A 55,782-nucleotide genomic window follows, 5' to 3' on the forward strand; every position below is an offset into this window, starting at 1 on the left:
CGCGGGCCATCCCGGAAAATGGCCCCAGCTCGGGCGCCAGCATGATCAGGCTGTCCGCCTGCTGTTCGCCAGGGTAACGGGTCAGGTAGTTGAGCAACATGCCGGCGCCGCTCGAATGGCCCAGCAGGTGCCTGCGCGCCAACGGAAACCGGCGGCGCATTTCCGCCAGGATGACATCGACATCGCGCCAAATACGCTCAGGCCGCTCAACCGTCCCCCGCTCTCCCGTGGAATCGCCATGTCCGCGGATATCCACCAGACACACCGCGAGCGTCGGCTCGGCGGCCAGCTGGCGCGCAAGAACGTCATACCCGGCGGCGCTGTTCACCCCGCCGCCGTGATAAATCACGATCGCGTCTTCACTCTCGGCAGTGTGCCGATACAGGCGATAGCTCAACCCCTCGACGCAACCGGACGACATGTCCACATGCCCGCCCGGCCACTCGCCGTAAGACTTCGCTTGCTCAACATAGCGGTCAAAATCAATCAAAGCGCACCTTTCCATGATGTTATCGGTATTGCCCACGGCAGAGAGCCCTGCCGCCATGCCGATAAGCATATGAAACAACAGTAGGCGCTACCATCCCTTTTGCACGCCGCGCGCTGAGCTCAGGGCAGATCGCCCGCCGGCACATTGAGCTGCCAGGAAAGGCCGAAACGATCGTTGAGCCAGCCGAAACGGGCGCTGAAGCCATAGTCATCAAGCGGCATCAGCACCTTGCCGCCCTCCGCCAGCCGGTGGAACGCCCGCTCCAACGCTTCTTCGTTAGGCAGGTTGATGAACAGCGACACCGCCGGGGTAAAGCTGAAGTCATGGCTGATCGGGCTATCGGTAAACACCAGGTTCTGCCGATCAAAATCGATGGACGCATGCTTGATCAACCGCCGGCCGTCCGGCGTCGGATCGTAATGCTGCACCTGCATGAGCCGAAAACGCTCGAACACCTGGCTGTAGAGATCGATCGCCCGCTGCGCCTCTCCCTGGAACATGACAAAGGTCGAAACCTGACTCATAACATCCCCTCCGGCAAACGTTGTGGTATTAATGGAGGATAGCGGATTACCGTTGAAGCGGCGGAAAGGAGCAACCATGAGCATCATTCATCGCCTGGCGCAGCCGGACGATCTCAACGGCCTGTTAGCCTTGTATCGCGAGCTGCGCCCGCAGGACGCGCCGCTGCGCGCCGACGATGCGCGCCGTACCCTGCAACGCCTGTTGGACGATCCGGCGATCCGTCTGGTGGTGGCGGCGAAAGAAGAACACCCGATCGCCACCTGCATGCTGGCGCTGATCCCAGGGCTGGCGCATCAGGCGCAGCCGTTCGGCGTCATCGAACACGTGGTGACGGCGGAGCCCTACCGCGGCCACGGCGTAGCGCTCGCCATGATCGAATACGCGCTGCAGCTGGCCTGGCGCAAAGGCTGTTACAAGGTGATGCTGTTGTCGGGGCAGCAACGCACCGGCGCGCACCAGCTCTACCTGAAAGCGGGCTTCGACGGCGATCGCGAGCGGGGATTTGTCATCAGACGGCCCGAGGGCCGATAGCGGCCCGCCGCAAACGGGCGGACCGCCAGGCGGGTTATTCGCTGTCGTTCTTCGCCAGACGGGCGTCTTTTTGGCGGCGATAGTCACGGGCGGCGGCCGGGATCGGCGTCACCTTGCCGGTTTCAATCCAGCTGCGCAGACGGTTGGCGTCGGCGAAGTGGGTGTATTTGCCGAAGGCGTCCAGCACCACCAGCGACACCGAGCGGTTGCCGATCACGGTACGCATCGCCAGGCAGTGCCCCGCCTGGTTGGTGAAGCCGGTCTTGGTCAGTTGAATGTTCCATTTCGGGTTGTACACCAGGTGGTTGGTGTTGCGGAACGGCAGCGTGTAGTTGGGATCCTTGAAGCTGGCCATGCGTTCGGTGGTGGTGCTGAGCTGGCCGATCAACGGATATTGCTTGGTGGCGATCAGCAGTTTGGTCAAATCGCGCGCCGTCGACACGTTATGAATAGAGAGCCCAGTCGGTTCCACATAATGGGTATTGGTCATGCCGAGCGCCCTGGCCTTGGCGTTCATCGCTTTGATGAAGGCGTTGTAGCCGCCCGGATAGTGGTGCGCCAGGCTGGCGGCCGCGCGGTTTTCCGACGACATCAGCGCCAGCAGCAGCATATCCTTGCGGCTGATTTCGCTGTTCAGCCGCACCCGCGAATACACCCCTTTCATCTCCGGCGTCTGGTGGATGTCCACCGACAGCATCTCGTCGAGCGGCAGGTGCGCGTCCAGCGTGACCATAGCGGTCATCAGCTTGGTGATCGAGGCGATCGGCACCACCTCATCCGGGTTGCGCGCGTACATCACCTTATGGGTTTGCATATCGACGACCATCGCGCTGCCGGAAGCCAGCTCCGGCTGGGTGGCGTGCACGGCGGCGGCGTTGTCGCTGGCCAGCGCGCGCGGCGCAAAGCCTGCGCCCGCCTGCAAAGCGAGCAGAGTCAGAACCAAAACACGTATTTTCACAGGCATTACTCTGAAATGGGGGCTTGAATTCAGCGAATTATATGTGAGGGTTCAGCGCTTGGCACTGGGATTGTATGGCGGATTTGTGACAAATTCTGTCGGCCGAAAATCGGTACAGCCCGCGGGCGCTCTGGGATGAACGCCCGCGGGGAAAAAGTTACAGTGCCGGCTGCCACGCCGACTGCGGCAACAGGTACAGCCCCGGCGTTTGCCGCGCTCCCGCGCCGACGATATGGCCGATGCCGGCCGCCATCACCGCCAGCGTGACGTCGAAAGCGTTAAGGCTGTCGCCATAGCCGGCGGTCAGGTTGAACATCGAGCCATTGGCCAGCAAATAGACCGTCTTTTCATTCAGTTGGTAAGCATTCACATAAGGCATCGGCTCGTGGTGCGGCAGGCTCTTGAGGAAGCCGACATCGATCTCTTCGGCCACGTGGCCGACGTTGAGGATAAATACGCCGTCCTGCGCCTGTTGCAGATGCTGCGCCGAGAGCACGTTTTTCGCGCCGGTCGCGGTGGCGATAACGTCCGCCTGCGCGACCGCGCTCGCCAGATCCACCACCTGCCAGCCGTCATAACGCGCCTGCAGCGCACGCGCCGGATCGATTTCCGCCACCATCACCTGGCCGCCGTAGGCTCTGGCCGCGGCCGCCGTGCCCTGCCCGACCAGGCCGTAACCGATCACCAGCACGCGCTTCTCGTGCAGCGTCAAATGGGTGGTCTGGAAGAAGGTATGCCAGGCGGTCAGCCCAACCATGTGCCGGTTATGCAACCCTTCTTTCACCGGCAGATCGTCCCAATTGAAGATCGGGTAGCGCGGCGCCACGCCGTTCAACCGGCTGATGCCTGAACCGGTGGCCTCCAGCCCGGCGACGATCTGCGGGCCGTTCGGCGACTGGTGCAGACGGGTGGTCAGATCCGCTCCCATTTCGCACAGGTGAGTCGGCCGCCAGGCCAGCGCGCGATCGAAAGATTCCGACCATTCGCCGGCGCTCATATCGCGCCAGGCGTAAGCCTGCGCGCCCCGCCGTTCCAGCCAGGCCACCACGTCGTTCTGTACCGTGGTGGGGTTGCAGGTGGTCAGAAAGATCGCCGCGCCCTTGTCCAGCAGGCCGGCCACCAGCGGCGCCATTTTCAGATCCAGGTGCATATTGCACGCCAACCGCACCCCGTGCAGGTCCGGCAACGCCGCTACCGCCGCCCGGGTGCGCGGCATATGGCGCATCGCCCAGCTCAATTCGCTCTCAAAATCCTGATACATCCGTTGCTCCTCTGATGCGCCCCGCCGCCAGGCGTGGCAAAAAAGTTATCCCGCGCGGCCAAGCCGGCGGATCGCCTGCGGCGACAGGCCAAATACGCGGATAAACGCCCGCCTCATACGCTCCGGATCGCTGAACCCCACCGAGCGGGCGATCGCCTCCAGCGGTTCGGCGCTCTCTTCAATACGCCCTCTGGCCGCCTCTACCCTCAGTTGCTCGATCACCTTGGCCGGCGTCTGCCCGGTTTCGGCGCGGAACAGCCGGCCGAATTGCCGCTCGCTCAGGCAGGCGGCGTCGGCCAGATCCGCCACCGACAGCGGCAGATGCAAATGCTCGCGCGCGTACGACAGCGCGGTGCGCATGCGATCCGACGACGGATTCAGCGCCAGCAGCAGTGAGTACTGCGACTGCCCGCCGGGGCGGCGGTGATAGACCACCAGCTGCCGCGCCACGGCCGCCGCCAGGGTGGCGCCCAGATCGTCTTCGATCAGCGCCAACGCCAGATCGATGCCGGCGCTGATGCCGGCCGAGGTCCAGATATCCCCGTCGCGAATGAAGATACGGTTGCTGTCGACGCGAATGCGCGGGTAGTTCTGCTGCAGCCGCGCCGCGTGATACCAGTGAGTGGTGGCGCGCTTGCCGTCCAGCAGCCCGCAGGCCGCCAGAATAAACGCGCCGGTACATACGCTGGCGATGCGCCGCGCTCGTCGGCTTTGGTTGGCCAGGAACGCCGCCAGCGCCGGTGATTGCGCCGCCATCACGTTGCCGCTGCCGCCGGCCACCACCAACGTATCGAAACGCTCGTCGCCGCACGGCTGCGTGGCGATTTCCACCCCGGCCGAGCTGGCGACCATGCCGCCCTGCGGCGAGATCGCCACACAGCGGTAGGCCGGCGGGTCGGTGAACTGGCTGACGTTATCGAACGCCGCCAGCGGCCCGGCAAAGTCCAGCAGGTTAAAACCGGGAAAAACCACAAAACCGATCGTTTTCATGATGGCGCTTTTTGAGGGTTATCTGTCATATCAGCCAAAAATAGGGCGGCTATTATGACCCAGGTCCAACGATAAAAATGAGGCGAATATCATGTCTGAATCACTCGTGATTGTATTTCCCATCTATCAAGGCGTCACCCAGCTCGACTTCACGGGCCCCTTGCAGTTCCTGCGCCGCATGCCGGGCGCGGAAATCATCGTCGCCTCGGTAGACGGCGCGGATGTCGAGTCGGAAGGCTTGCACTTCACCCAGCTGCGCCCGCTGCCGGAGATCGCGCGCTGCGACGTGCTGTGCGTGCCGGGCGGCAGCGGCTGCACCCAGGCGCTGCAAGATGAGGCCTTCATGCAGCAGATCCGTCGGCTGGGCGCCGATGCCCGCTACCTGACCTCGGTGTGCACCGGTTCGCTGATCCTGGCCGCCGCCGGTCTGCTGCAAGGCAAACGCGCCGCCTGCCACTGGTCGATGCGCGACAGCCTGAAGCTGTTCGGCGCCGTGCCGAGCTCAGCGCGCGTGGAGCGCGACGGCAATGTGATCAGCGGCGGCGGCGTCACCGCCGGCATCGATTTCGCGCTGGCGCTGATCGCCGAACTGCACGGCGAAGAGACCGCCCAAATGATCCAGCTCTATCTGGAATACGCCCCGGCGCCGCCGTTCGAGGGCGGCACGCCGGAACTGGCCCCGCCGCACATTTACGCCAGGGTACAGGCGCAGATGGCGGAGAGCCTTCAGCGGCGCAGAGCGTTGGTGGCCCAGATCGCCCAAGGTTAGCAATCGGGCGTATACTTGCCCTTATGCGTCAGCCACATAAGGAGTAAGGAATGACCGATTTAGCCCACTATATTACGGACTACGGTTACTGGGCGTTGTTTATCGGCTGCCTGGCGGAAGGGGAAACCATCACGCTGCTGGGCGGCATCGCCGCTCATGAAGGGCTGTTGCACTGGCCGTGGGTGATCGCAGTGGTGGCGCTGGGCGGCATGATGGGAGACCAGTTGCTGTACTTCGCCGGCCGCCGGTTTGAAGGCCGCGTCATCTCGCGGCTCAAGGGACAGGAAAAGCGCATCGCGCGCGCCAGAAGGCTGATCGCCCGCCACCCGATGCTGTTCGTTATCGGGGTGCGTTTCATGTACGGTTTCCGCATCATCGGCCCGGTGTTGATCGGCGCCAGCCGTCTGCCGCCGTCGCGCTTCGTGCCGTTGAACATCCTCGGCGCCATTTTATGGGCGACGATCTTCGTCATGCTCGGTTATTTTGGCGGCCAGGCGCTCGAACGCTTCGTTACCGGCTTCGACAAAAAGCTCTCCAGCCTGCTGTTTGTCGCGCTGGCGATCGCCGCCATCCTGCTGGTGCGTTTCTGGTGGCGTAAACGCCACCCGGAGTAAGCAAACACAGCGGGCGTCAGCTTTCCTGCGGCGCCTCGCGCATCAGCGCGACCAGTTCGCGCGCCGCTTTGTCCAACGGACGATTCTTAAGCCAGATCAAATGCATCGGCAAGCGCAGCTCGTTCTTGGTGTTTTTGAACTTCAGCCGCACCAACCGCCCCTGCGCCAGCAGCGGCTCGGCCAACGACAGCGGAAAATTGCCCCACCCCAGACCCGCTTCCACCATGTTCAGCGCCATCGGCAGGCTGTCGGTGCGCCAGTAAGCCTCCGCCACCTGGGGACGCAGATCGCCGATCGGCAGATCGCGACTGGCCACCATGATCTGCCGCACGTTGACCAGATCTTCGAGAAACAGCTCGCCCGCCGCGCCGTCCAGCGCCGGGTGCTGCGGCGACAGCATCGCCACCAGCGATTCCGCGCCCACGAAGTGGAACTGTTCCGCGCTGTTGACGTTCAGCCCGCCGAACGCCAGACAAACGCCGATGCGCCCCTCGTGCAGCATGTGCAACACGTCGTCCTGCGGCGCGCTGAGCACTTCGATGTTCAGCAGCGGATAACGCTGCGACAGCGTTTTCACCGCCGCCAGCAGGCCGGCGCCGTTGATATCCGACGCCACGCCGATCGAAAGCCGGCTCTCCAGCCCCTGGGACAGTTCGATGGCATGCACCTGCAGCTGCTTGAGCTGCCCGGCGATCAGGCGGGCGTGCGGCGCCAGGGCCAACGCCAGCGCGGTCGGCGTCGGTTCACGGTGAGAACGGTCGAACAAGGCGAAACCGAGTTCCGCCTCCATGTTGGCGATGGCCATGCTGACGGCGGAGGGCACGCGCCGCAGCGCGCGGGCGGCGGCGGAAAACGAGCCGCGATCGAGCACCGCCAAAAACAGTTCGATGTTGTCGCTGGAAAAATTCATTGTTCAACCTGTCAGATTAACTGACAACTCCTGACTTTTTCTATCAATGTGATTGACGTTATCTTAGCCGCCGTCGCCACAGAGGCAACTAAAAACAGATCGGGAGAAAACGATGCAAGGCGTCAAACGCAAACTGGTGTATGTCACCGCTTATGAAATCATCGGCATGGCGATCTCAGCGTTGGGGCTGGCGCTGCTGTCGGGCCATGCGCCAAGCAGCACCGGGCCGCTGGCAGTGGTGATCACCACCATCGCGGTAAGCTGGAACTTTATTTACAACTATGTATTCGAGTGGTGGGAAAGCCGCCAGGTGTCGCGCGCCCGCACGCTCAAACGCCGCATTTTGCACGCCGTCGGCTTTCAGTTGACGCTGGTAGTGTATCTGATCCCGCTGATCGCCTGGTGGATGGGCATCACGCTGTGGCAGGCGCTGCTGCTGGATATGGCGTTGATCGTCATCATTCCCTGTTATACCTTCGTGTTCAATTGGGCATTCGACAAGCTGTTCGGCCTGCCCGCATCGGCTCTGCCGGCCAGCGAATCGGCCTAAGACTCGTTACGCGCCCACCGACCCGCTGCTGATGCCATTTTCTGCGCGGGTCGCCATTTCCTTTCCCCTTATTTCTCACCGCGAAATATAAGAACAACACCCTGTAATTTGCACGGTAATTATTATTTTGTGATTTTAATCACTTTTTATTCCTCGATATTTCCGTCTTGATAAAACATCACATCTTTTTGAATAATATATCCTTTTATATTTGGATTAAAAAATAAACACACTTGTTCACGTTTTATGCACAGTATTTTTTGCCACCATTACGGAGAAAAGGTAGCATGCTTCGCCGTTATTTTAATGATGGCTGTATACACAATAAACAGCGGAATGATGCCACGACCTCATTCTCATGACGATTGGTCATAGCAATCGTTTGCTCTCGCTAAGAGCAGGGTTAACATAGACAGGTAAACAGGACGGATAATGCACTCACAAAAACAGTCTGCGGATGAAAAACACGCCGCCAGAAGACGCTGGCTAGACTCTCATGAATCCGGTTATCACAAAAGCATGGGCAACCGGCAAATCCAAATGATCGCCATCGGCGGCTCCATCGGCACCGGCTTGTTCCTCGGTACCGGCGGCCGTCTCGAACTGGCCGGGCCGGCGCTGGCGCTGGTCTATCTGGTGTGCGGGATCTTCTCTTTCTTCATCCTGCGCGCGCTGGGCGAACTGGTGCTGCATCGCCCTTCCAGCGGCAGCTTCGTTTCTTACGCTCGCGAGTTCCTCGGTGAAAAAGCCTCTTACGTTGCCGGTTGGATGTATTTCCTCAACTGGGCGATGACCGGCATCGTCGACATCACCGCCGTGGCGCTGTACATGCACTATTGGGGCACCTTCGCCGACGTGCCGCAGTGGCTGTTCGCCCTCGGCGCGCTCGGCATCGTCGCCACCATGAACATGATCGGCGTGAAGTGGTTCGCCGAGATGGAGTTCTGGTTCGCGCTGATCAAGGTCGCCGCCATCGCGCTGTTCCTGATTGTCGGCGTCGTCTTCCTCGGTACCGGCACGCCGGTGGCCGGCCACACCACCGGCATGCACCTGATCACCGAAAACGGCGGCATGTTCCCGCACGGCCTGCTGCCTGCGCTGGTGTTGGTGCAAGGGGTGATCTTCGCCTTCGCCGGCATCGAGCTTATCGGCACCGCCGCCGGCGAGTGTAAAGATCCGGCCAAAATGATGCCCAAAGCGATCAATAGCGTGATCTGGCGTATCGGTCTGTTCTACGTCGGCTCCGTGGTGCTGCTGGTGCTGCTGCTGCCGTGGAACGCCTATCAGGCCGGCCAAAGCCCGTTCGTCACCTTCTTCAGCAAGCTGGGCGTGCCTTACATCGGCACCATCATGAACATCGTGGTGTTGACCGCCGCGCTGTCCAGCCTCAACTCCGGCCTCTACTCCACCGGCCGCATCCTGCGTTCGCTGGCGATGGGCGGCTCCGCGCCGAAGCTGATGGCCAAAATGAGCAGCCAGCAGGTGCCTTACGCCGGCATCCTGGTCACCTGCGGCATCTACGTGATCGGCGTGGTGCTCAACTACCTGGTGCCGTCGCAGGTGTTCGAGATCGTGCTGAACATCGCCTCGCTGGGCATCATCGCCTCCTGGGCGTTTATCATCGTTTGCCAGATGCGCCTGCGCAAAGCCGTGCGCGAAGGCCGCGCTCAGCCGGTGTCGTTCAGAATGCCGGGCGCGCCGTTCACTTCGTGGCTAACGCTGGCGTTCCTGCTGATCGTGGTGGTAATGATGGCCTTCGACTACCCGAACGGCACCTGGACCATCGCCACCATTCCTGTGTTGGCGGTGCTGCTGACGCTGGGCTGGTTCGGCCTGCGCAAACGCGCGCAGGAAGTGAAGCTGGAACAGCAGGCTCACGAAGAGCAGAACCCGCACTGAATCGACAAACCGCCCTCCGGGGCGGTTTTTTTATCCGCTATAACCGCCCGTAGAACGTCATTCTAGCGCTTTCCGACAGCATCACGTCCGGCTGCGCATTGTAGGCCAGCACCACCAGCATGCGCGTGGTGTCGCCTTCGGTCGGCGTCACCCGGTGCATGGCGTTGCGCCCGCGAAACAGCACCAAATCCCCCTCCTCCATCGCCAGCTGTTTGACCGCCCGCTCGCCGTCCAGCACCTGCGTGACCCCGGCATAGTTCATCTCGCCGCGATCGGCGTCGCGCAGGTTCTCCACGTATTCGAAGCGCCCACCCGCCTGCGGTTTCTGGATCAGGAGCGTGATGGCGAACGAGGAGTTGTCAAAATGCCAGCCAAGCTCCTGGCCGGTGTGGGCGTAATGCAGGTTGATCGACGACAGCCGATCGGCGTAGGGATACAGCTGCGCCTCATCCAGCACCGCGCACAGGAACGCGCGAAACGCCGGAGCGTCGTACAACGCGCGCAGCGGCGACTGCGGCGGAATATCCTCGTCGGTAATACAGCCCTTGGACGACACCACCAGCCGGTTGCGCGCATGGTCGGCCGGCAGCGCGTCGTCCTGTGGCCGTAGATACACGTTGTGTTTGCTGGTGGCGTAAAACGCCGCATGGTGCTGTTCGGCGCCTTCCAGCCGCACCGTCGCCAGCGCGGCTTCGCGCAGAAATCCCGGCAGCACCAGCGCGCCGGCGCGCGCCAGCGTTTGCCGGCAGCGGACGCGGAACGCGGCGTCGTCGATGGGGTGGGCTGACAGATCGATAATATCGGCAAGTTGCGGCATGACGTTCCCCTCGTGTGCGAAAGCCGGATGCCTCCCACTGTAGCGAATGCCGCATTGCCGCCATAACAAAAATACGTTATGGATAAGCTAACGAATTCTTAGCGATAAGCCCTGCTCATGCACTCACCGTCCCGTGCGCGCTTGCCCAAGCTGAGCGCCATTCTGGCGTTCGAAACCGCCGCCCGCACCGGCAGCCTGGCCCGCGCGGCGGATACGCTGGCGCTGACCGCCGCCGCCGTCAGCCAGCAGATCCGCCAGCTGGAGCAACATCTGGGGATCACGCTGTTCATCCGCGCCAAAAGCGGCGTCACGCTGACCGAACAGGGCGCGGACTACCTGGCCTACGTGCAGGAGGCGTTCGAAACGCTGCGCGTGGCGCAGCAGCACGTCGAGCGCCAGCGCGGCAAACAGGCGCTGACGGTATTCGCCCTGCCGGCGTTGGCCTCCAAGTGGCTGAACCCGGCGCTGGGCGACTGGCTGGCGCAGTGCCCCGACGGCGATCTGCGGCTGCACGCGACCCATGCGGCGGTCGATTTCGCCCATTCGGCGGCGGACTTCGCCCTGTGCTTCGGCGATCAGGACTATCCGCTGCTGGAAAAGGTGCGGCTGTTTCAGGATCGGGTGCAGCCGGTGTGCAGCCCGGCGCTGCGCGATCGCGGCGACTGGACGCAGCTACCGCTGATCCACGTCGACTGGGGCAAGGAGAGCCAGTTTCTGCCGGGCTGGCACGAGTGGTTCACCGCCGCCGATCGAATGCCGCCGGCGCGGCGCGGGCTGACCTATAACCTGACTTCGCTGGCTATCGACGCCGCCGTGCAAGGGCGCGGGGTGCTGCTCGGCCAGCGGCGGCTGATCGCCCGTGAACTGGCGGAAGGCCGGCTGGTCACCCTGGCCGAACCGGCGCTGCCGCTCAGCAAACCCTACTACGTGGTTTACCCGCCGCGCACGCTGGAAAAACCCGGCGCCGCAGCGTTTTTGGGCTGGCTGCAAGCACTCGCCCTCGCCGCCAGCACCTAAAATCCGCAACGTGATGTTTGCTGGCGTCAGACACAACCCTGGACGCTTAATGCCCTCGCCTTAGCCTGTTAATTTATTCCTGCCGACCGGGATCATGAACGGGCTCCCTCTTCGGTCACAATGCCACTTACTTAAGCCTCCGCCTCTGCAACTGCCACATATTGCATCGGCCTCTTATCGTACCAAATGAGGGTTATTCCATGATTTCATTAAATGATTATGCCAATCTGCGCAACTATGCCGGCAGCGAAACCGCAGTGATGCTCGAAAACCGCTACCACCATGGCGTATTTACCCGAGACGACGCGGATTCCACCAGTCAGGATAACGGTGTTACCCTGCTCGTCGACGCGCAAAACCGCCGCTGGAAGCGCATCATCAATGACGGCGATTACAGCATCGATTGGTGGCACCTGCCGGGCGATGAGCTGGATTACTCTCTGACCATCACCCGCGCTTGCAACTTCTTGCAGGTCAAAGGCGAAGAGTGGTGGCAACTGCCGATCCCGACGACCCCTGCGGGGATTACTCTGGTCGGCCCCGGCGGCGTACGCCCTTGTAAAACCACCGCCAACCTGAAGCTATGGAAAAACGCCGTCGATTTTAAGGGCACCATTCTTGATTTCAGCAGCGCGGCCAATATCGAGTGCGTACGCGTGCAATACTCTTTGGGTGCGCCGGCGATTTACAACCTGCGCATCGTCGGAGCGCCCGGCGCGGCGGCCAATCTGCGCGGCCTGTGCGTCTACAGCGATGCCTCGAACATGCACGGCCTGCCGGCCTGCCAACTGCTGGTGCAAAACGTCTGGCTGACTAACCTGCACAAGGGCATCGTCTTCGGCAACAACGCCTATATTCAGAGCTGGCACAGCATCATGGTGCGCGGTTGTGTGTGGCCAATTTGGTCGGAAACCACCGCCAACGCCGGCGAAAAAATCGTCTTCTACAAATGCCTGTTCGGCGACAGCCGAAACTACTATCAGGGCGTGCATACTTTGGCCTTCCGAGATTGCTCTTTCGATTACAGCGGCTTTAACAATGAAACCGAACAGTTGGCCAATACCGATTACGGCTTGTTTGATCTCAAAGGCGGCACGCTTGACTTTAAAAACTGCCACTTCGAATGGGGCAACGCCAACTGCCGCAACTATCGACCGGTATTTACCAGCGACAACGGCGGCACGGTAAAAATCAAAGACAGCCAATGGCACAGCGTGATGACTAACAACACCGATACCGGCAGCAAGGTGCCTTATCAATACGTTGAATATTTCTACTTCGATAAATCCAGCGATCTGAGCGGAAAATGTTATATCGATGGGTTCGATCTGGTGAACGCCGACATTAAAAAAGGCTGGTCCAACAACCACATCGAAATGAAAAAGATCGTCGCGCCTGGCTATGTCAACATGTGGCGTCTGCTCTATCTGGGCGATGGCGTCAACCATCTGCCGGAACCCACCTGGAAAGAGAGCAGTGCGCTGGCGCTGAATAATGTCTACGCCTTCGGCGGCGCACGCGTTTCGCAAACGGAAACCGCCGATTTGGCAGTAACGCTGCAAAACGGCGTGCTCACCGCCACCACCAAAACGGCGACAACGGCCGACAAGCGCATCGAGATCTACTTCCCGATCGCGAAAAATGATCTGGTGCTGTGGCGCGCCACGTTGGCAAACCTAAAAGGCCAGAACAGCCTTGATGTCACAATCGGCACCTACCAAGGAAAGTATGTGCTGAACGGCGATGCCGGCGTCACCACCTTGCTGGAAAAAGTCTGTCAGTGGGGCCGCACCGGCACAGTCACCCCGACCACTTCAGCAACGATGACCTCGGATCGCATTACCGCGCTCGACGTTGCCGAGTATTTGCCGCTGCCTGAGGGCTACGTTAATTACGCCCGCATCGCCATCGTGCTGAAAAACTTTGTCGGCAGCGCCGCTCAGCCAACCTCGGTGGACATTACCAAACTGCTGTGTCAAAAGATCGACATCGTCTCCCGCAACCCGCATAAATCCTGGTAACTGCACAGGCCCCATCAGGGGCCTGTTTTTGTTAATGCGTGGAATAACCGCCGTCGATGCAGTAGAACGCGCCGGTGGCTTTCCCGCTATTTCTTTCCTGTCCTGTTTTCAACGCATCCAACTTGGGATGCGCTTCATGACTGAAGATCGCCTGCGCCACGAAACGACACTGCATTCGAAGAGGAACGCCGCGGCGTTTTTGGGCTGGCTGCGGGAACTGGCCCAACGCTCGGCATAGCGTTCAGGTTTTGGCCATCAGCTCGCCCAGCAGCAGGTTCGTGGCGCGCGGTTGGTACACTTCATTGCCTGCACCGGGGGTGAGCGTCAGCTCGCCGATATAGAGCCTGTCTTGCGTCAGGTAGAAATCGACCCGGCAGTAGTCCAGATCGGCGGCAACGGCTTGGGCGACTTCAATCATCTCATCCCAAAAGTCAGGCTTCGCGTGCAACGTGTTGATCTGGGGAATATCTTTCTGGGTAAAAAAGCAGTGATGCGCATGGCGGTCCAAAAACTCCAGCGACGTCGGCTCCGGGCCGCCCCGCAGCAACTCCACGAACAGATAAGGCTGGCTGCCGTTAAAAACATGCACTTTATAGTCGATCAATTCACCGTCGCGTTCGATGTCCAACAGGTTTTCAACCACAATTTGCAGTGGGATCTTCGCATAGTGCTTCTCACGAAAGCGCTTCCAATACGTTATTTTTGACCATTTCTTGAGAGTGCTTGCAATCTCATCATAACTCACTCGCGCTTTATCTCTGACAATCTTAACTTGCTGCGAGGCATTATTTGTTTTGATAACAAAAGATTGAGGCAACGACAAATAGTCTTGCTCAGTGAAGTTCTCCGTTATCATGATGACCGGCGTTAGGTATTTTTCCGAAACGCGACTGGATATATAATCCCTCACCGCCACCTTGTCCGCCAACAGGCTGAACTCTTCGCGCGGGTAGCGCATTCTGTGGTAAATCCTTTCGGAAAAACTTTTAGGATTCAAAAAGTTGACAAAGCTTCCGTGAGCAAAATAATGCGACAGCTGATAATAAATAAAGTCAGGCGAAACCTTATAGAAGTATTTTACGAATTTTCTCATTCCGTTGATTCATCCATTAATCCAACATAACAAAAGACCCAGCTAAAGTTTAAATGCAATTGACTTCAATTGTAAAATATAAAAAAAGCCTTGGTGATTATTAAAGGATAAAAAACGGAATAATCCTATATCATAAGGTATTCAGGGAAGCGTCAGTGAAACTAAAGATCATAGACTTCAGCATAATAAGAAACGCTTCCTGGATGATAGCGGAAAAGACGGTATCAATCCTCGGCGTTATATTCATCACCGCCTACATGGCCAAATATATTGGGCCGGAAAGCTTCGGAAAGATTACCTTTGCCACGGCGATTTTCGCCATTACCCAAACGTTGGCGCTGCTGGGGTCGGACACCATCCTCTTCAAACGCATTAGCCGTAATCCGCGCTCCGGCGCAGCGCTGATGTTCTCCACCAACCGGCTGAGGCAAGCCTGTTTCCTGGCCTTTTCTGCGATCATCTTGCTTTATACCGGGCTGCGGGAAGACTTCACGACCTTTTACTTTTGCGCCGCCACATTCCTGGCCTCGTTTTTTTCACTCAAAGACGTCTTCGCCATTTACCATGACGCCCGGCTGGAATCGCGTTTCAATACCCTGGCCAACGTGGCCGGCTTAGCCAGCGCATTGTTGGCTCGCTGGCTGATCGTGTTTTTTGATCTGCACCTGTACTTTCTGGCCATCCCTATCGTGATGGTGTACCTCATCCCCTATCTGATCCGTCATCACCTTTATCATCGCCGCCATCCGGGCTTTTCGGCCCCCGGCCGTATTCGGCGCAAATATGTGCGCTATCTGCTCGCCAGCGGCCTGCCGTTGGCGGTATCCAATGTTTCCATCGCCATCTATACCCGGCTGGCGCAGCTGTTTTTGATGTGGTTCGTTTCCGCCGCGGTGCTGGGCATTTACTCGGTCGCCATTACCCTGGCGACCGCCTGGATGTTCGTTACCGATGCCGTCATCACCTCGTTCTTCGCGAAAATATTCGCCTATCGGCGCGAAGACGCGATGCGCGCCGCGGCCAAACTGAATGGGTTGGTGCTGGCCATCGCCTTAGCCATCGTCGCCGGGATCGTTTGGCTGGGCAAACCGGTCATCGCACTGTTGTACGGCGAGCAATACCTGGCGGCCTATGCCGCCATGGGGGTGTTGGCCGTCGCCACCCTGCTCTCCGCCCTGGGGACCGTGGCCTATAAATACATCGTGCTGTTTTCCGGTTACGGCTTCCTTTCCCGCAAAATGTTGTTGGTGTTTATCATTAACATTCCTCTGTCATACGGCCTGATTCGGCAATACGGCATGATGGGCGCCGCTTACAGCACCTTGCTGACCGAACTGCTGTCATTGACCGTACTCAACTATCTCTTTCAACGGGGTACCGTACTGAAAATGCATCTGCGCTCACTGAACCCGGCGCTTTACCTAAGACGCCCGTCGGGAAAGTAATCCGGCTGCCGAGGCGCAGCACGTAATGCGCTCACAAACGCCACAAAGCCCGCTATTTTAAGCCTACTTTTTCTCATGCGAGACACCCTGTGGACACCCAACGCTACCTGCAGCATATCGGCTTTACCGGCGTCGCCCGCCCCGATCTCCCCACGTTGCAACAGCTGCATCATCGCCACATGCTGAGCGTGCCGTTCGAGAACCTGAGCATTATTTATCATCAGGGTATTCAGCTGGCGCCCGAAGCGCTGTTCAGCAAAGTGGTCGAGCGTAACCGCGGCGGTTTCTGTTATGAGCTGAATACGCTGTTCGCCCTGCTGCTGCGGGAGATCGGTTTCAGGGTGAGCTTTATCTCCGGCGAGATCCGCGCGCGCGACGGCCATTTCGGCCCACCCTACGACCATCTGGCGCTGCGGGTGGATCTGGCGGGCCAGGCCTGGCTGGTGGACGTCGGTTTCGGCGATTCCTTCCTGACGCCGCTCAAAATCGTCGTTGCCGAGCCGCAACCGCAGGCCAGCGGCACCTTCCACCTGGAGCGGGAAGGCGAATATTACCTGCTGGAACGCCGCAACGGCGACCAGCGCTCGCATGCCAAAACCCTGTATCGCTTTACCGTTCAGCCGCGCGAACCGCATGAATTCGATGAGATGTGCCACTTCCACAGCACCTCGCCGCAGTCGCACTTCACCCAGCGCCTGGTGTGTTCACGGCCGACCGAACTGGGCCGAGTGACCCTCAGCGACATGAAGCTGATCGTGACCGAAGATCATCAACGCCACGAAACGACGCTGCATTCGGAAGAGGAACGGCGAGCCGCGCTGTGGCGGCATTTCGCCATCGATGTGGATCGTTGACGGCGCGGGCGGCGTCCTTTTATTACGATTCTGTTACATCGATTGCATAACCGTGCTTGGCTGATTGCCAGCATCGCGGCGGCAGGCATCATAGGATCATGATTCGGCAACAGAGTGCGAAAAATGATCCGTGTGATACTGGTCGATGACCATGTGGTGGTGCGCTCCGGCTTTGCGCAATTGCTCAGCCTCGAAGCAGACATCGACGTGGCGGGGCAATACAGCAGCGCGGCGGCGGCCTGGCCGGCGCTGCTGCGCGACGACGTCAGCGTCGCGGTGATGGACATCGCTATGCCGGATGAAAACGGCCTGAGCCTGTTGAAACGCCTGCGGGCGCAGAAGCCGCAGTTTCGCGCGATCATACTCAGCATTTATGACTCCCCCACCTTCGTGCAGAGCGCGCTGGATGCCGGCGCCAGCGGTTATCTGACCAAACGCTGCGGGCCGGAAGAGCTGGTGCAGGCGGTGCGCTCCGTCGATATGGGCGGCCATTACCTGTGCGCCGACGCGCTGCGGGCGCTGCGCGGCGGCGAGCAGCCGGCCACGGCGCTGGAAGTGCTGACCCCGCGCGAGCGTGAAATCTTCGAGCTGCTGGTCAAAGGCGACAGCGTAAAGGAGATCGCTTTCAAGCTCGATCTCAGCCATAAAACGGTACACGTACATCGCGCCAACGTCCTGGGCAAGCTGCAGTGCAACAGCACCATCGAGCTGGTGCATTTCGCCCTCGATCATCAGCTGCTGGCGGGGCATTGATGTCACTCCGCTCACGGCGCTGGGTTATCTCGCTGTTTATCCTGTTGGCCTGGGGCAGCGGCTGGCTGATGCTGTGGACGCTCGGTTTCTATCTGACCCACAACGGCAATCAGGCGGCGCTGTTTCTGCCCCACGGCGTCTATCTCGCGCTGCTGATCTTGCTGGGGCGGCGCTATTGGCCCGCCCTGATAGCGCCGCCGGTGCTGCTGCTGTTCTGGCTGCACGGCGAACGCCTGCTGAGCGGCTACGGCCTGCTGGCCGCCCCGTTCATCACCCTGATCCCGGCCGCGCTCGCGCAACGGGTCTGGCGCCGTTTTCCGCTCTACTGGCAACGGCTGACGCTGCTGCTGGCCGCAGTGACCGCCGCCTCGCTGCTCAATACCGCCCTGCTGTCGCCTTTCGCGCAGAGCCCGGCGATGCTGCTCGGCCTGGCGTCGTTTACCGGCGGTGTTTTGTTGACCCCGTTCGTCTACCTGATCTTTGAATTTCTGCGCCAGCAGCACCGCTACCATCTGCTGGGGCTGGACACCGCCAACCCGCCGCTGCGCGCGTCCTTAATCATCTGGTGCAGCCTGTTTTTCGTTATCGGCATCGGTACGCAGATGGTGCTGTCGCCGGAAATCGAGCGCCTGCTGCTGATCGTGGTGTTTTTGCCGAACGTGGTGATGGCGTGGAAGTTCGGTTGGCAGGGCGGCGTGCTGTCCGGCCTGCTCGGCAGCATGATGATCACCCTCGCGCGGCAGGTCGGCGTGGGGTTCGGCAATCTGGTCGAGCTGGAAATCTTTCTGGCGACCCAGGCGCTGCTCGGCATCGGTCTGGGCATTGCCATCAGCCGTCAGCAGCACCTGGCGCAAAACCTGCACCACTATCGCCGACGCCTGGAAGAAGATTTGGCGGCGCGGCGGGCATTGACCGAAAAACTGATCCACACCGAAGAAGACACGCGAAAGAACCTGGCGCGCGAGCTGCACGATGAAATCGGCCAGAACATCACCGCCATTCAAATTCAGTCGCAGCTGGTCAAGCGGGCGCGCGATCCGGCGCAAACCCAGGCCGCCGCGAACCAGATAGGCGATCTCGCCCGGCGCATTCATCACTCCACGCGCCAGCTGCTGCGCCAACTTCGCCCGCCCGCGCTGGACGAGCTGGCGTTCAAAGACGCGCTTCACCACCTGCTGAGCGAATTCGCCTTTAGCGAACGGGGCATCCGTTGCCGTTTCGACTACCGCCTGACCGACACGCCCGCCGGCGAGACGGTGCGCTTCACCCTCTACCGGCTGCTGCAAGAGCTGCTCAACAACGTGTGCAAACACGCCGAGGCCAGCGAAGTCGCCATCGTTTAGTATCAGCAAGGCGCCATTTTGCACCTCGAGGTACGGGACAACGGCGTCGGCATCCATGCGGGCAACGCGCCGGGCTTCGGCATTCAGGGAATGCGCGAACGGGTCAGCGCGCTCGGCGGCGAACTGACGCTGGAAACGCAGCGCGGCACCCGGGTAATTGTTAACCTGCCCACAAATTTGCAACAAACCGCCGACTAACTAGGAAAAAGTCTTAGCCACTCCGGACTTTATCTCATCCCCTTTCCTTTTCACCTTCTTATAGTCAGCACCAGGGAGGCGGCTATGCAAGCACGCTCAGCATCTGAAATCGATCATCGTTACCGCGCGCTGCGCCCGCGGCTGCTGCTGTACATGGTCATCGGGTACGCCGCCTTTTACCTGACGCGCAAAAGCGTGAATTACGTGCTGCCGGCGCTGCAAACGGATTTGGGGCTGGATAAAGGAGACATCGGCCTGCTCGGCTCGCTGTTTCATCTGAGCTACGGCCTGTCGAAATTCGTCGCCGGGTTGTGGCACGACGGCCATGGGCAGCGCGGGTTTATGGGGATCGGCCTGTTCGCCACCGGTTTGCTGAACGTGGCGTTCGCCTTCGGCGAATCGCTGACGCTGCTGCTGGCGGTCTGGGCGCTGAACGGCTTCTTTCAGGGCTGGGGCTGGCCGCCCTGCGCGCGGCTGCTGACCCACTGGTATTCGCGCAACGAGCGCGGCTTCTGGTGGGGCTGCTGGAATATGTCGATCAACCTCGGTGGCGCGATTGTGCCGCTGATCAGCGCCTTCGCCGCCCAGCGCTGGGGCTGGCAGGCGGCGATGTTGATCCCGGGGGCCGTCAGCATGGTGCTGGGCATCTGGCTCACGCGGCAGCTGACAGGCACGCCACAGGAAGAAGGCCTGCCGTCGGTCGGCCAGTGGCGCCACGATCCGCTGGAGCTGCGCCAGGAACAGCAAAGCCCGCCGATGGGGCTGTGGCGAATGTTGCGCACCACGATGCTGAAGAACCCGATGATCTGGTTGCTCGGCGTCTCTTACGTGCTGGTCTACCTGATCCGCATTGCGTTGAACGACTGGGGCAACCTGTGGCTGACGGAAAGCCACGGCGTCAACCTGCTCAGCGCCAATGCGACAGTGATGCTGTTCGAGATAGGCGGCCTGCTCGGCGCGCTGTTCGCCGGCTGGGGCTCGGATGTGCTGTTCGGCGGGCAGCGCGCGCCGATGATTCTGCTGTTCACGCTCGGGCTGATGGTGTCCGTCGCCGCGCTGTGGCTGGCGCCGGTGCACCACTACGCGCTGCTGGCGGGCTGTTTCTTTACGGTGGGCTTTTTTGTCTTCGGCCCACAGATGCTGATTGGCCTCGCCGCCGTGGAATGCGGGCACAAAGGCGCCGCGGGCTCCATCACCGGCTTTCTCGGCCTGTTCGCCTATCTGGGGGCGGCGCTGGCGGGCTGGCCGCTGTCGCGGGTCATCGAAGGCTACGGCTGGTCAGGCATGTTCAGTTTGCTGTCGATCGCCGCCGTTCTTATGGGTTTATTGCTGATGCCGCTGCTGATGGCGAGCGTTACCACCTCTACCGAGAGAAGGATAAAACAATGAAAAAAACGTGGGTCACTACCCTGATAGCGTCCGGCATCGCGCTGGCGACCCTGAGCGGCGCCGCGCACGCCAAGGGCCGCCTGGTGGTCTACTGCAGCGCCACCAATGAAATGTGCGAAGCGGAAACCAAAGCCTTCGGCGAGAAATATGACGTGAAAACCGCGTTCATCCGCAACGGATCCGGCAGTACGCTGGCGAAAGTGGACGCCGAGAAGAAGAACCCGCAGGCGGACGTCTGGTACGGCGGTACGCTCGATCCGCAATCCCAGGCCGGTGAAATGGGGCTGCTGCAGCCGTACAAATCGCCGAATCTCGACCAGGTGATGACGCAATTCCGCGATCCGGCCAAGCTGAAAGGCAACTACTCCTCGGCGGTCTACGTCGGCATTCTCGGCTTTGGCGTCAATACCCAGCGCCTGAAAGAGAAAAACCTGCCGGTGCCCAAGTGCTGGAAAGACCTGACCAAGCCGGAATACAAAGGCGAAATTCAAATCGCCGATCCGCAAAGCTCCGGCACCGCCTACACCGCGCTGGCGACCTTTGCCCAGCTGTGGGGAGACGATCAGGCGTTCGCTTACCTCAAACAGCTGAACGCCAACGTCTCGCAGTACACCAAGTCCGGCATTGCCCCGGCGCGCAACGCCGCCCGCGGCGAAACGGCGATCGGCATCGGTTTCCTGCATGATTACTCGCTCGAAAAGGAACAGGGCGCGCCGCTTGAGCTTATCTCGCCGTGTGAAGGCACCGGCTACGAAATCGGCGGCGTCAGCATCCTCAAAGGCGCGCGCAACCTCGACAACGCCAAGCTGTTCGTGGATTGGGTGTTGTCGAAAGAGGCGCAGGAGCTGGCGTGGAAGCAAGGCAAGTCCTATCAGATCCTGACCAACACCACCGCCGATACCTCGCCGAACTCGCTGAAGCTCGACGACCTGAAGCTGATCAACTACGACATGGACAAGTACGGTTCGACCGACGTCCGCAAGGCGCTGATCAATAAATGGGTCAGCGAAGTCAAGATGGGTAAATAAGCCCACATTCTGCGCCTGTTGCCGGGTAAGCCTCACGGCTTGCCCGGCCTGAACATCCGGGAAACTTATGTCACATACACATGCACTCCATCTCGTGAAAAAACGAGATGCGATATCCCTTTGGGTTTTGCTTGGCTGGCTGGCGTTCGCCCTGCTGCCGAGCTGGAGCCTGGATTACGGCCTGCTGGAGTCCACCGGCGAAGAGATCCTCGCGGCCTACGGCTGGTCACACCGCAATATCAGCTGGCTTTGGTGCCTGCTGCCAAGCCTGCTGCTGTTGCGCCCTTACGCTGCGGCGGGCCGTGAGCAGCGGCGCCGCCACGCGTTCGATGCCGGCTGGGCGCTGCTGTGCATGGCCTTTATCGTTGTCAGCGCCACGGTGGCGGGACGCGGTTTAGGCTACGCCACCCTGGTGCAGTTGACCGCGCTGGGCGCCATCATGACGCTGGCGCTGACCCGCCTCGACTGGCTGGGCGGCGACCGTTTCGTTATCGGCGCGCTGGTCACCATCGTGGCGCTGATCGGCGTCTTCATCGTCTGGCCGAGCATCGCGATTTTCATTCCGATGTTCACCGACCAGACGGGCGCGTTCGCGCCGCTGGCCTTTATGAACGTGCTGTCGCAGGCGCATATCATTCAGGTGATCCTCAACTCCATCGCCCTGTCGATCGCGGTGGGCGCCGGCTGCACCTTTTTCGGCCTGGTGCTGGCGATTTACACTACCCGCATCGCCAAGCGCAGCGCCATTATCGGCCGCATCTTCTCCATCTTGCCCATCGTCACGCCGCCGTTCGTCGTCGGCCTGGGCGTCACGCTGATGATGGGGCGCTCCGGCTACGTCACCGAGTGGATGGTGGCCTGGTTCGGTTTGACCAACACCAACTGGCTGTACGGCTTTACCGGCATCTGGCTGGCGCAGGTGCTGGCGTTCACCCCGATGGCGTTCATGATCCTCGACGGCGCGATCAAGACCATTCATCCTTCGCTGGAAGAGGCCTCCTACACCCTGCGCGCCAGCCGCTGGCAAACCTTTAACGGCGTGTTCGTGCCGCTGCTGAAACCGGCGCTGGCCAACGCGTTTTTGATCGTGGTGGTGCAATCGCTGGCTGATTTCAGCAACCCGCTGGTGCTCGGCGGCAACTTCGACGTGCTGGCGACGCAAATCTATTTTTACATCACCGGTTCGCAGCTCGATTATCAGGCCGCCAGCACCCTCGGCGCCTTCCTGCTGCTGTTCTCACTGCTGGTGTTCTGCATCCAGTATATGTGGATCGGCAAACGTTCCTACGTCACCGTGTCCGGCAAATCGTATCGCGGCGACGTGCAGCCGCTGCCGGTCACGCTGGTGTGGGGCGTGATCGCGCTGCTGGCGGTGTGGGTAGCCTTTAACGCCCTGCTTTACGGCAGCATTTTCTACGGCAGCTTCACCGTCAACTGGGGAGTGGATTACACGCTGACGCTGGATAACTTCATCAAACTGTTCGGCCAGGGCATGAGCGACGGCGCGTGGCCTTCGCTGCTCGACACGCTGCTGTACGCCGGGATCGCCGCGCCGATCACCGCCGCGTTCGGCCTGCTGATCGCCTGGATCGTGGTGCGCCAACAGTTCAAGGGCAAAAAGACCATCGAGTTCACCACCATGCTGTGCTTTGCGGTGCCGGGTACCGTGGCCGGCGTCTCTTACATTCTCGCCTTTAACGGCGCGCCGGTGTACCTCACCGGGACGGCCGCCATCGTGATTATTTCGATGGTGATGCGCAACGTGCCGGTGGGCATTCGCGCCGGGATCGCCGGGCTGGGCCAGATAGACAAATCGCTGGACGAAGCCTCGCTCAGCCTGCGCGCCGGCTCGCTGCGCACCATCACGCACATCCTGCTGCCGCTGCTGCGCCCGGCTATCCTGTCGGCGCTGATCTACAGCTTCGTGCGCGCCATCACCACCGTCAGCGCCATCGTCTTCCTGGTCACCCCCGATACCCGCGTGGCCACCGCCTACATCCTCAACCGCGTGGAAGACGGCGAATACGGCGTGGCGATCGCCTACGGTTCAATTCTGATCGTGGTGATGCTGGCGATTATTTTCCTCTTTGACTGGCTGATCGGCGAGGCACGCATCTCCCGTTCAAAAGCCAAAAACCAGGCGTAATGGAGCCCATGATGAGCCAGAAAAATTTCGTTGAACTGCGTAACGTCTCCAAACGGTTCGGCAGCAACACGGTAATCGATAACATCACGCTCACCATCCCACGGGGGCAAATGGTGACGCTGCTCGGCCCTTCCGGCTGCGGCAAGACCACCATTTTGCGCCTGGTCGCCGGGCTGGAAAAACCGAGCGACGGGCAGATATTCATTGATGGTGAAGACGTCACCCATCGTTCCATCCAGCAGCGTGACATCTGCATGGTATTCCAGTCTTATGCCCTGTTCCCGCACATGTCGCTGGGGGAGAACGTCGGCTATGGCCTGAAGATGCTCGGCATTCCGCGCGCCGAAGTGAAAGCGCGCGTGCAGGAAGCGCTGGCGATGGTGGACTTGGCGGGGTTCGACGATCGCTATGTCGATCAGATCTCCGGCGGCCAACAGCAGCGCGTGGCGCTGGCGCGCGCGCTGATCCTCAAGCCGAAAGTGCTGCTGTTCGACGAGCCGTTGAGCAACCTCGACGCCAACCTGCGCCGCAGCATGCGCGAAAAGATCCGCGAGCTGCAAAAGCAGTTTGATATCACGTCGCTGTACGTCACCCACGATCAGAGCGAGGCTTTTGCAGTCTCCGACACCGTACTGGTGATGAACAAGGGGCATATCATGCAGATGGGCTCGCCGCAGGATCTCTATCGGCAGCCCGCCTCGCGCTTTATGGCGAGCTTTATGGGGGACGCCAACCTGTTCCCGGCCAGCTTCAGCGCCGATCATGTCGATATCAGCGGCTATCGCCTGCCGCGCCCGGCGCATTTTGCCGCCCAGGGCGCCGGCACGGTGGGCGTGCGGCCGGAAGCGATCACGCTGAGCGAGCATGGCGATGAAAGCCAGCGCTGCGAGATCCAGCATGTCGCCTACATGGGGCCGCAGTATGAGGTGACGGTGGCGTGGCACGGGCAACAGATTTTGCTGCAGGTTAACGCCACCCGCCTGCAACCGAACGTCGGCGAGCAGTATTATCTGGAAATTCACCCCTACGGCATGTTTATGCTGGCGGACGCGGCATAGTCGGCCTCACGCTTAAGGGGTAGAATAACGGCCATCCCGTACGGGATGGCCGAAAATAATCGCCAAAAACACCGTATTTATCTATTTTTACAATTCCACCCAAGTCCTTGTTCAGCCGAACAATAAATATAGCCACACCCACTCAAAAATAACCACCCAGACCACTCAGGGTGATATTTTTATTTAAATAGGGTAAGCTTGATCCCGCAGTCGAAATTATTTAACGGCCAACTCAAGGAGAAATTCATGAGCAACAATGCAAATGCACAGGCGCAGCTGGATAATTTACGCAATGTCGCTTCCCAGCTGAAGGAAATGCGCCACTACGCGCAGTCGAATATCGAGACGCTCTCCGCACACTGGCTGGCCTTCGATCAGGGGGAATGCAAAAATAAGGCATTCGCCGAAGCCATTAACGACCTATTGAATAAACAGGGCGCCTGTCTGGAAGGACTGGAAAAAACCATTCAGGATATCGAGATAGAATTAAACCGTCTTGATAAAGCCGCCTGATAATGCCGATTTAAATAAACCCGCCACGCGCGGGTTTATTTTCAGCTGCGGCAGATGACGCGCGCAATATCCCCGGACGTCGTCAACGCGCGTATTTCGCTGAACAGTTCAGTTGCTTCATCATATTCTTTACGCAAATAACCCAGCCACTGTTTAATGCGCGCCACGTGATACAGGCCGGTGTCGCCCTGCTTTTCCAGATGGACGTATTTTTGCAGCAGCTCAACCACCTGCGGCCAGGGCATGCGCGGTTCGTTATATTTCACCACCCGGCTCAGGTTCGGCACGTTGAGCGCGCCGCGCCCCAGCATGATGGCGTCGCAGCCGGTCGTCTGCAGGCAATCCTGCGCGCTCTGGTAATCCCAGATCTCGCCGTTGGCGACAACCGGGATGCTCAGCCGCTGACGGATCTCGCCGATCGCCGCCCAGTTGATGCGATCCGCCTTATAGCCGTCCTCTTTGGTGCGGCCGTGCACCGTCAGTTCGCTGGCGCCCGCCTGCTGCACCGCATCGGCGATTTCAAAGCTGCGATTGGAAGAGTCCCAGCCCAGGCGCACCTTCACCGTGACCGGCAGATGGGCCGGCACCGCCGCGCGCATCGCTTTGGCGCCCTGGTAGATCAATTCCGGATCTTTGAGCAGCGTCGCCCCGCCGCCGCTGCCGTTCACCAGCTTGGACGGGCAGCCGCAGTTGAGATCGACGCCGTAAGAGCCCAATTCCACCGCGCGCGCGGCGTTCTCCGCCAGCCACTGCGGGTACTGCCCCAGCAGCTGTACCCGCACCAGCGTGCCCGACGGCGTGCGGCTGGCGTGACGCAGCTCCGGGCACAGCCGATAGAACGACTTGGCCGGCAGCAGCTGATCGACCACGCGCAAAAATTCGGTGATGCACAGATCGTAGTCGTTCACTTCGGTGAGTAACTCACGCACCAAAGAGTCGAGAACGCCCTCCATCGGAGCCAATAATACGCGCATGACCAATCCCAGCTAAAAAAAGACCCGCAATAATACGGGTGAATGCCCGCGCCAGACAAGCCTCTGCGGGCATTAAAAACGCCATCAGCCCAGCCGACGGATCGGTTGACCGGCGAGAAACGCCGCAATGTCCTCGACCGCCTCGGTGAAGTAGGCGCGGTAGTTGTCGTCCGCCACGTAACCCACATGCGGCGTCGCCAGCACGTTGGGCAGTTGACGAAACACATCGTCGGCCGGCAGCGGCTCCGTCTCGAACACGTCCAGCCCGGCGCCGGCAATCTTCCGCTGTTGCAGCACGTCCACCAATGCCGCCCGATCGACGATCCCCGCGCGCGAGGTGTTGATCAGGTAAGCGGTGGGTTTCATCGCCGTCAATTCGTCCCGCCCTACCAGCCCGCGGCTGCGATCGCTCAGCACCAGGTGAATGGAGACAAAATCGCTCTGCTCGAACAGCGCCCGTTTGGACGGTGCCAGCAGGGCGCCCTCCTGCGCTGCCCGTTCCGCCGTCAGGTTCTGGCTCCAGGCCAGCACCCGCATGCCGAACGCCTGTGCCACCCTGGCCATTTGGCCGCCGATCTTGCCCAGCCCCAGCAGCCCCAGCGTCTTCCCCTGCAGCGTGACGCCCAAGCCCAGCTGCCACGGGCCGTTGTTCCGCAGCCCGGCGCTTTCCGGCACGATATGCTTGGCCAGCCCGAGCAGCAGCGCCCAGGTCAACTCCATCGGCGCCGCCGACCCGCTGCGGGTGCCGCACACCACCACGCCGCGCTCGGCGGCGGCGGCCAAATCGATAGCGGTATTGCGCATGCCGGAGGTGATCAGCAGCTTCAGCTGCGGCAACCGCGCCAGCAGCGAGGCGGTTATCGGCGTGCGCTCGCGCATGATGACCAGAATGTCGCATTCCTGCAGATGCACCGCCAGCTCCGCCTCATCGGTAAAGTGCGCGCTGATGGCGGACACCTCCACCCGATCGGCCAGCGCTGACCAATCCGCCATGTTGAGCGCCACCTGCTGGTAATCATCAAGAATTGCGCACTTCAATTTCATCTCCGTCTCCTGGAATGTAGGGATAGCCACCGTCCAGCCTAGTACGAAAATGCCGTTCCGCCAGGCAAAAAAAAAGCCGCCCATACAGGCGGCTTGCTTTTGCGCAATCGGGCTTATTCGGCCGGTTTGCGGTTGCGCGGGCGACGCGAGGCCGGCGCGCCGGAACGGCGCTGGCCGTCACCCTGCGGGCGAGCGTTGCCGTTACCGTTGCCACGGTTTTCACGCTGGCCGCCGTTGGCGTTACCGCTGCGCTGACCGCCGCCGTTACCGGAACGCTGGCCACCGCCGTTGCCGCGCGGCGCGCCGCGTCCGCCACCCTGGCGGCCGTTGATGATCGGCTCGGCCTTGATGGTCGGATCCGGCTCGTAGCCCGGCAACGCAATGCGCGGAATTTCACGCTTCAGCAGACGCTCGATGTCGCGCAGCAGCTTGTGTTCATCCACGCACACCAGCGAGATGGCTTCGCCGGTACGCTCCGCGCGGCCGGTGCGGCCGATGCGGTGCACGTAGTCTTCCGGCACGTTAGGCAGCTCGTAGTTCACCACGTGCGGCAACTGGTCGATATCCAGACCGCGCGCCGCAATGTCGGTCGCCACCAGCACGCGGATGCGGCCGTCTTTAAAATCGGCCAGCGCACGGGTACGGGCGCCCTGGCTCTTGTTGCCGTGGATCGCCGCAGCGGTGATGCCGTCTTTGTTCAGCTGTTCCGCCAGGTGGTTGGCACCGTGCTTGGTGCGGGTAAAGACCAGCACCTGTTTCCAGTCGCCTTCGCCGATCATCTGCGACAGCAGTTCCCGCTTACGCTTCTTGTCGACGAAGTGCACGCTCTGCTCGATCTGCTCGGACGCGGTATTGCGGCGAGCCACTTCCACCGAGGCCGGGTTATGCAGCAGTTTGTTGGCCAGCGCCTTGATGTCGTCGGAGAAGGTGGCGGAGAACAGCAGGTTCTGGCGCTTGGCCGGCAGCTTGGCCAGCACGCGACGGATGTCATGGATAAAGCCCATGTCCAACATGCGGTCCGCTTCGTCCAGCACCAGAATTTCGATTTTGGACAGGTCAACCGCGTTCTGATGTTCCAGATCCAGCAGACGCCCCGGCGTCGCCACCAGGATATCGACGCCGCCGCGCAGCTTCATCATCTGCGGGTTGATGCTCACGCCGCCAAACACCACCAGCGAACGCAGGCGCAGGTGTTTGCTGTAGGCATCGACGTTTTCGCCGATCTGCGCCGCCAGCTCACGGGTTGGCGTCAGGATCAGCGCGCGCACCGGGCGACGGCCTTTGACCGGATGGTCATGCTTGCTCAGCAGCTGCAACAGCGGCAGGGTAAAACCGGCGGTTTTACCGGTGCCGGTCTGGGCGCTGGCCATCAGGTCACGACCTTCCAGCACGACAGGGATAGCCTGACGCTGAATTGGCGTCGGTTCGCGATAGCCCTGTTCTTCAACAGCGCGCACAATTTCAGCACTTAAGCCGAGGGTTTCAAATGACATAAAGAGAAAAACTCCAGATCCCCCCTAACCTAACAGTGTTCGGTGCAGTTTCCTGGGAGGATGATCAGACGGGGCATTAAGCATGACCACGAGGGATTGGCACAAACTGCAGTGCACCAGGCGGCGATTGTAACAGAAGTCGCGCAATAAAAAGCACTTTTACGTGCAGAGAGCACAATCTGCCGTAAATTCAGCATTATCTGAAGTCGGTCACATAACTCATTGTGGTTAGCGGTTGCGTTTTAAACAATCTGGCATAAAGTTAATCATATGATTGATTAACTTTGAGCGTGACCTATGCCAGCTTCCGTCCCTCATCAGGCCGCCGGCCGGGCGCGCGGCGAGCAAACGCGCCGGCAACTGCTCGCCGCGGCGACCGACCTGTTCGGTGAATATGGCCTGCAGGGCGCCACCACCCGCGATATCGCCCAGCGCGCCGGCCAGAATATCGCCGCCATCACCTACTACTTCAGCTCCAAAGAGGGGCTGTATCTGGCCGTGGCGCAGTCGCTCGCCGATTTCATCCAGCAGGCGTTCGCCCCGCTGGCCGAAGAGGTCGATCGCTTTGGGCAGCAGCCTGCCGCACAGCGATCGCCCGACGCGGCGCTGCGTTTGCTGCAGCGTGGCCTACTGGCCTTCAGCGAGCTGATGACCCAGCCGCACACGCTGAATCTGAGCAAAATCATGTCGCGCGAACAGCTCGCCCCAACCGACGCCTACCCGCTGATCCACCGCCAGGTGATCGCGCCGATGCACGAACGGCTGTGCCGCCTGCTGTCGGCCGCCACCGGCATCGACGAACGCGCCGCCCGCCTCGTGTTGCATACCCATGCGCTGATCGGCGAGGTGCTGTCGTTCCGCGTAGCGCGGGAGACCATCCGCCGTCAGGCCGGCTGGCAAGAGATTGGTGAGGGCGAAGCGGCGCAAATCGCGGCGGTGCTGAGCGAGCATATCGAGATTTTAGTTATTGGGCTGCGCCAACGTCACGGCGCGTAAATTCAGGCAGGGAGTGTTATGAACAAAAAACGCAGTGCCTTGATCGTGTTGTTGATTCTGCTGATCGCGGCCGTCGCTTACGGGGTATGGCATTACCAACAGCAGCAGGAGCGGCCGCTGACGCTGTACGGCAACGTCGATATCCGCACGGTCAACCTCGGCTTTCGCGTCGACGGCCGCCTGGCGTCGCTGACGGTGGATGAAGGCGATACCGTTCAGCCGGGCCAGCTGCTCGGCAAGCTGGACGATGCTCCCTACCGCAACGCGCTGCAACAGGCCGAAGCCAACGTCGGCAGCGCGCGCGCCAAACTGTCGCTGCTGCAGGCCGGCTATCGCAGCGAAGAGATAGCCCAGGTGCAGTCAGAAATGGCGCAGCGCCAGTCCGCTTTCGCCTACGCCGACAGTTTCCTGAAGCGCCAGCAAGGGCTGTGGGCGAAAAACGCCACCTCCGCCGACGCGCTGGAGGATGCGCGCACCGCCCGCAATCAGGCGCTGGCCAATCTGCAAGCGGCGAAAGACAAACTGTCGCAATACCGCAGCGGCAACCGCCCGCAAGAAATTGAACAGGCCAAGGCCGAGGTGGCGCAAAGCGAAGCGGCGTTGGCGCAGGCGCAATTGAACCTGCAAGACGCCACGCTGCTCTCCCCTTCCGCCGGCACGGTGCTGACCCGTGCGGTAGAGCCGGGCACCATGCTCGGCGCCGGCGGCACGGTGTTCACCCTGTCGTTGACCCGGCCGGTGTGGGTGCGCGCCTACGTCAACGAAACCAGCCTGAACCAGGCTGTGCCCGGCACCGAGCTGGAGATCTACACCGACGGCCGCCCCGGCAAGCCTTACCACGGCAAGATCGGTTTCGTCTCGCCGACCGCGGAATTCACGCCGAAAAGCGTTGAAACGCCGGATCTGCGCACCGATCTGGTGTACCGCCTGCGGGTGATCGTCACCGACGCCGACGATGCGCTGCGTCAGGGCATGCCGGTCACCCTGCGCTTCGCCAAACCCTGAGGCCGGCCATGGAACAGGCGCACACCATCGAGTTGGTAGGGCTGGAAAAGCGCTTCCCGTCGCTTGAGAAACCGGCGGTCGCCAGCCTGACCACCACCCTGCGCAGCGGCGCGGTCATCGGGCTGGTCGGCCCGGACGGCGCCGGCAAAACCACCCTGCTGCGCATGCTGGCCGGGCTGCTGAAGCCAAGCAGCGGCAAACTGCGGGTCGCCGGGCTGGATCCGATCGGCCAGGATCGCCAACTGCATGCGATCCTCGGCTACATGCCGCAGAAGTTCGGGCTGTATGAGGATCTGACGGTGATGGAGAACCTGACGCTGTACGCCGATCTGCGCGGCGTCACCGGCGATCTTCGCCGCCAGACCTTCGAACGGCTGCTGAAATTCACCGATCTGACCCGCTTCACCGAGCGCCTGGCGGGCAAGCTGTCCGGCGGCATGAAGCAGAAACTGGGACTGGCCTGCACGCTGGTGGGCGAACCTCAGGTGCTGTTGCTGGATGAACCGGGCGTCGGCGTCGATCCGATCTCGCGCCGCGAGCTGTGGCGCATGGTGCACGAGCTGGCCAACGACGGCATGTTGATCCTGTGGAGCACCTCTTATCTCGATGAGGCCGAGCAGTGTCGCGAAGTGCTGCTGCTCAACGAGGGCGAGCTGCTGTTCAGCGGCGCGCCGCAGGATCTGACCCAGCGCATGGCCGGACGCACGGTATTGATCGCCGCGCCGCCCGGCAGCCATCGATCGTTGCTGCAGCGGGCGATCTGCCTGCCGGCGGTCACCGACGGCGTGATCCAGGGCAAGTACCTGCGCCTGATCCTGAAAGAAGGCGAAGATCATCGGCAGCTGCTGCAGACGCTGGATCTGCCGGACGCCGAACTGGACGAAGCGGATCCGCGCTTCGAGGATGCGTTTATCGATCTGCTCGGCGGCGGCCCCAACCATCGCTCGGCGCTGGCGGAGATCATGCCGACCGTTGACGGCAAAGGCGGTGAAACGGTGATCGAAGCGGTGCAGTTGACCAAGAAATTCGGCGATTTCGCCGCCACCGATCACGTCGATTTTCAGGTACGGCGCGGCGAAATCTTCGGCCTGCTCGGCCCGAACGGCGCCGGCAAGTCCACCACCTTCAAAATGATGTGCGGCCTGCTGGTGCCGTCCGGCGGCAAGGCGCTGGTGCTGGGGATGGATCTGAAGACCAGTTCCGGCAAGGCGCGCCAACGCCTCGGCTACATGGCGCAAAAATTCTCGCTGTATGGCAACCTGACGGTGGCGCAGAACCTGAAGTTCTTCTCCGGGGTCTACGGCCTGAGCGGCAAGGCGCAGCGCGACAAAATCGACGAGATGTCCCGCGCCTTCAACTTCGCGCCGATCCTCGATCAGACGCCGGATGCCCTGCCGCTCGGCTTCAAGCAACGCCTGGCGCTGGCCTGCGCGCTGATGCACGAACCGGATATTCTGTTCCTCGACGAACCGACCTCCGGTGTCGATCCGCTGACGCGGCGCGAGTTCTGGCTGCACATCAACGGCATGGTCGACAAGGGCGTCACGGTGATGGTGACCACCCACTTTATGGACGAGGCGGAATACTGCGACCGCATCGGCCTGGTGTATCGCGGCAAGATCATCGCCGCCGGCACGCCGGACGATCTCAAACAACAGGTAGCGCGCGACGACAACCCCAACCCCTCGATGGAACAGGCGTTTATCGAACTGGTGCAGGGCTACGACGAGGAGGAACCGCGGTGAGCGACAACCGAGCCCCAATCGACGACGGCGGCTTCTCCTGGCGCCGACTGCGCGCGCTGTGCCTGAAGGAGACGCGGCAAATACTGCGCGATCCCAGCAGCGGCCTGATCGCCTTCGTTATCCCGCTGATGCTGCTGTTTATCTTCGGCTACGGCATCAACCTGGACTCCAGCAAGCTGCATCTGGGCATTCTGATGGAGCAACAGAGCGAAGACGCGCGCGATCTGGCCCAGGCGTTCGCCGGTTCGCCCTATATCGAACCGACCATCAGCGACAACCGCCAGCAGCTGATCCAGCAGATGCAGGCCGGCACGATCCGCGGCCTGGTGGTGATCCCGGTGGATTTCGACCAGCGCATGGCGCGCCCGCACGACAGCGCCCCCATCCAGGTGATCACCGACGGCAGCGAGCCGAACACCGCCAACTTCGTGCAGGGCTATGCCCAGGGCGTATGGCAAGTTTGGCAGCAGCAGCGCGCCGCCGATCGGGGAAGCAACGACAAGCCGCTGATTGACGTGCAGATGCGCTACTGGTTCAACCCGGCGGCCATCAGCCGGCACTACATCATTCCCGGCGCCATCACCATCATCATGACGGTGATCGGCGCCATTCTCACCTCGCTGGTGATCGCCCGCGAATGGGAGCGCGGCACCATGGAAGCCCTGCTCTCCACCCAGGTGACGCGCAGCGAGCTGCTGCTCTCCAAGCTGATCCCGTATTACTTCCTCGGCATGATCGCCATGGCGCTGTGCATGGCGGTGGCGGTCTGGGTGCTCGGCGTACCCTATCGCGGTTCGCTGCCGATCCTGCTGCTGATCAGCAGCCTGTTCCTCGCCAGCACCCTCGGCATGGGCCTGCTGATCTCCACCCTCACCCGCAACCAGTTCAATGCGGCGATGGTGGCGCTGAACGCCGCCTTCCTGCCGTCGATCATGCTGTCCGGCTTCATCTTCCAGATCGACAGCATGCCGGCCATCGTACGCGCGGTGACCTACATCATTCCCGCGCGTTACTTCGTCAGCACGCTGCAAACGCTGTTCCTGGCGGGCAACGTCGGCACCGTGCTGGCGATCAATCTGCTGTTCCTGATCGCTTCCGCCGTGGTGTTCATCGGCCTGACGGCCTGGAAAACCCAGCGCCGGCTGGATTGAGGAGAAAGAGCGATGTTTCATCGTCTGTTGACGCTCATCATCAAGGAAATGCAGGCGCTGCTGCGCGATCCGCAAACCCGCGCCATCCTGATCATGCCGGTGATCCTGCAGGTGCTGCTGTTCCCGTTCGCCGCGACGCTGGAAGTCACCAACGCCACCATCGCGGTCTACAGCGAGGACAGCGGCCAGGCCTCGGTGGAGCTGACCCAGCGCTTCGCCAAGGCCAAAGCCTTCTCCCATGTCCTGCTGCTGCGCAATCCGCAGGAGATAAAGACCACCATCGACAACCAGCGGGCGCTGCTGCTGATCCGCTTCCCGGCGCAGTTCTCGCGCGATATCGCCACCGGCAACACCGCGCCGCTGCAGCTGCTGCTCGACGGGCGCAACTCCAACAGCGCGCAGATCGCCGCCAACTACGTGCAGCAGATCGTGCAGGAATATCAGAACGAGCTGCTCGGCAACCGCGCGAAACCCAACAACAGCGAACTGGTGGTACGCAACTGGTATAACCCGAATCTGGACTACAAATGGTTCGTGGTGCCGTCGCTGATCGCCATGATCACCACCATCGGCGTGCTGATCGTCACCTCGCTGTCGGTGGCGCGCGAGCGCGAACAGGGCACGCTGGAACAGCTGCTGGTCTCGCCGCTCACCACCTGGCAAATCTTTATCGGCAAGGCGGTGCCGGCGCTGATCGTCGCCAGCTTCCAGGCCAGCATCGTGCTGTTGATCGGCATCTTCCTGTACCAGATCCCGTTCGCCGGATCGCTGCTGCTGTTCTACGCCACCATGCTGATCTACGGGCTGTCGCTGGTCGGTTTCGGCCTGCTGATCTCGTCGCTGTGCGCCACTCAGCAGCAGGCGTTCATCGGCGTGTTCGTGTTCATGATGCCGGCGATCCTGCTCTCGGGTTACGTCTCGCCGGTGGAGAATATGCCGGTGTGGCTGCAGGATCTGACCTGGGTGAATCCGATACGCCACTTCACCGACATCACCAAGCAGATCTACCTGAAGGACGCCAGCTTCAGCATTATCTGGCGCAGCCTGTGGCCGCTGCTGGTGATCACTGCCACCACCGGCAGCGCCGCCTACGCGCTGTTCCGCCGCAAGATCGCATAAAAAAAGCTCTGCATGTCACATGCAGAGCTTTTTGATCGCCAAATACCCTAAGGCATGAAAGACGACGGATTTAGCGGCGGTTGCCGAAAATGCGCAGCAACATCAGGAACAGGTTGATGAAGTCGAGATACAGCGTCAGCGCGCCGACGATGGCGTACTTGCGGAAGCCGTCTTTATCATCGGCGTTCAGCTGCTCGCCCATCGCCTTGAGTTTCTGCGTGTCGTACGCGGTCAGGCCGACGAACACCACCACTCCGATGTAGGTAATCGCCCACATCAGCGCGGTGCTTTTCAGCCAGATGTTCACCAGCGAAGCCAGCACGATGCCGATCAGCGCCATGAACAACATGCTGCCGAAGCCACTCAGATCGCGCTTGGTGGTGTAGCCGTACAGGCTCATCGCGCCGAACATGCCGGCGGTGACGACGAAAGTGCTGGCGATCGAGCTGTAGGTGTACGCGATGAAGATGCTCGACAGCGTCAGCCCGGTCAGCGCCGAGTACAGCATGAACAGCGAGGTGGCCACCGCGCCGCTCAGGCGGTTGACCATGCCGGAAATCACGAACACCAGCGCCAGTTGGGCGATGATCAGACCAAAGAAGGTGATCTGACTGGAGAAGATGAAGTTGAGGATCGCGGGCGTATTGGCCGCATACCAGGAAACGAACGCCGTCAGCAGCAGACCGCAGGTCATCCAGCCGTAAACCTGCGCCATGTAGGCCTGAATGCCGCTGTTGGCACGTTCGACGATTGAACCATTAGAGCGTGGATATCGGTCCATGACGGTTACCTTTTGCGTTGTAAACAAGATTCCGAAGCCCCGTAAACGGGGCTTCGCCTGCTATAAGCGTACCACAGAATAGGCCGCGCGAAAGCGGCAAAGGTCTTGATTTGTTTCCGCTGTTGAGGCGTTATTTAGCCGCGTCGTGCCAGCGCTGCGCGGCCTGACGATCGCTGTCGCGAGCGTCCACCCAACGATCGCCCTGGCCGGTCGCTTCGCGCTTCCAGAACGGCGCGCGGGTCTTCAGGTAGTCCATGATGAACTCGCTGGCGGCGAACGCCATGCCGCGGTGCGCGCCGGTCACGCCGACGAACACGATCTCGTCGCCGGGATACAGCGCGCCGACGCGGTGGATCACCGTCACGCGCTGCAGCGGCCAACGGCTGCGCGCCTCGGCCACGATCTCCGCCAGCGCCTTCTCGGTCATGCCGGGGTAGTGTTCCAGCGTCAGCGCGCTGACGTCGTCCCCGAGGTTATGGTTGCGCACCTTGCCGGTGAAGGTCACCACCGCGCCGTCGGCGTCGCACTGCGCCAGCCACTGATACTCGTCGCCGACGTTGAACGGCGCTTCGCCCACGCGAATGCGGGTGTTTTCCATGCTTACCCCCCGGTAACCGGCGGGAAGAAGGCCACTTCATCGCCGGCGCGCAGCGGGTGATCCGCCGCCACCAGCGACTGATTGACCGCCGCCAGCAGTTTGCCGGACTCCAGCGCCAGCGCCCAGCGATCGCCGCGCGCGCACAGCGCCTGACGCAGCGCCTCGACGGTCGGGTAATCCGCCGGCATCGACAGCGCGCCGGTGCCCACCAGTTCGCGCACCTGCGCGAAGAAAAGAATATCGATCATGCGTTCACCTTAAAATCACCGGATTTGCCGCCGCTTTTCGCCAGCAGGCGCACCGGGCCGATCACCATGTCTTTCTGTACCGCTTTGCACATGTCATAGATGGTCAATGCCGCCACCGAGGCGGCGGTCAGCGCTTCCATCTCGACGCCGGTTTTGCCGGTCAGCCGGCAGCAGGTTTCAATGCGCACCCGGCTGTGCTCCGTTTGCGCCTCCAGCTGCACTTCGACCTTGCTCAACATCAGCGGGTGGCACAGCGGGATCAGTTCCCAGGTGCGTTTGGCCGCCTGAATGCCGGCGATGCGCGCCGTGGCGAACACGTCGCCCTTGTGATGGCTGCCGTCGACGATCATCGCCAGCGTGGCGGGCAGCATGTCGACGAAGGCTTCGGCGCGCGCCTCACGCACCGTTTCGGCCTTGGCGGAAACGTCGACCATATGGGCTTCGCCGGCGGCGTTAATGTGGGTTAGCTGTGTCATGACTCAGGGCTTCTTCAAATGGGGCTGGAAGTTGCACGGGCGATGGCGCGCGTCCAACTGCTCTTCGATAATCCGCTCCCAGGCGGTGCGGCAGGCGCGGGTGGAGCCCGGCATGGCGAAAATCACCGTGCGGTTGGCCAGGCCGGCCAGCGCGCGCGACTGGATCGTCGCGGTGCCGATCTCTTCGTACGACACCATGCGGAACAGTTCGCCGAACCCTTCCACCTCTCTGTCGAACAGTGGCAACAGCGCTTCCGGCGTGTTGTCGCGCGCGGTAAAACCGGTGCCGCCGGTGATCAGCACCGCCTGCACGTTGTCATCGGCGATCCACGCGGAAACCCGTGCGCGGATCTGGTAAATGTCATCTTTGACGATGGCGCGATCCACCACCTGATGGCCGGCTTCCTGCGCCGCTTCCTGCAGATATTGGCCGGAGGTGTCTTCCGCCGCGCCGCGGCTGTCGGACACGGTCAGGATGGCGATATGCGCCGGAATAAACTCGCTGCTCGCATGGCTCATGGTTCAATAAGCTCCTATTGGCTGTCAGCCGCCGATAAACGACAGGTTCTGGGTGATCCCGCTGTTGCCCTGATGCAGGAAATGGGTCTGCTTCTTGCTCAGCAGCCCGCTCTGAATGCGCGCCTTCAGCGCGTCGAGCTGGCCGTCGTCCGCCAGCAGATCGCGCAGGGGCACCCCCTGCTCGCCGAACAGGCACAGATGCAGATTGCCGATGGAAGAAACGCGCAGCCGGTTGCAGCTGGCGCAGAAGTCTTTTTCATACGGCATGATAAGACCCACCTCACCCTGGTAGTCCGGGTGGCTGAACACCTGCGCCGGGCCGTCGCTGCGGCCACGCGCCTGGCGCTGCCAACCCTGCTGCTCCAGCTGCAGGCGAATCACTTCGCCGGAAACGTGGTGTTTGCGAAACAGTTCGCCCCCCTCGCCGGTTTCCATCAGTTCGATAAAGCGCAGCTGGATCGGCCGATCCTTGATCCAGGCGAGAAACGCGCCGAGTTGCTGGTGATTGACGTCGCGCATCAGCACGGCGTTGACCTTGACCTTGCTGAAACCGGCGCTGAAGGCGGCGTCGATGCCGTCCATCACCTGGCGGAACTTGTCCTGACCGGTAATGGCGTGAAACTGGCGGGGATCCAGACTGTCGACGCTGACGTTAATCGCCGTCAGACCGGCGTCACGCCAGGCGGCGACGTCGCGCGCCAGACGGTAGCCGTTGGTGGTGACAGCCAGGGTACGGATGGCCGGGTTTTCCCGCACGGCGGCGATGATCTCGGTAAAGTCGCGGCGCAGCGAAGGCTCGCCGCCGGTCAGGCGCACCTTTTCGGTGCCCAGTTCGGCGAACGCGCGGCTGACGCGGCGGATTTCATCCAGCGACAGGAAGCTTTTCGGGCTGCCGCTCGGCTTGTAGCCGTCGGGCAGACAGTAGGTGCAACGAAAGTTGCACACGTCGGTGATCGACAAGCGCAGGTAATAGAACTTGCGCTCATAAGCATCAATGAGTTGCGGTACCATAACACCTTTCCAAAGTCGGGAGATGCGAGCGTTTCCCCTCTGCACCCTGGTGGCTGACTTCGCCACGGCCCAGGCGCCATATCGTTCCGGATGAACAACGTAGGCGCAGGGGCTAGGAGTTTGATTTCTCTTCCCGCTACCTTGAGTAGCCGGAATGAAACCGTGGTTTTCAGCAGAATTCTAGCGCTAATCGGCAACGATAGCCAACGCGTTAATTCGCTATATAACTGTCTATACAGCGTTTTTAGACGCCGCGTAATCGGGTAAACCATGATAAACATCGCTTACGCGGGCGAATTGACCAGAATCACGCAAATGGCACTCTTTATCCCCTAAATAATGGGCGTCGCCTCCCGACGGCAAGCCCGCTCCCCCCAGAGGCAACGTCAAGGATAACGGGTATATCGCGTTTTTACGCCGGATCCGCTACCTTATGCGGGCAGTTCAGCCCCTTTGTAAGGAAATTTATGCGTAATCGTACCCTGGCCGATCTCGACCGCGTGGTGGCGTTGGGCGGCGGACACGGCCTGGGCCGTGTGATGTCGGCCCTGTCGTCCTTAGGCTCCCGCCTGACCGGCATCGTTACCACCACCGACAACGGCGGTTCCACCGGCCGCATCCGCCGTTCGGAAGGCGGCATTGCCTGGGGCGATACCCGCAACTGTCTCAACCAGCTGATCACCGAGCCGAGCGTCGCCTCGGCGATGTTCGAATACCGCTTCAGCGGCAACGGCGAACTGGCCGGCCATAACCTCGGCAACCTGATGTTGAAAGCGCTGGATCACCTGAGCGTGCGCCCGCTGGAAGCGATCAACCTGGTGCGCAGCCTGTTGAAGGTGGACGCGGCGTTGATCCCGATGTCGGAACAGCCGGTGGATTTGATGGCGCACGATCACGAAGGCAACCATGTTTACGGTGAAGTGAATGTTGACCAACTGGCCCATATGCCGCAGGAGCTGATGCTGTCGCCCCCGGTCAACGCCACGCGCGAAGCGCTGGACGCCATCGCGCAGGCCGACGTGATCCTGATCGGACCGGGCAGTTTCCTCACCAGCCTGATGCCGCTGCTGCTGCTGGACGATCTCACCCAGGCGCTGCGCCGCAGCAGCGCCAGCATGATTTATATCGGCAACCTCGGCCGCGAGCTGAGCGTGGCCGCCGCGGCGCTGTCATTAAAGGATAAGCTGGCGCTGATGGAAGAGAAGATCGGCCGCCGGATGATCGATGCGCTGATCGTCAGCCCGGCGGTAGACACCAGTGAAGTGCAGGATCGGGTGGTGATTCAGCAACCGCTGGAAGCGAGCGACATCCCCTACCGCCACGATCGCCAGCTGCTGCGCCAGGCACTGGATCAAGCGCTGGTAGAGCTGGCCGACCGCCGTTGACCGAATTTAACCGTCTCGCCCGCGCAGCCAGGGATTATCGCTGGCTGGGGCGGGATGGCTGACCATATCGATATACAGATCTTCCACCTCTTTACGCGCCCAGGGCGTGCGACGCAAAAATTTCAGACTGGACTTGATGCTCGGATCGCTGCGGAAGCAGTTGATGCGAATGCGCGCGCCCAGCTCGGACCAACCGTAGTGATCCACCAGTTTATTCAGCAGTTGCTCCAGCGTCACGCCGTGCAGCGGGTCTTTAGACTGGTGTTGGCTCATGTTCGGTACTCTTCGTGGTCAAATCGGGCCGCACACCATAACAGCTTTGACGCGGCCGACAAGGAATTTTGACGCCCACAGCGCGGGCGCCGTCCAACGGTCAGGAAATCGCGATGAACTGCTCGCGCAGCTGGTGGATCTCGTCGCGCAACGCAGCCGCCTGCTCGAACTCCAGATTTTGCGCATGGGTATACATCTGCGCTTCCAGATCGCGGATTTTCTGATCCAGCGCTTTCGGCGTGAGGTTCTGCAGCTGAGCGCCGCTGTCCGCCGCCTTGCCCCTGCCTTTACCCTTGGCGCGGTTGACCGGCTGGCCAATCTGCAGAATGTCGCCGATCTTCTTGTTCAGCCCCTGCGGCACGATGCCGTTGGCTTCGTTGTAAGCCTGCTGCTTGGCGCGCCGCCGCTCGGTTTCACCGATCGCTTTGGCCATCGAATCGGTGATGCGATCGCCATACAGGATCGCCTTGCCGTTCAGGTTACGCGCCGCGCGGCCGATGGTCTGGATCAGCGAACGTTCGGAACGCAGGAAGCCTTCCTTGTCGGCGTCCAGAATCGCCACCAGCGACACCTCAGGCATGTCGAGCCCCTCACGCAGCAGGTTGATGCCCACCAGCACGTCAAACTCGCCCAGACGCAGGTCACGAATGATTTCGACGCGTTCCACGGTGTCGATATCCGAGTGCAGGTAGCGCACGCGCTCGCCATGCTCTTCCAGGTATTCGGTCAGGTCTTCCGCCATGCGTTTGGTCAGGGTGGTCACCAGCACGCGCTCGTTGATCGCCGCGCGTTTGCGGATCTCGGAGAGCAGATCGTCCACCTGAGTGGCGACCGGCCGCACTTCCACGATCGGATCCAGCAGCCCGGTCGGGCGCACCACCTGGTCGATCAGATCGCCGCCGGATTTCTCCAGCTCATATTTGCCCGGCGTGGCGGAGACATAGATGGTCTGCGGCGCCAGCGCCTCGAACTCCTCGAAGCGCAGCGGGCGGTTGTCCAGCGCCGACGGCAGGCGGAAACCGTACTCCACCAGCGTTTCCTTGCGCGCGCGGTCGCCCTTGAACATCGCGCCGATTTGCGGAATGGTGACGTGGGATTCGTCGACCACCAGCAGGCCGTCCGCCGGCAGGTAATCGAACAGCGTCGGCGGCGGCTCGCCCTCGGCGCGCCCGGAAAGGTAGCGCGAGTAGTTTTCGATGCCCGAGCAGTAACCCAGCTCGTTCATCATCTCCAGATCGAACTGGGTGCGCTGCGTCAGGCGCTGCTCTTCCAGCAGCTTGTTGTTGGCCAACAGCACCTTGCGGCGGTCCGCCAGATCGACCTTGATCTCTTCCATCGCCTGAATGATCCGCTCGCGCGGCGTCACGTAGTGCGACTTCGGGTAGATGGTAAAACGCGGCACCACCTGCTCAATCTGCCCGGTCAGCGGATCGAACAGCGACAGCCGCTCCACTTCGTCGTCGAACAGCTCGACGCGCAGCGCCAGCTCGTCCGATTCCGCCGGGAAGATGTCGATCACCTCACCGCGCACGCGGAAGGTGGCGCGCTGGAAAGCCTGATCGTTGCGAGAATACTGCAGCTCCGCCAGCCGGCGCAAAATGGAGCGCTGATCGATGATCATGCCCTTGGTCAGATGCAGCATCATCTTCAGGTAAAGATCCGGATCGCCCAGGCCGTAGATCGCCGACACCGACGCCACCACCACCACGTCGCGCCGCTCCAGCAGCGCCTTGGTGGCGGAAAGGCGCATCTGCTCGATGTGCTCATTCACCGAAGCGTCTTTTTCAATGAAGGTGTCGGAGCTGGGCACGTAGGCTTCCGGCTGGTAGTAGTCGTAGTAAGAGACGAAGTACTCCACCGCATTCTCCGGGAAAAACTCTTTCATCTCGCCGTACAGCTGCGCCGCCAACGTCTTGTTCGGCGCCAGCACCATGGTCGGCCGATTCAGATCGGCTATCACGTTGGCGATGGTGAACGTTTTGCCCGAGCCGGTTACCCCCAGCAGCGTCTGGTGCGCCAGGCCGTCTTCCAACCCCTCTTCCAGTTTGCGGATGGCTTCCGGCTGATCGCCGGCCGGTTTGAAATCAGAATGCAGTTTGAAAAGTTTACTCATTGCTCGGCTACCCTGTGGAGATGCGCGCGCTCAGGCGGCCAGCCGGCTCTGCGCCGGACGTGGCCCCTAATTATGGAAAGTGTCGGCGATTTGCGCCAGTGCCCATGATACTGGATATAAAACCAGCTTCAAGCGGATTCGTCGCTGCGCGCGGCAGCGCGGCAACGCCGTTGCACCGTGAGGTTACAGCGGGGTGACATTTTTATTGTCAATAACAGATTTATCCCCAGAACTTGCCGAAAATTAACTTATTGATAGCACCGCGGCGAAAAATCACACATAGAAACCCGATCAATGCCCTGGCGTCTTGATTTTAGTTAATTTATTGATAATTAATAGTTTTAATAAAAAGACGAGATTGCGGACAAAGCGAACAGAACCCGCGTCGGCTCTCGCTTTACAGCGTTTTTCTAAATCTAATGCACAAGGTTATCCACAGGAATAGTGGATAACTCTCACCGCCCCGCCCGTGGCGGGAGTTACAGAAAGAAAGCTTTTCGCCCTTTACACTCGCCAAAATGGCTTTTTTAGTTATTTTTTCATAAAAATATCGCTTTGTTTATGCCGATTAATACTAAAAATCCCCATTGCCAAAATCGCATTGCCCCCTTTCACGCCGATCGCGCTTGACGGCGGCGCAACGCCTTGCACCACGCCCACGCCGGAGAGCACCACAAGAGTGCAAAAAACGTCCGGGTTAACTTCCCGGCGTATTTTCAGGCCGCCGCGGCAGAGCGCGTCGGGCCTGACAGGCGGTTAACAAAGCGATAACACTCCCCCTTTTCGGCCAGTGGCAAAACTGGCCTGGGAGTTGCTTTATCTTCCCGCGTGCGAACGAGGCGCGACAGCATAATGCGCTGCCGAATGCGGCGTGCAACCGCCGCCTGGCTATGCCTCGTAAAAGCGCGAGAACGACACCAAGTCGTCATAAACGTCGTTTTTCACGACATATTGACTGTCTTTCCGTCCACCGCAGACATTGCTCAGGTGAATCGGAGGGACGGCATTTTGTTCCGGACATTGCCACACTCGGGAAATCAACCGCCAATGCGGCCTTTGCAGCACCCCACCAACGAGTGGAACGGGCGCCTATGTCTATGAGGAGAATGCCACATGCTGAGTCTGAGATCGGTCAATCAATTTTACGGGCAAAATCATACCCTGTGGGACATCAACCTGGAGCTGCCGCGCGGCCAGTGCACCGTGCTGCTCGGGCGCAACGGCGTGGGCAAGACCACGCTGGTCAACTGCATCATGGGGCATTTGCCGGTGGTGAGCGGCAGCATGACCTGGCAGCCGGCGGATCAGCCGCCGCAAAACCTGCTGCTGCAACCGATGGAGCGCCGCGCCGCACTCGGCATCAGCCACGTCCCGCAAGGGCGGCAACTCTTCTCGCAGCTGAGCGTGGAAGAGAATCTGCAAGTGGCGCAGATGGCCGTGCGCGGCGCCCCTTACCGCATTCCGCCGCTGATCTACAGCCTGTTTCCCAATTTGCGCCAGATGCGCACTCGCCGCGCCGGCGATCTGTGCGAAGGCGCTCAGCGCCAGTTGGCGATTGGTCGTGCGCTGGCGCAGGAGCCGGCGCTGCTGATCCTCGACGAACCGACGACGGGCGTACCGCCCTCGATCGCCGCCGACATCGGCAACGTGATCCGCAGGCTCAACTATGAGTTGGGCATGACCATTTTGCTGGTAGAGCATCAGCTGCCGTTCGTGCGCCAGGTGGCGGATCGTTTTTGTCTGCTCGATAGCGGGCGCACCGTGGCGCACGGCGCGCTGGCGCAGCTGGATGAGGCGCTGATCGGCGCCGGGCTGGCGGAGTGAGTGCTCGGGTTAGCGATTAGGTTGCTGTTGTATCAGTCACGGCCAGTCTGCGCCCAATAGGCATGGGCCGGCCATCTTTTCATACTCGATAGGGGTCACACCGACACCATAATATCGAGGGATGTAAGCATGACAGACAACAACGCGGCATTTATTCAATACGCGGATTTGCGCAACAAAAACTGGAGCCTGCAGGAACGTCTTAATATTGAAGGCATTTACGTCAGTTCGCGCGACGAACTGGTCGGCGCACAAGACTTTATCATCAAAACGTTAAAACGCCCTGCGATTGTCAGATTCGCCGCGCCTTTTGCCCTTTGGACGGCGCCTAAAACCGATATCAATGTCGGATTCGTCTATATCGACGGCAACGGCGTCAACGTCACTACCGAGATCCCCAACGGCACGGAAAGCGACCATAACTATTTCCTGCGCTGCTATACCAGCAACGGCGCGCTGGATAGCAACGTTCCTATTCGCCCGGCGCCTATCATGAAAGATTTCACCGTAAAGGGCATCGGCGCCAGGATTAACAACAGCAAAGATGAAACGACGATCGAATACACCTATATCGACGGCGTCCGTTTCGATTCGCCTGAAGGCCCGCTGGGCAACTTTTCCGTCAATAACGTCTATATTTCCGGCTTCTACTACGGCCTGTACTACGGTACCAATGCCTATATCGCCCACCACTACGCCTGTGAAGTCATTCGCTGTTTTGAGTGCCTGCATATGCCTTCAACGAACAGCGGCGCCCAAAACTTCGGTGAAGGCATCAACTTCTTCGGTGGCACCCTCGGCAATTCCCAGGGGCTGGCCGTTCGCAACGCTAACCCCAACGGCGCCTTCCGCCTGTTCGGCACTTCGATCGACTATGCCGGCTCGATTGCCGACGTTGAGGCCGGTAGCATTGAATTGCATGGCTGCCATATGGAATTCAACAACGGTAATAGTCCGCTCACGGAAATTCCCTTCTGTTGCAGCGCCAATCAAAATGCATCGCTGTTGATTCACGGCGGCGAAATCATCGTCGCCGGCGGCCGACTGGCGCAAGCGTCGCTGTTTTACGCCGAGGCCGGCAGTAGCGGGATTATCGTCGACAGCGTGAAGTTCTATGGCGTACGAACCGCCAGCGGCCGCTATTTCAGCGGTACCGGCGACTTTGTCATCGTCAATAGCCGACTGGATGGCGGTGGGGGTGGCGCCGGGATCCAGACGCTGGTCGGCGCCGTGAATAACAAGTTAAAAGACGGTGAGTTCGCCTTTTCCGCTAAGCCGTTTGGCTGGGAAGTGACAGGCGGCACGATCAGCGAGCCCTTTACCTCAGACGCAGTGACTATCAGTATCGAAGCCGGCGTGGGCGTCAACGGCAGCAATGCCCTGAAAGTGACCAAGTTGGGCAACGCCAATACCAACGCCGGAGTGAGAGTGATCGTGCCCGCCGCGCAATATGAGCAGCTGGGCGCCTGTTTTACCCTGAAAACGGTCAACGGCGGTACCGGCAATCTGTTCGCGACGCTGCAATATGCCTGTATCCAGGACCATGCGGACAACGGCGTCTCGCTCGTCGCCAAAGCCGCGCCGGCAGCCTGGGACGCCGCCTTGAAAGCCGATGCTTACGCCGAGTACACCGAATATCGTTTCAACGCCAATCGACGAAAAGTCCCGGTCTGGGCGACCCATGTCATCCTGACGTTCAACCTGTTTGCCCTGGCGAAAAATGGCGTGCTTTATCTCGATAACGCCTGTATTACCGCTATGTAAAAGCCAACGCCGGGTCATAAGACCCGGCGTTGTGATTCATCAGCCAGAACCTCTCACTGCGCCAGCAAGCTGATATCCAGATACTGCCCCAGCGGCGCCCGTTCGGCCTGCGGCAGGTGCGGGATTTCGCCCAGCAGCGGCGCGGGCAGCATACGGCGCAGCGTAGCCAGGTATTCCTGATGCCGCCGCCCCGGCGGCGCCACGTCGTTGGCGATCCAACCGGCCAGCGTCAGCCCGGCCTGTTGCACCGCCTGGGCCGTCAGCACCGCGTGGTTGATGCAGCCCAGCTTGATGCCCACCACCAGGATCACCGGCAGTTGCTCTTGCCGCACCCAGTCGGCGAAGGTGTACTCCGCCGACAACGGGGTAAACCACCCGCCGGCCCCCTCGACCAGCACCCAGTCGGCGCGCTGCTCCAGCCGGCGCAGGCCGTCGGACAGCCGCGCCGCGTCGATCGGCCGGCCTTCATCGGCGCTGACGATATGCGGCGAGGTCGGTTCGGCAAATACGTAAGGGTTCACTTCGTCGTAATCCAGCGCCACGCCGCTGTTGGCCTGCAGCGCCAGCGCGTCGCCGTTGCGCAGCCCCTCGGCGGTCATCTCGCTGCCGGAGGCCACCGGCTTATAGCCGGCGCTGCGGTAGCCCGCCCGGTTGGCGGCCTGCAGCAAGGCGCTGCTGGCGACGGTTTTCCCCACTTCGGTGTCGGTGCCGGTCACGAACCAACGTTTACTCACGATAAATCACTCCATAAGCCAGATGATAGCTGAGCGGGAACTGCCCCTGCCGACACGGGTAAGCCGCCTGCAGCGCGGCGAGGCGGCCGCGCGACATCAGGCCGCCCTCGCGCCCCTGATGCAAATGCGTCGCCCCGATGCCCTTGAGCGAACGCATCAGCGTCATCACGTCCGGGTAGTTCAGGATACGCAACTCCGTCACCAGTTCGTGTCGATAGGCGGCGCAGGCGGTGCGGATCTGCGTCAACGGCAAAAAGGCGTTCACGTGACGTTCGCCGTCCACCTGTTGCCAGGCGTCCCCCAATTCCTGCAGCGAGCCCGCCGCCAGCGTGGAAAACAGGATCACGCCGCCGGGACGGGTCACGCGATACAGCTCTGCCAGCGCGGCAGGCAGATCGCTGCACCACTGCACCACCAGGCTGCTGAAACAGATGTCCATCGCCGCATCGGGCAGCGGCACCTGTTCGATATCGCCCAGCAGATAATGATGCGCCGCCTGCCGTTGGCGGGCGACCTCCAGCATGCCCGGCGCCAAATCGAGCGCGGTCACCCGTTTGCCGCGCTCACGCCACATACGGCTGAAATAGCCGGTGCCGCAGCCGGCGTCCAGCAGCTGTTCGCCCGGGTGGGAACTCCCCATCCCCAGTAAGCGCTCGCCAACGTCACGCTGCAGCTCGGCGGCGGCGTCGTAGCTGCCGGCCGCGCGGCTGAAGGCCGAGGCGACCGCCTGTTTGTTCACTGTGTCATTGGCTGACGTCATTCAGCACCTCCAGCAGGCGATCGATATCCTGCGGCTGATGCGCCGCCGTCAGGGTAATGCGCAGCCGCGCGCCGCCCGGCGGCACCGTCGGCGGGCGGATGGCGCTCACCCACAGGCCGCACTCGCGCAGGCGGGTCGCCAGATCGAGCGCGCGCTGATTATCCCCCACCAGCAGCGGCTGGATGGCGGTGTCGGAATCTGTCAGGGTCAGCGCCAGCGGCGCCGCGCCCTGGCGGAAACGCCGAATGTTGTCCTGCAGCCGGGCGCGCAGGTCATCGCCCTCTCGAATGCAGACCAGCGCCGCCTGCAGCGCGCAGGCCTGTGCCGGCGGCATCGCGGTGCTGTAGATCAGATGGCGGGCGAACTGCAGCAGATACTCGGCGGTCGCCTCATCGCACAGCACCGCCGCGCCGCTGACGCCGAACGCCTTGCCGAAGGTCGCCACCAGCAGTTCAGGGCGCACGCCCTGCTGCCAGCAGCTGCCGCGGCCTTGCTCACCGCGCACGCCGATGCCGTGGGCGTCGTCCACCATCAGCCAGGCGCCCGCCGCACGGGTTAAGCGATGCAGCTCTGCCAACGGCGCGCCGTCGCCATCCATGCTGAACACCCCTTCGGTGACCGCCAGCCGCTGCCCGTCGCAGGGTTTGGCCAGCAGATCCGCCAAGGCCTGCGGTTGATTGTGCTGGAACCGGCGCAGCTCGGCCGGCGACTGCGCCGCCGCCTCCAGCAGCGAGGCGTGGCTGAGACGATCGGCCAAAATGCGATCGCCCTTTTGCATCAACGCCGCCAGCACCGCCTGGTTGGCGGCGTAGCCGGAGATGAACAGCAGCGCGCGCGGATAGCCGAGCCACGCCGCCAGTTGCTCTTCCAGCGCCTGATGCGCTGCGCTAAAACCGGTCACGTGGCCCGAACCGCCGCTGCCGACGCCGTAACGCTGCGCGCCCTGCTGCCAGGCGGCGATCACCCGCGCATCCTGGCTCAAGCCCAGGTAGTCGTTGCCCGAGAAGTTCAGATAGAGACGATCGCCGAGCCGGATCTGGCGGCCGTTGCCGCCCTCGGTGGTCTGTCGCCGGCGGTAGGCGGCGTTCAGGCGCCGCTCAGCCAGCGCCTGCTCGATGCGTTGCTGCCAGCTCATCACGGCGCCGCGTTGTAAAACTCGGCGGTATCGGCGTTCAGCAGTTGCTTGGCCAGCACCTGCTGTTGCTGGTTGTCGCCGTGTTCGGTTGCGGTCTGCTGCGGGTTGAGCCCCAGCTTGCGGAACAGCTGCAGGTCTTTGTCTTCTTCCGGATTCGGCGTGGTCAGCAGCTTGCAACCGTAGAAGATCGAGTTGGCGCCGGCCATGAAGCACATCGCCTGCGTCTGTTCGTTCATCTGTTCGCGGCCTGCGGAGAGACGGACATAAGAAGATGGCATCATGATGCGCGCCACCGCGATGGTGCGGATGAAATCAAACGGATCGACGTCATCGTTATCCGCCAGCGGCGTGCCTTTCACCTTCACCAACATGTTGATCGGCACGCTCTCCGGTGGTTTTGGCAGGTTGGCCAGCTGCACCAGCAACCCGGCGCGATCGCGCACCGTTTCACCCAGCCCGACGATGCCGCCGGAGCACACTTTGATGCCGGCGTCGCGCACCTTGTCGAGCGTATCCAGGCGCTCCTGGTAGCTGCGGGTGGTGATGATGCTGCCGTAGAACTCCGGCGAGGTGTCGAGGTTATGGTTGTAGTAATCCAGCCCGGCCTCCGCCAGCCGCTCGGCCTGGGTGCCATCCAATGTGCCCAGCGTCATGCAGGTTTCCATGCCCATCGCTTTCACGCCCTGCACCATTTGCTGCAGATAAGGCATATCGCGCTCGTGCGGGTTCTTCCACGCCGCGCCCATGCAAAAACGGGTCGAACCGTTCGCCTTGGCCTTGCGCGCCGATTCCAGCACCTGCTCGACCTGCATCAACCGCTCCGACTCCAGGCCGGTCTTGTAGCGTGAGCTCTGCGGGCAGTATTTGCAGTCTTCCGGGCAAGCGCCGGTCTTGATCGACAGCAGCGTGCTGACCTGCACCTGACGCGGGTCGAAGTGCTGGCGGTGTACGGTTTGCGCTTCGAACAGCAGTTCCAGCAGCGGTTTATCAAACAGGGCCTGGGCTTGCCCTACTGTCCAGTGAATGCGGTCGGCCATCATGGCGTCTCCAAAACGAAAAAGTGTCGCCAGTTTAAATATTGTGGATATACTGTCAACCAATCTTAATCCAATTTGGTTTACAACAATGTCTGTCACCGCTTCCGACCTGGCGTTTGACCAACGCCATATCTGGCACCCCTACACCTCCATGAGCCGCCCGTTACCCTGTTACCCGATCGAATCGGCCAGCGGCGTCGAACTGCAGCTGGCGGACGGCCGGAGTCTGGTGGACGGCATGTCCTCCTGGTGGGCGGCGATCCACGGTTACAACCATCCGCGCCTGAATCAGGCCGCCAGCCAGCAGTTGGAGAAGATGTCGCACGTGATGTTCGGCGGCATCACCCATCCGGCCGCCATCTCGCTGTGCCGTCGGCTGGTGGCGATGACGCCGGAAGCGCTGCAGTGCGTGTTCCTGGCAGATTCCGGTTCGGTGGCGGTAGAAGTGTCGCTGAAAATGGCGCTGCAGTACTGGCAGGCGCGCGGCGAGCGCCGGCAGCGCATCCTCACTCTGCGCCACGGCTATCACGGCGATACCTTCGGCGCGATGTCGGTCTGCGATCCGGACAACTCGATGCACAGCCTCTATCAGGGGTATCTGGCGCCGCACCTGTTCGCCACCGCGCCGCAGTGCCGCTTCGACGAGGAATGGCGTGAAGAGGATATCGCGCCGTTCGCCGCGCTGCTGGAGCAGCACGCCGGTGAAGTGGCGGCGGTGATCCTGGAACCGGTGGTGCAAGGCGCCGGCGGCATGCGCATCTACCATCCGACCTACCTCAAGCGGGTGCGCGAGCTGTGCGATCGCCATCAGGTGCTGCTGATCGCCGACGAGATCGCCACCGGTTTCGGCCGCACCGGCAAGCTGTTCGCCTGCGAGCACGCGCAGGTGGTGCCGGACATTCTCTGTCTGGGCAAGGCGCTGACCGGCGGCTATATGACCCTTTCCGCCACCCTGACCACCCGCCACGTGGCGGAGACCATCAGCAACGGCGCGGCCGGCTGCTTTATGCACGGGCCGACCTTTATGGGCAATCCGCTGGCCTGCGCCGTGGCGGACGCCAGTCTGGCGCTGCTGGCGGAAAATCGCTGGCAGGCGCAGGTGAGCGCCATCGAAACCCAGTTGAAGCGGGAACTGTTGCCGTTGGCGGCGCTGCCGAAGGTGGCCGACGTGCGGGTGCTGGGCGCGATTGGGGTGGTGGAGATGCGCGAACCGGTGGATGTCGCCGAGCTGCAGCGCGGGTTCGTCGAGCGCGGGGTATGGATCCGGCCGTTCGGCAAGCTGATTTACCTGATGCCGCCTTACATCATCGAAGCGGACCAGCTCAGCCGCCTGACCGCCGCCGTCGCCGCCGCCGCGCGTTAATGCCTTACCAATGCTGGTCCAGATAGCGGGCCAGCAATCCCAAACACAGCAGCCACAGTACAATGATCATCGCCGCCGCCATGCGGCCGGTGGGATTATCGACGCGCTTTTGCGCCTTCTCGCGCAGCTCGGCCATCAACGGTTTGGGGATCAGCCGCACCGCCAACATGATGCCCAACGGCACGATGATCACATCGTCCAGATAGCCCAGCACCGGAATAAAATCCGGGATCAGATCGATCGGTGAGATCGCATAGCCGGCCACCAGCAGCGCGATCAGCTTGGCGTACCACGGGGTGCGCTTATCACGGGCGGCCAGCCACAGCGCGTAGATATCGCGCTTGATGCCTTTGGCCCAACGGCGCAGCCAGCCGAACCACGGCGTGCGTTTTTTCAGTGAAATCATGATTACTTCATATAAGAACGTAAAACGGTCATCAATTGCTCGATGTCCTGCTCGCGCTGCTGCGGCGTAGCGTCCGCGGCAGCCAGATGTTCGCGCACATGCCCTTCCAGCACCTGCGCCATCAGACCGTTGACCGCGCCGCGCACCGCCGCGATCTGCTGCAGAACAGCCGAACATTCGCCGCCGCTCTCCAGCGCGCGTTCCAGCGCTTCGGCCTGCCCTTTAATGCGGCGCACCCGCGCCAACAGCTTCTTTTGATCTCTGTGGGTATGGCTCATCATTTCCGCCTGATTGTTATTTACTATACTGGGGTATAGTATATTTCAGCACACTATCTTTTGCTGAGGAACTTCACCATGACGTCTCACGCGCCCGTTTTGCACCGCGAGCACAGCCATGTTTTTGACGATGGTAACCCATTGGCCGAAAGAAACACCAGATGGGCGGTGATACTCACCGCCAGTATGATGGCTATCGAGATCGCCGGCGGCTGGCTGTTTAACTCGATGGCATTGCTGGCCGACGGCTGGCACATGAGTTCGCACGCGCTGGCCCTGGGCCTGTCGGTGCTGGCTTACGGCGCCGCACGCCGGCTGGCCAAGGATCGCCGCTTTAGCCTCGGCACCTGGAAAATAGAAGTGCTGGCCGGTTACACCAGCGCGGTGTTGTTGGTGCTGGTGGCGGCGCTGATGCTGTTTCAGTCTGGGCAGCGGCTGCTGAATCCCAGCCCGATTCATTACAACGAAGCCATCGCCATCGGCGCGATCGGGCTGGCCGTCAACCTGCTCTGCGCCTGGCTGTTGCGCGGCGGCGGCCACCATCATCATCACGGGGATGACCACGACGACACTCATCATGACCTCAACCTGCGTTCCGCCTATGTTCACGTGCTCGCCGACGCCGCCACCTCGGTGCTGGCGCTCGTCGCGCTGTTCGGCGGCAAGCTTTGGGGCGCCGCCTGGCTCGATCCGCTGATGGGCATCATCGGCGCGGCGATGGTGGCCGCCTGGGCCTATAGCCTGATGCGCGATAGCGGAAAGATTTTGCTGGATGCCGAAATGGACGCCCCGGTGGCGCAAGACATCCGCCAGGCCCTGGCCGCTTCCGGCCACGCGCTCACGCTGACCGATTTGCATGTAGGCCGCATCGGCAAAGGAAAATATCATTGCGTCCTCGCCCTGAGCAGCGCCGATCGCACCCTCACCGCCGATCGGGTGCGCCAACTGTTGGCCGCGCATCCCGAACTGGTGCATGTCACCGTCGAGATCAACCGTCCGCCGCTGGCGCAAGGGGTTGTATTGTTCCACCGAAAAGATCTAGCTTAAGGGTCCGCGTTTATCGACAACTGGGAGTCATTATGGCTTTTCGTTTGTACAGCAACGATCTGCAGGACGGCGGCACAATGCCGCAGACGCAGGTCTTCAACGGCATGGGCTACCGCGGCGATAACCTGTCGCCGCACCTGGCCTGGGACGGCGTGCCCGCCGGCACCAAAAGCTTCGTCGTCACCCTGTACGATCCCGATGCCCCGACCGGCTCCGGCTGGTGGCACTGGGTGGTGGCCAATATTCCGGCCGACGTGCGCGAGCTGCCGCAGGGCGCAGGCTCCGGCAAAGCGCCGCTGCCGAGCGCCGCGCTGCAAACCCGTACCGACTTCGGCTCGGCCGGTTACGGCGGCGCCGCGCCGCCGAATGGCGAACGCCACCGCTATCAGTTCACCGTGCATGCGCTGGACGTGGAAAGCATTGAGGTGGATGAAGGCTCCAGCGGCGCGTTGGTGGGCTTTAACGTGCATTTCCACAGCCTCGGCAGCGCCACGCTGACGGTGATGTTCAACTGATTGATCTCCGCCCATAAAAAAGCGCGGCTCAACCGAACCGCGCTTTTCTGCTCTGCCCGCCGAATTACTTCGCCAGCACGCTTACCCACATCGGGCCTTTGCCCACCGGATAACGCGCCAACATAGTCAGCTGACCGCTGGCCTGATCAATTTCATGCACCGCGATGTGATCGGACTTCTGGCCGGACGAAATCACGAAGCGGCCGCTGTGATCGATATTGAAACCGCGCGGTTGCGCTTCGGTCGGATAATAGCCGGCCACGCTCAACGTGCCGCCGTCTTCGGAGACGCTGAAGAGGGTCAGAATGCTGGCGGTGCGATCGCTGGTGTACAGGAAGCGGCCGTTCGGCGTGATATGAATGTCCGCCGCCCAGCGGGTGCCGTCGAAATCGTCCGGCATGATATCCAGCGTTTGCGTCACGGTGTATTTGCCGCCGTTTTCCGAAATGGCCAGCACGTCCACCGTGCCGTTCAGCTCGTTGACGCAGTAAGCGAACTTGTCGTTGTGGTGGAACGCCATATGGCGCGGACCGGCGCCGGCGGCGATATCCACCCCGTCCTGCGCGTGCGGCGTCAGCTGGCCCGCCAGGCTCAGGTTGAACAGACGGATGCGGTCTTCTTTCAGACACGGCACCAGCACCAGCTGGTTGGTCGGATCGATGTTGGCGGAGTGCGGCGCGCTCAGGCCGTCGATCTGTTGGATCGGCGCCGTGACCACGCCGTCGTGGCCGATCGGGCTGATGCTGGCGCAGTTGCCGCTGTAGGAAGCGGAGAACAGGTAACGCCCCTGCAAATCGGTGGAGATATGGGTCGGGCTGCCCGGCAGCGGCGCCATGCCGGCCTGCTGCAGCGTGCCGTCCGCCTCGATGCGGTAGCTGACGATGCCGAACGCCGGACGCACGCCGACGTACAGGTGAGTCTTGTCCGGATGAAGGGTCATCGGCTGCACCTGGCCCGGCACGTCAACGGTTTGCAGCAGCGCCAGCGCGCCGGCGTCGTCCAACTGCCAGACGTGGATCTGCTGGCTCTCCGGGCTGGCGACATAAACGATTTGCTTCATGTGTTCTCCTTGCAAAGGGTAAAAGAGGAACCGGTTTCAGGCCGTTCGATTGTCCCTAGCTTACCGCACATCCGTCGCATGGCAACCCTGCTTAGCACCGGAAGCTCACGCGGTTTTCTCCATTGGCTATCCGGTGTACCATCGGATTAATTTTATGGCTAACGATAACGAGAACCCTATGAGCTACCGCGTCATCGCCCTCGATCTTGACGGCACCCTGCTGGACAATCAAAAACGCATCTTACCGCAGTCGCTGGAAGCGCTGGCGCAGGCGCGCGCCGCCGGCGTCCAGGTGGTGGTGGTCACCGGCCGCCATCACGTCGCCATCCATCCGTTCTACCAGGCGCTGCAGATTGACACGCCGGCCATCTGCTGCAACGGCACTTACCTGTATGATTTTCAGCAGAAAAAGGTGCTGGCCGCCGATCCCTTGGCGAAGGAGCAGGCCAAACAGGTGCTGCAGATGCTCAAACAGACCGACATTCACGGGCTGATGTACGTTGACGACGCCATGCTGTATCAGGAACCGAGCGGCCACGTGACTCGCTCGCTGGCCTGGGCCGAAACCCTGCCTGCGGCGCAGCGCCCGACGCTGCTGCAGGTCAGCAGCCTGGTGCAGGCGGCCGACGACGCGCAGGCGATCTGGAAATTCGCCACCTCGCACGCCGATATTCCGGCGCTGCGCGAGTTTGCCGACACGGTGGAGAAAGAGCTGGGGTTGGCGTGCGAATGGTCCTGGCACGATCAGGTGGATATCGCCAAAGGCGGCAACAGCAAAGGCAAGCGCCTGCGCCAATGGGTGGAGTCGCAGGGGCTGAGCATGGATCAGGTGGTGGCGTTCGGCGATAATTACAACGATATCAGCATGCTGGAAGCGGTCGGTTTGGGCGTGGCGATGGGCAACGCCGATGACGCGATCAAGGAACGCGCCGATCTGGTGATCGCCGATAACCTGCAGCCGGGCATCGCCGAGGTGATCCGCACCCGCGTACTCTAGTTTTTTCGCCCTCCCGCCGGGAGGGCCTGTCTTAGCGGCTCTCGCGGCTGATCGACACGCTCTTCACCTGCGCGTACAGCCACTGCCCAGGGCGGATCGCCAGTTCATCGCGCGCCCACGGCGTGATCCGCGCCCACAGCACGTGCTCCCCGACCGCTAGCTTTACTTCCACCTGCCCGTCCACGTCCAGACACTCGCTTACCTTGGCCGGCAACACGTTGCGAATGCTGCTGTTGACCGGCGGCTGCAGCACCAGCGAGACGTCGGCGGCATTGATGCGAATGCGCAGCTGGGTGCCCAATTCGGCGTCGATGCCGCTGACCCACAGCCGCTGATCGCCGAGCGCCAGCGCGGTCATGGCATAGCGTTGATGATGCTCAATCACGCTGACGCGCAGCACGCTGCTCTGATCTTCACGCTGCAGCCACGGCCGCAGCGCGCTGCTGGCCCAGACGGCTTCCAGCCCGCCGAACGCGCGCACCTCGCCGCGATCCAGCACCATCACCTGCTCGGCCAGGCGCAGGATCTCGTCCAGGCTATGGCTGACGTAGAGGATAGGGATGTTGACGTCCTGCGCCAACCGCTCCAGATACGGCAGCAGCTCGCGTTTGCGCGGCAGATCGAGCGAGGCCAGCGGTTCGTCCATCAGCAGCAGTTCCGGCGCCGTCAGCAGCGCGCGGCCGATCGCCACCCGCTGTTTTTCACCGCCGGAGAGCGTCAGGGGCAGCCGATTAAGCAGCGGCCCGATGCCCAGCAGCT

General features: G+C 61.4%; 56 protein-coding genes, 1 pseudogene and 1 riboswitch (2 of these 58 cut by a window edge). Of the genes and pseudogenes, 28 read left to right on the forward strand and 29 right to left on the reverse strand.

Annotated elements, in window-relative coordinates; genetic code table 11:
• Together J0X03_RS17155 and J0X03_RS17160 are read right to left on the reverse strand one after the other, a co-directional pair.
• Positions 1-490: the 5' portion of an alpha/beta fold hydrolase gene (locus tag J0X03_RS17155; protein ID WP_230358652.1), read on the reverse strand. 440 nt of this gene lie to the left of the window's left edge; 490 of the gene's 930 nt are visible here — the first part of the coding sequence; it begins with the start codon at positions 488-490; the stop codon falls past the left edge of the window.
• Between the two features lie 119 nt (positions 491-609).
• Complete coding sequence (locus J0X03_RS17160) at positions 610-1,014, reverse strand: VOC family protein (protein WP_033652382.1); 405 nt, start codon at positions 1,012-1,014, stop codon at positions 610-612.
• Positions 1,015-1,090: 76 nt separating this feature from the next.
• On the opposite strand from J0X03_RS17160, the gene J0X03_RS17165 reads away from it, so the two are divergent.
• Complete coding sequence (locus tag J0X03_RS17165; protein ID WP_046686614.1) at positions 1,091-1,546, forward strand: GNAT family N-acetyltransferase; 456 nt, start codon at positions 1,091-1,093, stop codon at positions 1,544-1,546.
• A gap of 34 nt (positions 1,547-1,580) precedes the next feature.
• Here the strand turns inward: J0X03_RS17165 and pbpG are convergent, their stop codons facing one another.
• The 3 genes from pbpG to J0X03_RS17180 all read right to left on the reverse strand — a co-directional run bounded on the left by pbpG (position 1,581) and on the right by J0X03_RS17180 (position 4,755).
• Positions 1,581-2,510, reverse strand: coding sequence for a D-alanyl-D-alanine endopeptidase (pbpG, locus tag J0X03_RS17170; protein ID WP_099785302.1), 930 nt, complete (start codon positions 2,508-2,510; stop codon positions 1,581-1,583).
• 151 nt (positions 2,511-2,661) lie between these two features.
• Positions 2,662-3,765 carry an adenosylhomocysteinase gene (locus J0X03_RS17175; RefSeq protein WP_072628133.1) on the reverse strand — a complete coding sequence of 368 codons (1,104 nt, stop codon included), beginning with the start codon at positions 3,763-3,765 and terminating at the stop codon, positions 2,662-2,664.
• Positions 3,766-3,810: 45 nt separating this feature from the next.
• Entirely contained in the window at positions 3,811-4,755 is a 945-nt protein-coding gene (locus J0X03_RS17180) for a GlxA family transcriptional regulator (RefSeq protein WP_033642266.1), read from the reverse strand.
• 91 nt (positions 4,756-4,846) lie between these two features.
• On the opposite strand from J0X03_RS17180, the gene J0X03_RS17185 reads away from it, so the two are divergent.
• Together J0X03_RS17185 and J0X03_RS17190 are read left to right on the forward strand one after the other, a co-directional pair.
• The gene (locus J0X03_RS17185) at positions 4,847-5,524 is read left to right on the forward strand and encodes a DJ-1/PfpI family protein (protein ID WP_033652379.1); all 678 of its coding nucleotides are present in this window, start codon (positions 4,847-4,849) and stop codon (positions 5,522-5,524) included.
• Between the two features lie 50 nt (positions 5,525-5,574).
• Complete coding sequence (locus J0X03_RS17190; RefSeq protein WP_069100571.1) at positions 5,575-6,138, forward strand: DedA family protein; 564 nt, start codon at positions 5,575-5,577, stop codon at positions 6,136-6,138.
• Positions 6,139-6,154: 16 nt separating this feature from the next.
• Here the strand turns inward: J0X03_RS17190 and J0X03_RS17195 are convergent, their stop codons facing one another.
• On the reverse strand, positions 6,155-7,048 hold the full coding sequence (locus J0X03_RS17195) for a LysR family transcriptional regulator (RefSeq protein WP_033642264.1): 894 nt from the start codon (positions 7,046-7,048) through the stop codon (positions 6,155-6,157).
• A 112-nt stretch (positions 7,049-7,160) separates the two neighbouring features.
• On the opposite strand from J0X03_RS17195, the gene J0X03_RS17200 reads away from it, so the two are divergent.
• On the forward strand, positions 7,161-7,598 hold the full coding sequence (locus tag J0X03_RS17200; RefSeq protein ID WP_033642263.1) for a PACE efflux transporter: 438 nt from the start codon (positions 7,161-7,163) through the stop codon (positions 7,596-7,598).
• A 432-nt stretch (positions 7,599-8,030) separates the two neighbouring features.
• Positions 8,031-9,497 carry an L-asparagine permease gene (gene ansP / locus J0X03_RS17205; RefSeq protein ID WP_033642262.1) on the forward strand — a complete coding sequence of 489 codons (1,467 nt, stop codon included), beginning with the start codon at positions 8,031-8,033 and terminating at the stop codon, positions 9,495-9,497.
• 37 nt (positions 9,498-9,534) lie between these two features.
• On the opposite strand, the gene J0X03_RS17210 is transcribed toward ansP, so the two are convergent.
• Entirely contained in the window at positions 9,535-10,314 is a 780-nt protein-coding gene (locus tag J0X03_RS17210) for a HalD/BesD family halogenase (RefSeq protein ID WP_046686611.1), read from the reverse strand.
• A gap of 117 nt (positions 10,315-10,431) precedes the next feature.
• On the opposite strand from J0X03_RS17210, the gene J0X03_RS17215 reads away from it, so the two are divergent.
• Positions 10,432-11,331 carry a LysR substrate-binding domain-containing protein gene (locus tag J0X03_RS17215; RefSeq protein ID WP_069100572.1) on the forward strand — a complete coding sequence of 300 codons (900 nt, stop codon included), beginning with the start codon at positions 10,432-10,434 and terminating at the stop codon, positions 11,329-11,331.
• A gap of 200 nt (positions 11,332-11,531) precedes the next feature.
• Positions 11,532-13,352, forward strand: coding sequence for a hypothetical protein (locus J0X03_RS17220; protein ID WP_047572275.1), 1,821 nt, complete (start codon positions 11,532-11,534; stop codon positions 13,350-13,352).
• Between the two features lie 31 nt (positions 13,353-13,383).
• Here the strand turns inward: J0X03_RS17220 and J0X03_RS17225 are convergent, their stop codons facing one another.
• Positions 13,384-13,527: a hypothetical protein gene (locus tag J0X03_RS17225; protein ID WP_154582435.1), complete on the reverse strand. Its 144-nt coding sequence runs from the start codon at positions 13,525-13,527 to the stop codon at positions 13,384-13,386.
• Positions 13,528-13,593: 66 nt separating this feature from the next.
• A complete protein-coding gene (locus J0X03_RS17230; RefSeq protein ID WP_060659810.1) occupies positions 13,594-14,445 on the reverse strand; it encodes an ATP-grasp fold amidoligase family protein in 852 nt (283 codons plus the stop codon).
• 203 nt (positions 14,446-14,648) lie between these two features.
• Here J0X03_RS17230 and J0X03_RS17235 point away from each other — a divergent pair, with 203 nt between their 5' ends.
• From J0X03_RS17235 to J0X03_RS17275, 9 genes and pseudogenes are all read left to right on the forward strand, one after another.
• Positions 14,649-15,890: an oligosaccharide flippase family protein gene (locus J0X03_RS17235; RefSeq protein ID WP_202396354.1), complete on the forward strand. Its 1,242-nt coding sequence runs from the start codon at positions 14,649-14,651 to the stop codon at positions 15,888-15,890.
• Positions 15,891-15,979: 89 nt separating this feature from the next.
• On the forward strand, positions 15,980-16,744 hold the full coding sequence (locus J0X03_RS17240) for an arylamine N-acetyltransferase family protein (RefSeq protein WP_033642256.1): 765 nt from the start codon (positions 15,980-15,982) through the stop codon (positions 16,742-16,744).
• Positions 16,745-16,867: 123 nt separating this feature from the next.
• A complete protein-coding gene (locus J0X03_RS17245) occupies positions 16,868-17,497 on the forward strand; it encodes a response regulator transcription factor (protein ID WP_033642255.1) in 630 nt (209 codons plus the stop codon).
• Positions 17,497-19,038: pseudogene (locus tag J0X03_RS17250) on the forward strand (MASE1 domain-containing sensor histidine kinase). The gene J0X03_RS17245 and the pseudogene J0X03_RS17250 overlap by 1 nt, the downstream one beginning before the upstream one ends.
• A gap of 84 nt (positions 19,039-19,122) precedes the next feature.
• A complete protein-coding gene (gene uhpC, locus J0X03_RS17255; protein WP_160204098.1) occupies positions 19,123-20,427 on the forward strand; it encodes an MFS transporter family glucose-6-phosphate receptor UhpC in 1,305 nt (434 codons plus the stop codon).
• Positions 20,424-21,455: an ABC transporter substrate-binding protein gene (locus J0X03_RS17260; protein WP_046686604.1), complete on the forward strand. Its 1,032-nt coding sequence runs from the start codon at positions 20,424-20,426 to the stop codon at positions 21,453-21,455. The genes uhpC and J0X03_RS17260 overlap by 4 nt, the downstream gene beginning before the upstream one ends.
• A 67-nt stretch (positions 21,456-21,522) precedes the next feature.
• On the forward strand, positions 21,523-23,601 hold the full coding sequence (locus tag J0X03_RS17265) for an ABC transporter permease (RefSeq protein ID WP_033642251.1): 2,079 nt from the start codon (positions 21,523-21,525) through the stop codon (positions 23,599-23,601).
• An 11-nt stretch (positions 23,602-23,612) separates the two neighbouring features.
• Complete coding sequence (gene fbpC / locus J0X03_RS17270; RefSeq protein ID WP_033642250.1) at positions 23,613-24,659, forward strand: ferric ABC transporter ATP-binding protein; 1,047 nt, start codon at positions 23,613-23,615, stop codon at positions 24,657-24,659.
• A 246-nt stretch (positions 24,660-24,905) separates the two neighbouring features.
• Positions 24,906-25,172 carry a hypothetical protein gene (locus J0X03_RS17275; RefSeq protein WP_033642249.1) on the forward strand — a complete coding sequence of 89 codons (267 nt, stop codon included), beginning with the start codon at positions 24,906-24,908 and terminating at the stop codon, positions 25,170-25,172.
• A 41-nt stretch (positions 25,173-25,213) separates the two neighbouring features.
• Here the strand turns inward: J0X03_RS17275 and dusC are convergent, their stop codons facing one another.
• From dusC to rhlE, 3 genes are all read right to left on the reverse strand, one after another.
• Positions 25,214-26,146 carry a tRNA dihydrouridine(16) synthase DusC gene (dusC, locus tag J0X03_RS17280; protein ID WP_033652368.1) on the reverse strand — a complete coding sequence of 311 codons (933 nt, stop codon included), beginning with the start codon at positions 26,144-26,146 and terminating at the stop codon, positions 25,214-25,216.
• 84 nt (positions 26,147-26,230) lie between these two features.
• The gene (locus J0X03_RS17285; protein ID WP_160204097.1) at positions 26,231-27,190 is read right to left on the reverse strand and encodes a D-2-hydroxyacid dehydrogenase family protein; all 960 of its coding nucleotides are present in this window, start codon (positions 27,188-27,190) and stop codon (positions 26,231-26,233) included.
• 113 nt (positions 27,191-27,303) lie between these two features.
• Complete coding sequence (rhlE, locus tag J0X03_RS17290) at positions 27,304-28,683, reverse strand: ATP-dependent RNA helicase RhlE (protein WP_042783890.1); 1,380 nt, start codon at positions 28,681-28,683, stop codon at positions 27,304-27,306.
• Between the two features lie 297 nt (positions 28,684-28,980).
• Between rhlE and J0X03_RS17295 the strand changes: the two genes are divergently transcribed.
• Genes J0X03_RS17295 through J0X03_RS17315 form a run of 5 tightly spaced genes read left to right on the forward strand, consistent with a single transcriptional unit; the run spans position 28,981 to position 34,699 of the window.
• Positions 28,981-29,679: a CerR family C-terminal domain-containing protein gene (locus tag J0X03_RS17295; RefSeq protein ID WP_033642245.1), complete on the forward strand. Its 699-nt coding sequence runs from the start codon at positions 28,981-28,983 to the stop codon at positions 29,677-29,679.
• Between the two features lie 18 nt (positions 29,680-29,697).
• Positions 29,698-30,684, forward strand: coding sequence for a secretion protein HlyD (hlyD, locus tag J0X03_RS17300; protein ID WP_033642244.1), 987 nt, complete (start codon positions 29,698-29,700; stop codon positions 30,682-30,684).
• A gap of 8 nt (positions 30,685-30,692) precedes the next feature.
• Positions 30,693-32,429: an ATP-binding cassette domain-containing protein gene (locus J0X03_RS17305; RefSeq protein ID WP_089194403.1), complete on the forward strand. Its 1,737-nt coding sequence runs from the start codon at positions 30,693-30,695 to the stop codon at positions 32,427-32,429.
• Positions 32,426-33,580 carry an ABC transporter permease gene (locus tag J0X03_RS17310; RefSeq protein ID WP_042783887.1) on the forward strand — a complete coding sequence of 385 codons (1,155 nt, stop codon included), beginning with the start codon at positions 32,426-32,428 and terminating at the stop codon, positions 33,578-33,580. Before J0X03_RS17305 ends, J0X03_RS17310 begins: the two co-directional genes overlap by 4 nt.
• A 12-nt stretch (positions 33,581-33,592) precedes the next feature.
• Positions 33,593-34,699 carry an ABC transporter permease gene (locus tag J0X03_RS17315; protein ID WP_033652362.1) on the forward strand — a complete coding sequence of 369 codons (1,107 nt, stop codon included), beginning with the start codon at positions 33,593-33,595 and terminating at the stop codon, positions 34,697-34,699.
• Positions 34,700-34,769: 70 nt separating this feature from the next.
• Here J0X03_RS17315 and J0X03_RS17320 read toward each other — a convergent pair whose 3' ends face one another.
• The 6 genes from J0X03_RS17320 to moaA form a co-directional block, all read right to left on the reverse strand.
• On the reverse strand, positions 34,770-35,480 hold the full coding sequence (locus J0X03_RS17320) for a Bax inhibitor-1/YccA family protein (RefSeq protein ID WP_004939761.1): 711 nt from the start codon (positions 35,478-35,480) through the stop codon (positions 34,770-34,772).
• A 130-nt stretch (positions 35,481-35,610) separates the two neighbouring features.
• Positions 35,611-36,078 (reverse strand): molybdopterin synthase catalytic subunit MoaE, encoded by a 468-nt coding sequence (gene moaE / locus J0X03_RS17325; RefSeq protein WP_033642239.1) that lies wholly within the window; start codon positions 36,076-36,078, stop codon positions 35,611-35,613.
• Between the two features lie 2 nt (positions 36,079-36,080).
• Positions 36,081-36,326, reverse strand: coding sequence for a molybdopterin synthase sulfur carrier subunit (gene moaD / locus J0X03_RS17330; protein ID WP_004939768.1), 246 nt, complete (start codon positions 36,324-36,326; stop codon positions 36,081-36,083).
• Positions 36,323-36,802, reverse strand: a complete 480-nt coding sequence (gene moaC / locus J0X03_RS17335) for a cyclic pyranopterin monophosphate synthase MoaC (RefSeq protein ID WP_025301929.1) — start codon at positions 36,800-36,802, stop codon at positions 36,323-36,325. Before moaC ends, moaD begins: the two co-directional genes overlap by 4 nt.
• Positions 36,803-36,805: 3 nt before the next feature.
• A complete protein-coding gene (moaB, locus tag J0X03_RS17340; RefSeq protein ID WP_033642238.1) occupies positions 36,806-37,321 on the reverse strand; it encodes a molybdenum cofactor biosynthesis protein B in 516 nt (171 codons plus the stop codon).
• A gap of 24 nt (positions 37,322-37,345) precedes the next feature.
• On the reverse strand, positions 37,346-38,332 hold the full coding sequence (gene moaA, locus J0X03_RS17345) for a GTP 3',8-cyclase MoaA (RefSeq protein ID WP_025301927.1): 987 nt from the start codon (positions 38,330-38,332) through the stop codon (positions 37,346-37,348).
• Positions 38,319-38,463: riboswitch (molybdenum cofactor riboswitch) on the reverse strand. (Overlaps the previous gene by 14 nt.)
• 336 nt (positions 38,464-38,799) lie before the next feature.
• Between moaA and J0X03_RS17350 the strand changes: the two genes are divergently transcribed.
• The gene (locus J0X03_RS17350) at positions 38,800-39,717 is read left to right on the forward strand and encodes a gluconeogenesis factor YvcK family protein (protein ID WP_089196741.1); all 918 of its coding nucleotides are present in this window, start codon (positions 38,800-38,802) and stop codon (positions 39,715-39,717) included.
• Positions 39,718-39,723: 6 nt separating this feature from the next.
• Here the strand turns inward: J0X03_RS17350 and J0X03_RS17355 are convergent, their stop codons facing one another.
• The 3 genes from J0X03_RS17355 to J0X03_RS24275 all read right to left on the reverse strand — a co-directional run bounded on the left by J0X03_RS17355 (position 39,724) and on the right by J0X03_RS24275 (position 42,763).
• On the reverse strand, positions 39,724-39,990 hold the full coding sequence (locus J0X03_RS17355) for a VF530 family protein (protein WP_004939783.1): 267 nt from the start codon (positions 39,988-39,990) through the stop codon (positions 39,724-39,726).
• Between the two features lie 100 nt (positions 39,991-40,090).
• Positions 40,091-42,103 carry an excinuclease ABC subunit UvrB gene (gene uvrB, locus J0X03_RS17360; RefSeq protein ID WP_033642236.1) on the reverse strand — a complete coding sequence of 671 codons (2,013 nt, stop codon included), beginning with the start codon at positions 42,101-42,103 and terminating at the stop codon, positions 40,091-40,093.
• A 531-nt stretch (positions 42,104-42,634) separates the two neighbouring features.
• A complete protein-coding gene (locus J0X03_RS24275) occupies positions 42,635-42,763 on the reverse strand; it encodes a hypothetical protein (protein ID WP_255326645.1) in 129 nt (42 codons plus the stop codon).
• Positions 42,764-43,216: 453 nt separating this feature from the next.
• On the opposite strand from J0X03_RS24275, the gene J0X03_RS17365 reads away from it, so the two are divergent.
• Positions 43,217-43,927: an ATP-binding cassette domain-containing protein gene (locus J0X03_RS17365; RefSeq protein WP_142002077.1), complete on the forward strand. Its 711-nt coding sequence runs from the start codon at positions 43,217-43,219 to the stop codon at positions 43,925-43,927.
• Positions 43,928-44,056: 129 nt separating this feature from the next.
• The gene (locus J0X03_RS17370; RefSeq protein ID WP_160204096.1) at positions 44,057-45,691 is read left to right on the forward strand and encodes a hypothetical protein; all 1,635 of its coding nucleotides are present in this window, start codon (positions 44,057-44,059) and stop codon (positions 45,689-45,691) included.
• Between the two features lie 53 nt (positions 45,692-45,744).
• On the opposite strand, the gene bioD is transcribed toward J0X03_RS17370, so the two are convergent.
• The 4 genes from bioD to bioB are packed head-to-tail and all read right to left on the reverse strand — an operon-like array spanning position 45,745 to position 49,357.
• Positions 45,745-46,425 carry a dethiobiotin synthase gene (bioD, locus tag J0X03_RS17375; RefSeq protein ID WP_033642233.1) on the reverse strand — a complete coding sequence of 227 codons (681 nt, stop codon included), beginning with the start codon at positions 46,423-46,425 and terminating at the stop codon, positions 45,745-45,747.
• Complete coding sequence (bioC, locus tag J0X03_RS17380; RefSeq protein ID WP_089194400.1) at positions 46,418-47,185, reverse strand: malonyl-ACP O-methyltransferase BioC; 768 nt, start codon at positions 47,183-47,185, stop codon at positions 46,418-46,420. The genes bioD and bioC overlap by 8 nt, the downstream gene beginning before the upstream one ends.
• A complete protein-coding gene (gene bioF / locus J0X03_RS17385) occupies positions 47,169-48,320 on the reverse strand; it encodes an 8-amino-7-oxononanoate synthase (RefSeq protein WP_033642231.1) in 1,152 nt (383 codons plus the stop codon). The genes bioC and bioF overlap by 17 nt, the downstream gene beginning before the upstream one ends.
• Positions 48,320-49,357, reverse strand: a complete 1,038-nt coding sequence (gene bioB / locus J0X03_RS17390; RefSeq protein WP_031299723.1) for a biotin synthase BioB — start codon at positions 49,355-49,357, stop codon at positions 48,320-48,322. The genes bioF and bioB overlap by 1 nt, the downstream gene beginning before the upstream one ends.
• Positions 49,358-49,445: 88 nt before the next feature.
• Here bioB and bioA point away from each other — a divergent pair, with 88 nt between their 5' ends.
• Complete coding sequence (gene bioA / locus J0X03_RS17395; protein WP_160204095.1) at positions 49,446-50,720, forward strand: adenosylmethionine--8-amino-7-oxononanoate transaminase; 1,275 nt, start codon at positions 49,446-49,448, stop codon at positions 50,718-50,720.
• A gap of 4 nt (positions 50,721-50,724) precedes the next feature.
• Here the strand turns inward: bioA and J0X03_RS17400 are convergent, their stop codons facing one another.
• Together J0X03_RS17400 and J0X03_RS17405 are read right to left on the reverse strand one after the other, a co-directional pair.
• Positions 50,725-51,126 (reverse strand): YkvA family protein, encoded by a 402-nt coding sequence (locus J0X03_RS17400; protein WP_047025679.1) that lies wholly within the window; start codon positions 51,124-51,126, stop codon positions 50,725-50,727.
• Between the two features lie 2 nt (positions 51,127-51,128).
• Entirely contained in the window at positions 51,129-51,404 is a 276-nt protein-coding gene (locus tag J0X03_RS17405; RefSeq protein ID WP_025301915.1) for a metal/formaldehyde-sensitive transcriptional repressor, read from the reverse strand.
• Between the two features lie 78 nt (positions 51,405-51,482).
• On the opposite strand from J0X03_RS17405, the gene dmeF reads away from it, so the two are divergent.
• Both dmeF and J0X03_RS17415 read left to right on the forward strand, forming a co-directional pair.
• Positions 51,483-52,451 (forward strand): CDF family Co(II)/Ni(II) efflux transporter DmeF, encoded by a 969-nt coding sequence (dmeF, locus tag J0X03_RS17410; protein WP_160204094.1) that lies wholly within the window; start codon positions 51,483-51,485, stop codon positions 52,449-52,451.
• Positions 52,452-52,483: 32 nt separating this feature from the next.
• The gene (locus J0X03_RS17415) at positions 52,484-52,966 is read left to right on the forward strand and encodes a kinase inhibitor (RefSeq protein ID WP_042783877.1); all 483 of its coding nucleotides are present in this window, start codon (positions 52,484-52,486) and stop codon (positions 52,964-52,966) included.
• Positions 52,967-53,030: 64 nt separating this feature from the next.
• Here J0X03_RS17415 and pgl read toward each other — a convergent pair whose 3' ends face one another.
• Positions 53,031-54,026: a 6-phosphogluconolactonase gene (gene pgl / locus J0X03_RS17420; RefSeq protein ID WP_160204093.1), complete on the reverse strand. Its 996-nt coding sequence runs from the start codon at positions 54,024-54,026 to the stop codon at positions 53,031-53,033.
• Between the two features lie 178 nt (positions 54,027-54,204).
• Here pgl and J0X03_RS17425 point away from each other — a divergent pair, with 178 nt between their 5' ends.
• Positions 54,205-55,023 carry a pyridoxal phosphatase gene (locus J0X03_RS17425; RefSeq protein WP_033642226.1) on the forward strand — a complete coding sequence of 273 codons (819 nt, stop codon included), beginning with the start codon at positions 54,205-54,207 and terminating at the stop codon, positions 55,021-55,023.
• Positions 55,024-55,054: 31 nt separating this feature from the next.
• Here J0X03_RS17425 and modC read toward each other — a convergent pair whose 3' ends face one another.
• Positions 55,055-55,782, reverse strand: partial view of a molybdenum ABC transporter ATP-binding protein ModC gene (modC, locus tag J0X03_RS17430; protein ID WP_160204092.1) — the 3' portion only. Its footprint extends 340 nt past the window's final position; the window shows 728 of its 1,068 coding nt (coding positions 341-1,068); the start codon falls outside the window, past its right edge; it ends in the stop codon at positions 55,055-55,057.

The sequence above is a fragment of the Serratia ureilytica genome (assembly GCF_017309605.1).
Lineage (GTDB): Bacteria > Pseudomonadota > Gammaproteobacteria > Enterobacterales > Enterobacteriaceae > Serratia > Serratia ureilytica.

Bases quoted from the DNA above. Each gene is read 5' to 3' on its own strand.
- J0X03_RS17260 (WP_046686604.1), top strand. From the start codon at position 20,424: ATGAAAAAAACGTGGGTCACTACCCTGATAGCGTCCGGCATCGCGCTG.
- J0X03_RS17210 (WP_046686611.1), bottom strand. From the start codon at position 10,314: ATGCCGCAACTTGCCGATATTATCGATCTGTCAGCCCACCCCATCGAC.
- dmeF (WP_160204094.1), top strand. From the start codon at position 51,483: ATGACGTCTCACGCGCCCGTTTTGCACCGCGAGCACAGCCATGTTTTT.
- J0X03_RS17415 (WP_042783877.1), top strand. From the start codon at position 52,484: ATGGCTTTTCGTTTGTACAGCAACGATCTGCAGGACGGCGGCACAATG.
- J0X03_RS17180 (WP_033642266.1), bottom strand. From the start codon at position 4,755: ATGAAAACGATCGGTTTTGTGGTTTTTCCCGGTTTTAACCTGCTGGAC.
- J0X03_RS17355 (WP_004939783.1), bottom strand. From the start codon at position 39,990: ATGAGCCAACACCAGTCTAAAGACCCGCTGCACGGCGTGACGCTGGAG.
- J0X03_RS17425 (WP_033642226.1), top strand. From the start codon at position 54,205: ATGAGCTACCGCGTCATCGCCCTCGATCTTGACGGCACCCTGCTGGAC.
- uvrB (WP_033642236.1), bottom strand. From the start codon at position 42,103: ATGAGTAAACTTTTCAAACTGCATTCTGATTTCAAACCGGCCGGCGAT.
- J0X03_RS17370 (WP_160204096.1), top strand. From the start codon at position 44,057: ATGACAGACAACAACGCGGCATTTATTCAATACGCGGATTTGCGCAAC.
- bioF (WP_033642231.1), bottom strand. From the start codon at position 48,320: ATGAGCTGGCAGCAACGCATCGAGCAGGCGCTGGCTGAGCGGCGCCTG.
- moaC (WP_025301929.1), bottom strand. From the start codon at position 36,802: ATGACACAGCTAACCCACATTAACGCCGCCGGCGAAGCCCATATGGTC.
- moaE (WP_033642239.1), bottom strand. From the start codon at position 36,078: ATGGAAAACACCCGCATTCGCGTGGGCGAAGCGCCGTTCAACGTCGGC.
- J0X03_RS17185 (WP_033652379.1), top strand. From the start codon at position 4,847: ATGTCTGAATCACTCGTGATTGTATTTCCCATCTATCAAGGCGTCACC.
- fbpC (WP_033642250.1), top strand. From the start codon at position 23,613: ATGAGCCAGAAAAATTTCGTTGAACTGCGTAACGTCTCCAAACGGTTC.
- J0X03_RS17405 (WP_025301915.1), bottom strand. From the start codon at position 51,404: ATGAGCCATACCCACAGAGATCAAAAGAAGCTGTTGGCGCGGGTGCGC.
- J0X03_RS17195 (WP_033642264.1), bottom strand. From the start codon at position 7,048: ATGAATTTTTCCAGCGACAACATCGAACTGTTTTTGGCGGTGCTCGAT.
- bioB (WP_031299723.1), bottom strand. From the start codon at position 49,357: ATGGCCGACCGCATTCACTGGACAGTAGGGCAAGCCCAGGCCCTGTTT.
- hlyD (WP_033642244.1), top strand. From the start codon at position 29,698: ATGAACAAAAAACGCAGTGCCTTGATCGTGTTGTTGATTCTGCTGATC.
- J0X03_RS17245 (WP_033642255.1), top strand. From the start codon at position 16,868: ATGATCCGTGTGATACTGGTCGATGACCATGTGGTGGTGCGCTCCGGC.
- J0X03_RS17230 (WP_060659810.1), bottom strand. From the start codon at position 14,445: ATGAGAAAATTCGTAAAATACTTCTATAAGGTTTCGCCTGACTTTATT.
- moaA (WP_025301927.1), bottom strand. From the start codon at position 38,332: ATGGTACCGCAACTCATTGATGCTTATGAGCGCAAGTTCTATTACCTG.
- J0X03_RS17285 (WP_160204097.1), bottom strand. From the start codon at position 27,190: ATGAAATTGAAGTGCGCAATTCTTGATGATTACCAGCAGGTGGCGCTC.
- J0X03_RS17400 (WP_047025679.1), bottom strand. From the start codon at position 51,126: ATGATTTCACTGAAAAAACGCACGCCGTGGTTCGGCTGGCTGCGCCGT.
- uhpC (WP_160204098.1), top strand. From the start codon at position 19,123: ATGCAAGCACGCTCAGCATCTGAAATCGATCATCGTTACCGCGCGCTG.
- J0X03_RS17315 (WP_033652362.1), top strand. From the start codon at position 33,593: ATGTTTCATCGTCTGTTGACGCTCATCATCAAGGAAATGCAGGCGCTG.
- J0X03_RS17190 (WP_069100571.1), top strand. From the start codon at position 5,575: ATGACCGATTTAGCCCACTATATTACGGACTACGGTTACTGGGCGTTG.
- J0X03_RS17365 (WP_142002077.1), top strand. From the start codon at position 43,217: ATGCTGAGTCTGAGATCGGTCAATCAATTTTACGGGCAAAATCATACC.
- dusC (WP_033652368.1), bottom strand. From the start codon at position 26,146: ATGCGCGTATTATTGGCTCCGATGGAGGGCGTTCTCGACTCTTTGGTG.
- ansP (WP_033642262.1), top strand. From the start codon at position 8,031: ATGCACTCACAAAAACAGTCTGCGGATGAAAAACACGCCGCCAGAAGA.
- J0X03_RS17235 (WP_202396354.1), top strand. From the start codon at position 14,649: ATGATAGCGGAAAAGACGGTATCAATCCTCGGCGTTATATTCATCACC.
- moaD (WP_004939768.1), bottom strand. From the start codon at position 36,326: ATGATCGATATTCTTTTCTTCGCGCAGGTGCGCGAACTGGTGGGCACC.
- rhlE (WP_042783890.1), bottom strand. From the start codon at position 28,683: ATGTCATTTGAAACCCTCGGCTTAAGTGCTGAAATTGTGCGCGCTGTT.
- J0X03_RS17305 (WP_089194403.1), top strand. From the start codon at position 30,693: ATGGAACAGGCGCACACCATCGAGTTGGTAGGGCTGGAAAAGCGCTTC.
- pgl (WP_160204093.1), bottom strand. From the start codon at position 54,026: ATGAAGCAAATCGTTTATGTCGCCAGCCCGGAGAGCCAGCAGATCCAC.
- bioC (WP_089194400.1), bottom strand. From the start codon at position 47,185: ATGACGTCAGCCAATGACACAGTGAACAAACAGGCGGTCGCCTCGGCC.
- J0X03_RS17165 (WP_046686614.1), top strand. From the start codon at position 1,091: ATGAGCATCATTCATCGCCTGGCGCAGCCGGACGATCTCAACGGCCTG.
- J0X03_RS17225 (WP_154582435.1), bottom strand. From the start codon at position 13,527: ATGCAGTGTCGTTTCGTGGCGCAGGCGATCTTCAGTCATGAAGCGCAT.
- moaB (WP_033642238.1), bottom strand. From the start codon at position 37,321: ATGAGCCATGCGAGCAGCGAGTTTATTCCGGCGCATATCGCCATCCTG.
- J0X03_RS17215 (WP_069100572.1), top strand. From the start codon at position 10,432: ATGCACTCACCGTCCCGTGCGCGCTTGCCCAAGCTGAGCGCCATTCTG.
- pbpG (WP_099785302.1), bottom strand. From the start codon at position 2,510: ATGCCTGTGAAAATACGTGTTTTGGTTCTGACTCTGCTCGCTTTGCAG.
- J0X03_RS17160 (WP_033652382.1), bottom strand. From the start codon at position 1,014: ATGAGTCAGGTTTCGACCTTTGTCATGTTCCAGGGAGAGGCGCAGCGG.
- J0X03_RS17200 (WP_033642263.1), top strand. From the start codon at position 7,161: ATGCAAGGCGTCAAACGCAAACTGGTGTATGTCACCGCTTATGAAATC.
- J0X03_RS17320 (WP_004939761.1), bottom strand. From the start codon at position 35,480: ATGGACCGATATCCACGCTCTAATGGTTCAATCGTCGAACGTGCCAAC.
- J0X03_RS17220 (WP_047572275.1), top strand. From the start codon at position 11,532: ATGATTTCATTAAATGATTATGCCAATCTGCGCAACTATGCCGGCAGC.
- J0X03_RS17295 (WP_033642245.1), top strand. From the start codon at position 28,981: ATGCCAGCTTCCGTCCCTCATCAGGCCGCCGGCCGGGCGCGCGGCGAG.
- J0X03_RS17350 (WP_089196741.1), top strand. From the start codon at position 38,800: ATGCGTAATCGTACCCTGGCCGATCTCGACCGCGTGGTGGCGTTGGGC.
- J0X03_RS17265 (WP_033642251.1), top strand. From the start codon at position 21,523: ATGTCACATACACATGCACTCCATCTCGTGAAAAAACGAGATGCGATA.
- J0X03_RS17175 (WP_072628133.1), bottom strand. From the start codon at position 3,765: ATGTATCAGGATTTTGAGAGCGAATTGAGCTGGGCGATGCGCCATATG.
- bioA (WP_160204095.1), top strand. From the start codon at position 49,446: ATGTCTGTCACCGCTTCCGACCTGGCGTTTGACCAACGCCATATCTGG.
- J0X03_RS17275 (WP_033642249.1), top strand. From the start codon at position 24,906: ATGAGCAACAATGCAAATGCACAGGCGCAGCTGGATAATTTACGCAAT.